Source organism: Curtobacterium sp. Csp2 (assembly GCF_013347165.1).
In genome coordinates, this window is sequence record NZ_CP054593.1 from 791,290 (window position 1) to 837,348 (window position 46,059).

The 46,059-nt window shown below is 73.5% G+C and carries 49 protein-coding genes; 24 read left to right on the plus strand and 25 right to left on the minus strand.

The annotated features are described in order from the left end of the window. On the minus strand, window positions 1-531 hold a 531-nt coding region (locus tag HUN59_RS03935), incomplete at its 3' end, for an inositol monophosphatase family protein (RefSeq protein WP_302690995.1). Between the two features lie 239 nt (window positions 532-770). On the opposite strand from HUN59_RS03935, the gene HUN59_RS03940 reads away from it, so the two are divergent. Genes HUN59_RS03940 through HUN59_RS03950 form a run of 3 tightly spaced genes read left to right on the plus strand, consistent with a single transcriptional unit; the run spans window position 771 to window position 3,927 of the window. Next, entirely contained in the window at window positions 771-1,712 is a 942-nt protein-coding gene (locus HUN59_RS03940) for a carbohydrate ABC transporter permease (protein WP_144804820.1), read from the plus strand. Further along, the gene (locus tag HUN59_RS03945; protein ID WP_144804822.1) at window positions 1,712-2,542 is read left to right on the plus strand and encodes a carbohydrate ABC transporter permease; all 831 of its coding nucleotides are present in this window, start codon (window positions 1,712-1,714) and stop codon (window positions 2,540-2,542) included. The genes HUN59_RS03940 and HUN59_RS03945 overlap by 1 nt, the downstream gene beginning before the upstream one ends. A gap of 41 nt (window positions 2,543-2,583) precedes the next feature. Next, window positions 2,584-3,927: an extracellular solute-binding protein gene (locus tag HUN59_RS03950; protein WP_174777552.1), complete on the plus strand. Its 1,344-nt coding sequence runs from the start codon at window positions 2,584-2,586 to the stop codon at window positions 3,925-3,927. A gap of 72 nt (window positions 3,928-3,999) precedes the next feature. On the opposite strand, the gene HUN59_RS03955 is transcribed toward HUN59_RS03950, so the two are convergent. Beyond that, window positions 4,000-6,093 (minus strand): ArnT family glycosyltransferase, encoded by a 2,094-nt coding sequence (locus HUN59_RS03955; RefSeq protein ID WP_174777553.1) that lies wholly within the window; start codon window positions 6,091-6,093, stop codon window positions 4,000-4,002. 107 nt (window positions 6,094-6,200) lie between these two features. Here HUN59_RS03955 and HUN59_RS03960 point away from each other — a divergent pair, with 107 nt between their 5' ends. Both HUN59_RS03960 and HUN59_RS03965 read left to right on the plus strand, forming a co-directional pair. Further along, window positions 6,201-6,500: a hypothetical protein gene (locus HUN59_RS03960; protein WP_174777554.1), complete on the plus strand. Its 300-nt coding sequence runs from the start codon at window positions 6,201-6,203 to the stop codon at window positions 6,498-6,500. 84 nt (window positions 6,501-6,584) lie between these two features. Continuing rightward, entirely contained in the window at window positions 6,585-7,862 is a 1,278-nt protein-coding gene (locus HUN59_RS03965) for an endo-1,4-beta-xylanase (protein ID WP_254629984.1), read from the plus strand. Window positions 7,863-7,958: 96 nt separating this feature from the next. Here the strand turns inward: HUN59_RS03965 and HUN59_RS03970 are convergent, their stop codons facing one another. Beyond that, complete coding sequence (locus tag HUN59_RS03970; protein ID WP_174777555.1) at window positions 7,959-8,546, minus strand: TetR/AcrR family transcriptional regulator; 588 nt, start codon at window positions 8,544-8,546, stop codon at window positions 7,959-7,961. 78 nt (window positions 8,547-8,624) lie between these two features. Between HUN59_RS03970 and HUN59_RS03975 the strand changes: the two genes are divergently transcribed. Both HUN59_RS03975 and HUN59_RS03980 read left to right on the plus strand, forming a co-directional pair. Then, on the plus strand, window positions 8,625-9,359 hold the full coding sequence (locus HUN59_RS03975) for an SDR family NAD(P)-dependent oxidoreductase (protein ID WP_174777556.1): 735 nt from the start codon (window positions 8,625-8,627) through the stop codon (window positions 9,357-9,359). Window positions 9,360-9,456: 97 nt separating this feature from the next. Further along, the gene (locus HUN59_RS03980) at window positions 9,457-10,440 is read left to right on the plus strand and encodes an amidohydrolase family protein (RefSeq protein WP_174777557.1); all 984 of its coding nucleotides are present in this window, start codon (window positions 9,457-9,459) and stop codon (window positions 10,438-10,440) included. On the opposite strand, the gene HUN59_RS03985 is transcribed toward HUN59_RS03980, so the two are convergent. Beyond that, on the minus strand, window positions 10,433-10,738 hold the full coding sequence (locus HUN59_RS03985; protein ID WP_174777558.1) for a putative quinol monooxygenase: 306 nt from the start codon (window positions 10,736-10,738) through the stop codon (window positions 10,433-10,435). The genes HUN59_RS03980 and HUN59_RS03985 overlap by 8 nt on opposite strands. A 97-nt stretch (window positions 10,739-10,835) precedes the next feature. On the opposite strand from HUN59_RS03985, the gene HUN59_RS03990 reads away from it, so the two are divergent. From HUN59_RS03990 to HUN59_RS04005, 4 genes are all read left to right on the plus strand, one after another. Continuing rightward, window positions 10,836-11,276 carry an NAD(+)--rifampin ADP-ribosyltransferase gene (locus HUN59_RS03990; RefSeq protein WP_217483614.1) on the plus strand — a complete coding sequence of 147 codons (441 nt, stop codon included), beginning with the start codon at window positions 10,836-10,838 and terminating at the stop codon, window positions 11,274-11,276. A gap of 216 nt (window positions 11,277-11,492) precedes the next feature. After that, entirely contained in the window at window positions 11,493-12,863 is a 1,371-nt protein-coding gene (locus tag HUN59_RS03995; protein WP_174777560.1) for an MFS transporter, read from the plus strand. A gap of 5 nt (window positions 12,864-12,868) precedes the next feature. Beyond that, window positions 12,869-13,702 carry a sugar phosphate isomerase/epimerase family protein gene (locus HUN59_RS04000; protein WP_174777561.1) on the plus strand — a complete coding sequence of 278 codons (834 nt, stop codon included), beginning with the start codon at window positions 12,869-12,871 and terminating at the stop codon, window positions 13,700-13,702. Continuing rightward, the gene (locus HUN59_RS04005) at window positions 13,699-14,868 is read left to right on the plus strand and encodes a Gfo/Idh/MocA family protein (RefSeq protein WP_368076202.1); all 1,170 of its coding nucleotides are present in this window, start codon (window positions 13,699-13,701) and stop codon (window positions 14,866-14,868) included. The genes HUN59_RS04000 and HUN59_RS04005 overlap by 4 nt, the downstream gene beginning before the upstream one ends. Window positions 14,869-14,919: 51 nt before the next feature. Here HUN59_RS04005 and HUN59_RS04010 read toward each other — a convergent pair whose 3' ends face one another. Further along, complete coding sequence (locus tag HUN59_RS04010) at window positions 14,920-16,143, minus strand: glycosyltransferase (protein ID WP_174777562.1); 1,224 nt, start codon at window positions 16,141-16,143, stop codon at window positions 14,920-14,922. Window positions 16,144-16,200: 57 nt separating this feature from the next. On the opposite strand from HUN59_RS04010, the gene HUN59_RS04015 reads away from it, so the two are divergent. The 3 genes from HUN59_RS04015 to HUN59_RS04025 are packed head-to-tail and all read left to right on the plus strand — an operon-like array spanning window position 16,201 to window position 18,912. Next, on the plus strand, window positions 16,201-17,178 hold the full coding sequence (locus tag HUN59_RS04015) for an NAD-dependent epimerase/dehydratase family protein (protein WP_174777563.1): 978 nt from the start codon (window positions 16,201-16,203) through the stop codon (window positions 17,176-17,178). After that, window positions 17,171-17,974: an MBL fold metallo-hydrolase gene (locus tag HUN59_RS04020; RefSeq protein ID WP_174777564.1), complete on the plus strand. Its 804-nt coding sequence runs from the start codon at window positions 17,171-17,173 to the stop codon at window positions 17,972-17,974. The genes HUN59_RS04015 and HUN59_RS04020 overlap by 8 nt, the downstream gene beginning before the upstream one ends. Beyond that, entirely contained in the window at window positions 17,971-18,912 is a 942-nt protein-coding gene (locus HUN59_RS04025) for a 3-oxoacyl-[acyl-carrier-protein] synthase III C-terminal domain-containing protein (protein ID WP_174777565.1), read from the plus strand. Before HUN59_RS04020 ends, HUN59_RS04025 begins: the two co-directional genes overlap by 4 nt. 232 nt (window positions 18,913-19,144) lie before the next feature. On the opposite strand, the gene HUN59_RS04030 is transcribed toward HUN59_RS04025, so the two are convergent. Then, on the minus strand, window positions 19,145-19,603 hold the full coding sequence (locus tag HUN59_RS04030; protein WP_058740836.1) for a DUF4383 domain-containing protein: 459 nt from the start codon (window positions 19,601-19,603) through the stop codon (window positions 19,145-19,147). Between the two features lie 254 nt (window positions 19,604-19,857). On the opposite strand from HUN59_RS04030, the gene HUN59_RS04035 reads away from it, so the two are divergent. Together HUN59_RS04035 and HUN59_RS04040 are read left to right on the plus strand one after the other, a co-directional pair. After that, the gene (locus HUN59_RS04035; RefSeq protein ID WP_174777566.1) at window positions 19,858-20,778 is read left to right on the plus strand and encodes an ABC transporter ATP-binding protein; all 921 of its coding nucleotides are present in this window, start codon (window positions 19,858-19,860) and stop codon (window positions 20,776-20,778) included. Beyond that, window positions 20,775-21,638 (plus strand): ABC transporter permease, encoded by an 864-nt coding sequence (locus HUN59_RS04040; RefSeq protein WP_174777567.1) that lies wholly within the window; start codon window positions 20,775-20,777, stop codon window positions 21,636-21,638. The genes HUN59_RS04035 and HUN59_RS04040 overlap by 4 nt, the downstream gene beginning before the upstream one ends. 93 nt (window positions 21,639-21,731) lie before the next feature. Here the strand turns inward: HUN59_RS04040 and HUN59_RS04045 are convergent, their stop codons facing one another. Next, window positions 21,732-22,073 carry a hypothetical protein gene (locus HUN59_RS04045; RefSeq protein ID WP_058740839.1) on the minus strand — a complete coding sequence of 114 codons (342 nt, stop codon included), beginning with the start codon at window positions 22,071-22,073 and terminating at the stop codon, window positions 21,732-21,734. A 205-nt stretch (window positions 22,074-22,278) separates the two neighbouring features. On the opposite strand from HUN59_RS04045, the gene HUN59_RS04050 reads away from it, so the two are divergent. Then, the gene (locus tag HUN59_RS04050) at window positions 22,279-22,884 is read left to right on the plus strand and encodes an LppP/LprE family lipoprotein (RefSeq protein ID WP_174777568.1); all 606 of its coding nucleotides are present in this window, start codon (window positions 22,279-22,281) and stop codon (window positions 22,882-22,884) included. A 184-nt stretch (window positions 22,885-23,068) separates the two neighbouring features. Then, window positions 23,069-24,118 carry a YeiH family protein gene (locus HUN59_RS04055; RefSeq protein ID WP_217483615.1) on the plus strand — a complete coding sequence of 350 codons (1,050 nt, stop codon included), beginning with the start codon at window positions 23,069-23,071 and terminating at the stop codon, window positions 24,116-24,118. 147 nt (window positions 24,119-24,265) lie between these two features. On the opposite strand, the gene HUN59_RS04060 is transcribed toward HUN59_RS04055, so the two are convergent. The 5 genes from HUN59_RS04060 to HUN59_RS04080 all read right to left on the minus strand — a co-directional run bounded on the left by HUN59_RS04060 (window position 24,266) and on the right by HUN59_RS04080 (window position 29,028). Beyond that, window positions 24,266-25,342, minus strand: coding sequence for an ABC transporter permease (locus HUN59_RS04060; protein WP_174777570.1), 1,077 nt, complete (start codon window positions 25,340-25,342; stop codon window positions 24,266-24,268). Then, a complete protein-coding gene (locus HUN59_RS04065) occupies window positions 25,339-26,220 on the minus strand; it encodes an ABC transporter ATP-binding protein (RefSeq protein ID WP_174777571.1) in 882 nt (293 codons plus the stop codon). The genes HUN59_RS04060 and HUN59_RS04065 overlap by 4 nt, the downstream gene beginning before the upstream one ends. A 129-nt stretch (window positions 26,221-26,349) precedes the next feature. Further along, window positions 26,350-27,081: a response regulator gene (locus HUN59_RS04070; protein ID WP_174777572.1), complete on the minus strand. Its 732-nt coding sequence runs from the start codon at window positions 27,079-27,081 to the stop codon at window positions 26,350-26,352. Then, window positions 27,063-28,337, minus strand: coding sequence for a sensor histidine kinase (locus HUN59_RS04075; protein WP_174777575.1), 1,275 nt, complete (start codon window positions 28,335-28,337; stop codon window positions 27,063-27,065). The genes HUN59_RS04070 and HUN59_RS04075 overlap by 19 nt, the downstream gene beginning before the upstream one ends. A gap of 31 nt (window positions 28,338-28,368) precedes the next feature. Continuing rightward, complete coding sequence (locus HUN59_RS04080) at window positions 28,369-29,028, minus strand: hypothetical protein (RefSeq protein ID WP_174777576.1); 660 nt, start codon at window positions 29,026-29,028, stop codon at window positions 28,369-28,371. A gap of 126 nt (window positions 29,029-29,154) precedes the next feature. On the opposite strand from HUN59_RS04080, the gene HUN59_RS04085 reads away from it, so the two are divergent. After that, complete coding sequence (locus HUN59_RS04085; RefSeq protein WP_174777577.1) at window positions 29,155-29,493, plus strand: YciI family protein; 339 nt, start codon at window positions 29,155-29,157, stop codon at window positions 29,491-29,493. Between the two features lie 7 nt (window positions 29,494-29,500). Here HUN59_RS04085 and HUN59_RS04090 read toward each other — a convergent pair whose 3' ends face one another. Continuing rightward, on the minus strand, window positions 29,501-30,682 hold the full coding sequence (locus HUN59_RS04090) for an MFS transporter (RefSeq protein ID WP_174777578.1): 1,182 nt from the start codon (window positions 30,680-30,682) through the stop codon (window positions 29,501-29,503). Window positions 30,683-30,711: 29 nt separating this feature from the next. Here HUN59_RS04090 and HUN59_RS04095 point away from each other — a divergent pair, with 29 nt between their 5' ends. Continuing rightward, window positions 30,712-31,260, plus strand: coding sequence for a TetR/AcrR family transcriptional regulator (locus HUN59_RS04095; RefSeq protein WP_229666961.1), 549 nt, complete (start codon window positions 30,712-30,714; stop codon window positions 31,258-31,260). Window positions 31,261-31,408: 148 nt separating this feature from the next. Here the strand turns inward: HUN59_RS04095 and HUN59_RS04100 are convergent, their stop codons facing one another. From HUN59_RS04100 to HUN59_RS04115, 4 genes are all read right to left on the minus strand, one after another. Beyond that, window positions 31,409-32,080 carry a peroxiredoxin-like family protein gene (locus tag HUN59_RS04100; RefSeq protein ID WP_174777579.1) on the minus strand — a complete coding sequence of 224 codons (672 nt, stop codon included), beginning with the start codon at window positions 32,078-32,080 and terminating at the stop codon, window positions 31,409-31,411. A gap of 121 nt (window positions 32,081-32,201) precedes the next feature. Continuing rightward, window positions 32,202-32,789, minus strand: a complete 588-nt coding sequence (locus HUN59_RS04105; protein WP_174777580.1) for a hypothetical protein — start codon at window positions 32,787-32,789, stop codon at window positions 32,202-32,204. Window positions 32,790-32,872: 83 nt separating this feature from the next. Next, window positions 32,873-34,651, minus strand: a complete 1,779-nt coding sequence (locus HUN59_RS04110) for an alpha/beta hydrolase (RefSeq protein ID WP_174777581.1) — start codon at window positions 34,649-34,651, stop codon at window positions 32,873-32,875. A gap of 238 nt (window positions 34,652-34,889) precedes the next feature. Next, window positions 34,890-35,351 carry an ATP-dependent zinc protease family protein gene (locus HUN59_RS04115; RefSeq protein ID WP_058740852.1) on the minus strand — a complete coding sequence of 154 codons (462 nt, stop codon included), beginning with the start codon at window positions 35,349-35,351 and terminating at the stop codon, window positions 34,890-34,892. Window positions 35,352-35,421: 70 nt separating this feature from the next. Between HUN59_RS04115 and rimK the strand changes: the two genes are divergently transcribed. Genes rimK through HUN59_RS04135 form a run of 4 tightly spaced genes read left to right on the plus strand, consistent with a single transcriptional unit; the run spans window position 35,422 to window position 41,470 of the window. Then, entirely contained in the window at window positions 35,422-36,600 is a 1,179-nt protein-coding gene (gene rimK / locus HUN59_RS04120; protein ID WP_058740865.1) for a 30S ribosomal protein S6--L-glutamate ligase, read from the plus strand. Between the two features lie 57 nt (window positions 36,601-36,657). After that, window positions 36,658-37,740, plus strand: a complete 1,083-nt coding sequence (locus HUN59_RS04125; protein WP_376983783.1) for a 3-oxoacyl-ACP synthase III — start codon at window positions 36,658-36,660, stop codon at window positions 37,738-37,740. Then, on the plus strand, window positions 37,737-40,508 hold the full coding sequence (locus HUN59_RS04130) for an alpha/beta fold hydrolase (RefSeq protein ID WP_254629987.1): 2,772 nt from the start codon (window positions 37,737-37,739) through the stop codon (window positions 40,506-40,508). Before HUN59_RS04125 ends, HUN59_RS04130 begins: the two co-directional genes overlap by 4 nt. Next, complete coding sequence (locus HUN59_RS04135; protein WP_174777582.1) at window positions 40,505-41,470, plus strand: NAD-dependent epimerase/dehydratase family protein; 966 nt, start codon at window positions 40,505-40,507, stop codon at window positions 41,468-41,470. Before HUN59_RS04130 ends, HUN59_RS04135 begins: the two co-directional genes overlap by 4 nt. Window positions 41,471-41,486: 16 nt before the next feature. Here HUN59_RS04135 and HUN59_RS04140 read toward each other — a convergent pair whose 3' ends face one another. From HUN59_RS04140 to HUN59_RS19330, 8 genes are all read right to left on the minus strand, one after another. Further along, window positions 41,487-42,266: a hypothetical protein gene (locus tag HUN59_RS04140; protein ID WP_174777583.1), complete on the minus strand. Its 780-nt coding sequence runs from the start codon at window positions 42,264-42,266 to the stop codon at window positions 41,487-41,489. Next, window positions 42,256-42,720, minus strand: coding sequence for an RNA polymerase sigma factor (locus HUN59_RS04145; protein ID WP_254629988.1), 465 nt, complete (start codon window positions 42,718-42,720; stop codon window positions 42,256-42,258). The genes HUN59_RS04140 and HUN59_RS04145 overlap by 11 nt, the downstream gene beginning before the upstream one ends. Before the next feature lie 166 nt (window positions 42,721-42,886). Then, window positions 42,887-43,276, minus strand: a complete 390-nt coding sequence (locus HUN59_RS04150; protein ID WP_254629989.1) for an MFS transporter permease — start codon at window positions 43,274-43,276, stop codon at window positions 42,887-42,889. 29 nt (window positions 43,277-43,305) lie between these two features. After that, entirely contained in the window at window positions 43,306-44,409 is a 1,104-nt protein-coding gene (locus tag HUN59_RS04155) for an Asp23/Gls24 family envelope stress response protein (protein WP_174777585.1), read from the minus strand. A gap of 61 nt (window positions 44,410-44,470) precedes the next feature. After that, a complete protein-coding gene (locus tag HUN59_RS04160; protein ID WP_058740858.1) occupies window positions 44,471-44,644 on the minus strand; it encodes a CsbD family protein in 174 nt (57 codons plus the stop codon). A 74-nt stretch (window positions 44,645-44,718) separates the two neighbouring features. Beyond that, window positions 44,719-45,282, minus strand: coding sequence for a hypothetical protein (locus tag HUN59_RS04165; RefSeq protein WP_174777586.1), 564 nt, complete (start codon window positions 45,280-45,282; stop codon window positions 44,719-44,721). Further along, window positions 45,279-45,857: a DUF6286 domain-containing protein gene (locus HUN59_RS04170; protein WP_174777587.1), complete on the minus strand. Its 579-nt coding sequence runs from the start codon at window positions 45,855-45,857 to the stop codon at window positions 45,279-45,281. Before HUN59_RS04170 ends, HUN59_RS04165 begins: the two co-directional genes overlap by 4 nt. 13 nt (window positions 45,858-45,870) lie before the next feature. Beyond that, a partial coding sequence (locus HUN59_RS19330; RefSeq protein WP_217483616.1) for a hypothetical protein occupies window positions 45,871-46,059 on the minus strand: 189 nt, incomplete at its 5' end.

Here is a 46,059-nt window from a genome sequence, read left to right on the forward strand (position 1 = left end):
CGGGAAGCTCGTCAGCGCCGTGGCGTCCCGCGGCGGTGCGGAGACGGACCGCATCGGTCGGCCGTCCAGGAACGCGCCGGTGTCGTCCGCACCGAACGCGTGGTCCGCGACGGGGTCGAGCACCACGCCGGCGACGACCGTCCCGTCCACCTCGGCCGCGATCGAGACGCACCAGTACGCCAGGCCCCGGGCGAAGTTGGCGGTGCCGTCGATCGGGTCGACGATCCAGCGCACGCGGGCGCCGTCGGGAGCGGGACCGGCCGTGCCCTCCTCGCCCAGGACCGTCGACCCGGGGACGGCCGTGGTCAGGAGTCCGGTCAGGGCGCGCTCGGCGGCCCGGTCGTGCTCGGTCACGACGTCGTGGGCGTCGCGTTTCGTGTGCACGACGACGTCGGAGCGGAAGGCACCCAGGAGCGACGGGGCGACGGCGCGTGCGGCGTCCTCGGCGGCGCGGCGGAGGACGGCGGGTGCCGACGGGTCGGTGCGGGGGAGCCCGGTGCGAGGGGGCACGGTCGGGGTGGGTTCGGTCATGTTCCCGGTGTACGACGCCCGCGGCGCTGGACGCGGAACCCCCGGCGTCGCGCGGCCGTCCCACGGGTGAACTCCGGCGGCGCTCCGGGGTCCACGGTGTCCCGTCCGGGCCCGGTGTCGAACACTGCGTGAACGGCGGGCGGCGGGACGTCGACCTCGCTTGCGACCGACGCTGCCGCGCCTCCACAGTGGTGTCGTCCCCAGATCGGGAACGTTCCCTAACCCGAGGAGTCCCCACCATGACGGTCTCCGTCCGGCCCGGCCTCGTCGCCGGTCGCCAGCGGTCCGCCCCGGCCACCCGCTCCTGGCACCGAGCCGACCGACGCGTCGGCGTCGTGCTGCTCCTGCCCGCGCTGCTCGTCTTCGCGGTCTTCGTCTTCTGGCCGCTCGGCCGGGTGCTCCTCCTCAGCACGCAGGGCACCGACATCTTCGGGCAGCCCGCCGGCTCGGTCGGCCTGCAGAACTACGTCAGGACCCTCACCGACCCGGCGTTCGGTCGGACGATGCTCAACACCGCGGTGTTCTGCGCCGGGGTCGTCGCCGCCCGGGTGGTGTTCGGGCTGCTCATCGTGGTGCCGCTCACCGCGAAGCTCCGCGGCACACCGGTCTACCGGGCGCTCCTGACGTCCCCGATGGTCGTCTCGGTGTCGGCCGCGTCCGTCGCCTTCGCCGCGATGCTCGCGCCCGGGACCGGTCTCGTCGACACCGTGGTGCAGCAGTTCGGCGGGACCCCGGTGCCATGGCTGACGAGCACGCACTGGGCGCTGTTCAGCGTGATCGTCGTCACCGCGTGGGGGTCGCTCGGCTTCACCGTCCTGCTGCTCCTCGGGGCGTTCGGGGCGATCGACCCCGAGGTCGTCGAGGCGGCCCAGCTCGACGGTGCCGGACCCCTCCGGGCGTTCTGGTCGGTGTCGCTGCCGCTGGTCACGCCGACGCTGTTCTTCGTCGTCGTCACCGGCACGGTCGAGGCCCTGACGACGTTCGGGCAGATCCAGATCCTGACCGGCGGGGGACCAGCGGACTCGTCGAAGACCCTCGTCTACGCGATCTACCAGCAGGCGTTCGGGTCGGCGAGCGCGAACTTCGGGCTCGCCGCTGCCCTCGGGGTCGTGCTCTTCCTGCTCGTCCTCGCGCTGTCGCTCGTACAGTTCGGCGTGCTCGAGAAGCGGGTGCACTACTGATGGGCCCGCGCACCGCACGACGCGTCCGCAGCACCCTGCTGCACGTCTGGCTGATCGTCGCCGTCGTGGTCGTCTGCTTCCCGCTGTACTACGTCTTCGAGGGGGCGCTCACCCCGTCCGAGTACCTGCACCAGGGGCTCCCGGGACTCGTCCCGATCCACCTCGACCTCGGCAACGTCGAGCGGGCACTGCAGGTCGCACCGCTCGGTCGGCAGTTCCTCAACAGCATCGTCGTCACGCTCGCCCAGACGACGTTGCAGGTCGTCATCGGCATCGTCACCGCGTACGCCCTGGTGTTCTGCCGGCTCCGCGGGACCCGGGCGATCTTCCTCGTGCTGCTCGCGAGCATGATGATCCCCGGCGAGACGACCCTGATCGCGAACTACCTCACGGTCGCGTCCTGGCACCTCATCGACACCCTGCTCGTCGTGTTCCTGCCGTTCGTCGCCTCGGCGCTGACGATCTTCCTGTTCCGGCAGGCGTTCCTGTCCTTTCCCGCCGAACTGCACGAGGCCGCCGTGCTCGACGGCGCCGGGCACTTCCGGTTCATCCGGTCGATGCTCCTGCCCGTCACCCGTCCGACGCTCGTCTCCGTGACGCTCGTCAGCGCGACCGCCGCCTGGAACGGGTTCTTCTGGCCGCTCCTCGTGACGAACTCGCCCGAGAACCGGACCGTGCAGGTCGGCATCGCGCAGCTGTCCAACGCCGAGGCCTCGGACGTCGGCGTCGTGCTCGCCGGCGCGGCGATGGTCACACTCCCCGTGCTGCTGCTGGTCCTGGTGGCCCAGCGCTTCCTCGCCGGCGGGATCACCGCCGGCGCCCTCAAGTAGCCCCACCCATCCCGACTCCGTCCCCACAGAAAGGCACCCCCATGCCCGCTCGTCGCTCCTCCGTGCTCGCGGTCGCCGCCGCGTCCGCCGCGGCACTGCTCGCCCTCACCGGCTGCTCCGCCTCCGGCTCCGCCACCCCCGTCGCGTCCTCGGGACCGGTCACCGTCGACTTCTGGCACGCCATGACCGGCCCCGCCGCGACCGAGCTGGACAAGCTCGTCAGCCAGTACAACGGCTCGAACGAGCAGGGCGTGACGGTGAAGGCCACGTTCCAAGGCCAGTACGCCGACGTCCAGACGAAGTACACCGCCGCGGTGCAGTCCGGTTCGACCCCGGACCTGCTCATGATGAACGACGTCTCGACCGGCTTCATGGTCGACTCCGGGCAGACCGTCGCACCGTCGACCTTCGCGAAGGAGACCACCACGGGCGGGAGCATCGTCCCCGCCGCGAAGGCGTACTACAGCGCCGGCGACGGCCTCGCCGCGATGCCGTTCTCGGTCTCGATGCCCGTGCTGTACCTCGACAAGGCGATCGTCCAGCGCGCCGGACTCGACGTGACGAAGCCGCCGACGACCCTCGACCAGGTCGCGCAGTGGGCCGACCAGATCCACCGCACGACCGGCCTGTACGGCATGAGCATGAACATGGCCGACTCGTGGATGCTCGAGGAGCTCAGCGCCTCGGGCGGCCAGCCGTTCTGCACCCCGTCGAACGGCCGCACGGGCAAGGCGGTCACGGGCGTCTCGCTCACGTCGGACACGCAGGTCGCCTTCATGACGACGCTGCAGGGGCTGTACCAGGACGGTGCCGCGCTCAACCCGGGCACCGACTCCGCGGCGCAGAACTCGGCGTTCTCGAGCGGCAAGGTCGGCATGGTCCTCACCTCGTCCGGTGCCTACACGACCCTCGACCCGACCGGCACGAAGTCCGTCGTGTCCACCTTTCCGACCACCTCCGGCGCGAAGGACGCCGGCGCGGTCATCGGCGGCAACGCCCTGTGGATCTCCGGCAAGGGCCACTCGTCCGCCGAGCAGCGCGCCTCCTACGACTTCGCCGCGTGGCTCGAGACCCCCGAGGTGCAGGCCGAGTGGGCGAAGGCGACCGGCTACCTCGCGGTGAACACGGCCTCGAAGGACACCGCGGTCGGCAAGCAGTCGCTCGCCGACCCGAACGTCGCGACGATGTACCGCCAGCTCAGCGACGACCCGACGAGCACCGCGAGCGCGGGCTGCGTCACCGGCGCCTTCCCGACCGTCCGCGCGACCGTGATCGGCGCGTTCAACAAGGTGGTCGAGGGCGCGGACGTGCGGTCCACGATGCGGGCTGCGGAGACGCAGGCGAAGTCGCAGATCGCGTCGTACAACGCGGCCGCCGGCAAGTGACGCTGCCGGACTGACGGATGGGAGGTACGGGGCGCGTCCGCCCCGTGCCTTCCATCGTGCATCCGGTCCCGTTCAGGAGCAGCGCTCGAGCGCGAAGGACGTGCCGCGCCCGCCGAAGGACCGACCGGGGGCCGCGTCGGCGAAGGTCGAGCCCCAGCGCTGCACGACCCGGCAGCCGAGGTCGTCGGCGGCGCGACGGACGGGATCGGTGGCGGCGGCGCTCGACGCGACGACGAGCAGGTGGGTCCGACCCGACCGGACGATCGACTCCACCTGCGCTGCGGTGAAGACCGGGACCCGGCCGGAGAACCCGCCGTCGGTCAGGACCTCGTCGCCGGTGTCGCCGATGACGTCGGCGGCGATCCGCCACGAGTCGGTGAGGAACAGCGGCGCCCCGTCCTGACCACCACCGGCACGCCGGGCCGCGCCGACGAGGGCGGCCTCGTCGGCGGGCAGCCGGGTGTGGCCGCCGACCACGTCCGGAGCGGAGATCGTGAACGCCGCGGTGCCGGCGGACCGACCGCGGGCGGACGAGCCACCGCCGCCGCCGCGGCCGAGCGCGAACGCCCGCTCCGGGGTGCCGCCGCGGGCGAAGGCGCCCTGCCCGACACCGACCGACGCGTCGCCGCCGCTGCCGTCCCGTGCGGCGTCGAGGACCTGCAGTGAGAAGCACGCCGGTCCGAGCACCACCGCGGCGACGAGCAGCCCAGCCGCCGTCCGCCGCCCGCGGGTCGACGCCACGGTCGGGTCGCTCCGACGCCAGCGGACGACGAGCAGCACGAGCGCCACCACGGTCGCCCCGACGGCGGCCGTGCCGAGGAGCGCCGGCTCGGACGATGCCCGAGCCAGCCACGCCCACCACGCGCCCTGGACCACGAGCAGGCCGACGGGCACGAGCCGCAGCCGGCGGTCGGTCGCGTCGACGAGGCTCGCGGCACCCCACCAGCCGAGCGCGCCGAGCGCTGCGAGCTGCACGCCGATCCCGGCGACGTAGGCGGTGTGCGGGAGCCGCAGGACGGACAGTACCGCGACCGCCGTGACCAGCCACACGACCAGGGCGACGAGCGTGGCGGCGGGGACCCGTGCCTCCCGTCCGGCGGTCCGGCGCCACCACCGGGCCGCACCGATCCCGATGCCGGTGAGCGCTGCGGGCCACGACCAACCGACCTGCGACGCGTAGCGCGGCGAGAAGAGCTGCAGCAGCGAGTGTCCGCCGCCGCCGCGGCCGGCGGTCGCCGTGCGCCACGCATCCGCGACGTGCGTCCCGGCGTGCCCGACGGCGGCACCCAGTGCGCCGACGGCTCCCGGCCACAGCCCGGGCAGGAAACGGTCGACACCGTTGTAGCCGAACACCATCGCGAACACGCTGTCGTCGGTCGACCCGTCGAAGTACGGGTGGTCACCGGTCGGCAGCAGGCCGAGCACGACCGACCACGCGAGGCTCGCGACGACCGCGGCGCCGAGCAGCGCGGCGACGTGACCGGTGGCCCGGCGCCACCGCGATCCCGGGCCCGCGGTGGCGACCACGGTGGCGAGCACCAGGGCGGGCAGCACCATCCAGGCCTGCAGCATCTTCGCCTGGAAGCCGACCCCGACGAACAGCCCGGCGAGCAGCAGCGGCCACCACGTCCGGGTCAGCGCGGCCCGCTGCCACCACACCAGCGCGACGGCGAGCGACATCGTGAGGAGGCCGTCCTCCATCGGGTGGCCGAACATCGACACGAAGATCGGGGTGCTCGCGGCCAGTGCCGCGGCGACCAGGCCGGCCCGGGCGCCGAGCCAGCGGAGGGCGACCACGGCGACGGCGAGCGTCGTGACCGCGCCCTCGACCACCTGCGGCAGGGCGAGCGACGCGGTGGACATCCCGAACAGGTGGATGCTGATCGCCTGCGGCACCGCGAAGCCGGCGAGCTTGTCGAGCGTCACCGTCGCGCCGGGGTCGAACGAGCCGGAGAGGAACGCGGGCAGCGACTCGGACATCGACCGCGCGGCTGCGGCGTAGAAGGACATGTCGCCGCCGCGGGCGAGGTTCCAGCTCGTCAGGACCGCGCCGAGCACGACGATCGCGGCCAGTGTCGTGCGCTGGGGGACGGTCTGGTGCCACCACCGTGCGGGGCGTGCGGCGGCGGGGTCGCCCGACGTCGGGGCGGGGTGGTTCGGGTCCATGCGCCGAACATTGCGCCGGAGTCGATGAAGGAGCCTGGGGTCACCGGTCCGCAGGACTCCGGTTCGTTCAGGAGCGGTACCAGGATGCGCATCGGTAGGGTTCCCGGATGCGTCCTCGTCACTCCGCTCGTCGTGCCGCGCTCCTGCTGGCCGGCCTCGCTGCCGGGTCGGTCGTGGTCGCCGCGGCCGCCGAGCACCTGGCCTGGCCGGTCGCGCCGGCGTTCCCGTGGGCGCACGGCGGGTCGTACTCGTACGTCGCGGTCCGGTCCGGCGAGGCCGTCGCGCGCGTCGCCCAGGTGGTGGTGTGGGGGTCGTCGGCGCTCGCCGTGGTGCTGTCGCTGGCCGCGGTGGTGGCGGGCGCTGTCGCCAGCAACGCTCGGCGGACAGACGGGGCAGTGCGTCCCTGACAGCCCGCGGGTCCACTGCTATGTTCGGCCGCACAACAAATCCCGCTCGACGCCGGTGTCGACGGGTGCCGGGGAGTGGTCGGGATGCACGGAGTGGTCGGGATGCACGGAGCGGTCGGTTCTGAGGGAGCACCGCAGCACGCGGTCGCGCACCGCACGGGCACGGCGGTCCTGACCGTCGTCGACCGCCACGGCGAGCCGCTCCGCGACGCCGAGGTCACCGTCGAGCAGACCCGGCACGCCTTCACGTTCGGCAACATCGGGTTCGACTTCATCGGCCTGGCGAACGGCGAGCGGGAGCCGATCGGGACGGCCGACCCCGACCACCTCGCGGACCTGTTCACCGACGTGTTCACCACCGCGACGCTGCCGTTGTACTGGGGCACCTTCGAGCCGGAGCCCGGCCGTCCCGCGACCGACCGCCTGCGTCGCACCGCGGCGTGGTTCCGCGACCGCGGTCTCGACGTCAAGGGCCACCCGCTCGTCTGGCACACCGTGCAGCCGGACTGGCTGCTCGGCCGGCCCCTCGACGAGGTCGAACGACTCCTCCGCGAGCGCATCCGCCGCGAGGTCGGCACCTTCGACGGGCTCGTCGACACGTGGGACGCGATCAACGAGGTCGTCATCATGCCCGTGTTCGACAACGGGCCGAACGCGATCACCCCGCTCGCCCGGGCGAAGGGCCGCATCCCGATGATCCGGTCGGCGTTCGAGGAGGCCCGCGCGGCGAACCCCCGGGCGACGCTCCTGCTCAACGACTTCGACCTGTCCAGCGCGTACGAGTGCCTGATCGAGGGTGTGCTCGAGGCCGGGGTGCAGCTCGACGCGATCGGTCTCCAGACCCACATGCACCAGGGCTACTGGGGCGAGGAGACGATGCTCGCGATGGTCGACCGCTTCGCCCGGTACGGCCTGCCGCTGCACCTGACCGAGACGTCCCTCGTCTCCGGCGAGCTCATGCCCGCGGACGTCGTCGACCTGAACGACCACCGCGTCGACTCGTGGCCGTCCACCCCGGAGGGCGAGGCACGACAGGCCGACGAGCTCGAGCGGCACTACCGCAGCCTGGTCGGGCACCCCGCGGTCGAGGCGATCACCTACTGGGGCATCACCGACGCCGGGGCCTGGCTCGGGGCACCGATCGGCCTGGTGCGGGCGGACGGGACGCCGAAGCCGTCGTACGAGGCGCTCCGTCGTCTCGTCAAGGACGAGTGGTGGACGCCGCCGACCGTGCTGCGCACGGACGACCGCGGGCAGGTGCGGACCACCGGGTTCCGCGGCGCGTACCGGGCGACCGTCCGCGGGACGGCGACGGACTTCTCGATCGGTCGGCAGTCGACGGAGGTCACGCTCACGACGTGACCGGATGACGGACGGGAGGCACGTGGCAGGCCCGCCACGTGCCTCCCGTCCGTCCCGAGGTGCGCCATGGTCGACGGTGCAGACGACTCCCGACCCTCAGTGGTCGCCGTCCGCGGCGGCGATCGCCGTGTGTGCGAGGTCCCGTGCTGCGGAGGCCCAGGGGCGGGAGGGATCGGCCTGCGCGCTCGCCATCGCTCCGTCGTACAGCAGGCAGAGCTGGAGGGCGACGCTTTCCGGGCTCGCGATGCCGGCTTCTGTGAGGAGCCGGACGAAGAGGCCGCGGACCCACTCCCGGTGATCGAGTGTGACCGCGTGGGTCGGATGGCCGACCCCGTACTCCGCCTCCACGTTGATGAACGGGCAGCCACGGTAGCCGGGCTCCGCGAACCACTCGCCGAGCAGGTCGAAGACAGCGAGGACCCGCTCCCGGGCGTCGGCGCCGCGACCAGGGAGCTCGGCGGCGACGTGCGCCTGCCATGCGTCGCTGCGTCCGCGGAGGTAGCCCAGGACGAGGTCGTCCTTCGTGCGGAAGTGCGTGTAGAGGCTGGCCTTCGAGATGCCCGCCTCTGCCGCGACCTGATCGACCCCGACGGCGTGGATGCCCTGCTCGTAGAAGAGACGGTCGGCGGTCGCCACCGCCCGTTCGTACGCGGGGCGGCGACGCTTCGACGTGGTTGCGGTCATGGTTTGACAATACTGCACCGATCTGTACAGTTGCGATCAACCTGAACAGATCTGTTCAGCCAAAGTCAGGAGCAGCACATGAGCAAGACCGCCCTCATCACCGGATCCACGAGCGGCATCGGTCGCGCCACTGCAGAGATCCTCGCCACGCGGGGGATGCACGTGATCGTGTCGGGCCGAGATGCCACGCGCGGAGAAGCCGTCGTGGCCGAGATCCGCGCCGCGGGTGGACAGTCCGACTTCGTGCGAGCGGACCTCCGCGACGCGGCCAGTGCGACCGGCCTCGCGACCGAGGCGCTCCGTCTCGGCGGCGGGGCGGTCGACGTCCTCGTCAACAGCGCCGGGATCTTCCCGTTCGGACCCACCGCCGACACCACGGAGGACGGCTTCGACACCGTCTACGCCCTCAACGTCAAGGCGCCCTACTTCTTGGTCGCCGCGCTCGCTCCCGGCATGGCCGAGCGAGGCGCCGGGTCGATCGTCAACGTGACGACCATGGTCGCCGAGTTCGGTGCCGCGGGCATGGGGCTGTACGGCTCGACGAAGGCAGCGCTCGTCCTGCTGACGAAGTCGTGGGCAGCCGAGTTCGGGCCCGCTGGTGTGCGCGTGAACGCGGTCAGCCCCGGGCCGACGCGGACCGAGGGGACCGCCGCGATGGGCGAGGCCTTGGACCAGCTGGCGGCGGCGGGTCCCGCCGGACGACCGGGGACGGCACACGAAGTCGCGGAGGCGATCGCGTTCCTCGCCTCGGACGCGGCCTCGTTCGTCCACGGAGCCGTGCTCCCTGCGGACGGAGGCCGGATCGCGGTCTGACCCGGAACGTCGCGACCGGATCGTCGCGACCGGACCGGGCGGGCATGCGGGACGGCGGTCCGCCCGGTCGCCGAAGGTGGGCGTAGCGTCGGGCTCCGTGGACGAGACACTGATCGGGATCGAGGAGCACTGGACGTCGGAGCCGGTCGACAAGGCGTTGCGGGCCTTGTCCGGGGATGCCGCCGACGTGAGCCTGGTCCTCAACGACCACGGGGACACTGCTCGACGGCTGGCCGACCTGGACGAGCTGCGGCTCGAGGCGATGGACCGCCAGGGCGTCGACGTGCAGGTGCTCTCGCTCGCGCCGCCCGGGGCGCAGGTGCCCTCGGCGGCCGACGCGGTCGCGCTCAGCCGTGACGCGAACGACCGCGCGGCCGATGCGGTCCGGGTGCACCCCGACCGGTTCCGGGCGATGGCGACGCTGCCGCTCGTCGATCCGGTCGCGGCAGCGGCCGAGCTCGAGCGCGCGGTCGCGTCGGGCCTGACCGGCGTGATGGTCTACGGCCGGGTCGGCGACGTGATGCTCGACGACCCGCGGTACGACGACCTCTGGGCCGTGGCCCAGCGACTCCGGCAGCCGGTGTTCATCCACCCGCAGGTCCCGCCCCGGGCTGTGCGGAACGCGGTCTACGGCGGGCTCGGGGAGCCGGTCGACCTGGCGCTCGCGACGTTCGGGTGGGGGTGGCACCTCGAGGCCGGCACCGCCGCGCTCCGGTTGATGGCGAGCGGTGCCCTGGACCGGCACCCGGACCTGCAGCTCGTGCTCGGGCACTGGGGCGAGCTCCTGCTGTTCTGGCACAGCCGGGCGGACGGCGTCGCCCGGCTGGCGGGCCTCGACCGGTCGGTGACCGAGTACCTCCGGCAGAACGTCTGGATCACGGCGTCCGGCATGCTCGACCCGGCGCTGCTCCACCACGCGCTCGCGGTCACCTCAGCCGATCGACTGCTGTTCTCGACCGACCACCCGTTCCAGGACCCGTCCTGGGCGGAGATCGCGGCGTTCCTCGACGCCTTCCCGGACGACGACAGCCGGCGAGCATTCGCCTCGGGGAACGCCCGCCGGCTGTTCGGCCTCAGCTGAGGTCGAGCGTCCGCTCGAAGGTGCGGGTCACCGGGGGACCGGCGAGGACCTGGGCGAGGGCGTTCGCGGCGCCCTCCGGGGTGGCGCGCCACGCGACGTAGGCGTCGTGGTCGGCGGCCGTCGTCCAGCGCTCGAGCACGACCGCGCGGTGGGCGTCGGCGTCGTCGACGAGCACCTCGAGGGACTCGTTGCCGGGGAAGCCCGCCGTCTGTGCGAGGGTCTCGCGGACCGCCGAGGCGATGGTGTCGTGGTCGACGTCGTCGCGGAACTGGACCTCGAGGAAGACCGTCTGGGTCACGGGTGCACCTTTCGTCTGCGGGCGGCCGGCGTTCGGCCACCCGTCGAGCCAACCGCACGGTGCTCCGCGGTGTTCCACGTCGGCGTACGCTGCCGCCGTGACCGCTGCGGACGAGACCGGCCCCTTCTTCCACGGCACCCGGGCGGCGCTCCGCCCGGGCGACCTGCTCGTGCCCGGACGCCCGTCGAACCACCGGCCCGAGGTGGTGATGCGGCACGTGTACTGCGCGGCACTCCCGGACGGCGCCGGACTCGCGGCCGAGCTCGCCGTGCTCCTGGTGGAGATCACCGGCGGCGACGCATCCACGGTCACTCCCCACGTCGACGAGGTCGAACCCCTGGGGTCGCTCGAGGATGACCCGAACGTCACCGACCAGAAGTTCCCCGGCAACCCGACCCGCTCCTACCGTTCGACCGAGCCGCTGCGGGTCCTCCGCGAGGTCGACGAGTGGACGCCCCTGACACCCGAGGCCCGCGCGCTCTGGCGCACTCGACTCCTGCGGATGCGCGACGACCCCGCCGCCGTCATCCGCAACTGAGGCGCCCCGGACCCTCCTCCTCGCACGACGCAACGTGGGCGGTTCCTCGCAGCGACATCCCGCTGCGAGGAACCGCCCTGGTTGCGTTTCGCGGTCTGCGGCGACGTTCGAAGACAAAATCCTTCTGTTGCAAGGTTTTCGGTGCTAGCTTCTGCTTCACCTAGCAGCACTAGGTATTCAGAGGGCCCCGCGCCCCCGATGACTCGAGGAGGAGTCATGTCGACACCGACGTCGAAGGAAGAGCCCCAGACCGGGCTCGCCGGAACCGCCAACCCGCCGGTCACCGCGGCCGCCGGGGCGACGAGCACCGACCCCGCAGCCGCGTCCCGCGCGTTCTCGGTCGAGGGCATCACGCAGTCCGTGAGCACCATGCGCGTCGGCGCCGGGTACATGTGGGCGCTCAGCCTCGCGCAGTTCGGCCTCTTCGCCGCACTGCTCACCCCGGTGTTCGTGAGCATGGCGATCAAGGCGACGGTGCTCAACCCGACCAGCCCCGAGACGATCGTCGGCTCGGTCCTGCCGTTCGGTGCCCTCGGTGCCCTGCTCGCGAACCCGCTCGCCGGTGCGCTGTCCGACCGCACCCGGACCCGCTGGGGTCGTCGCCGGCCGTGGATGGTCATCGGCGTCGTCGTCTTCGTCGTCGCGCTCGCCTGGCTCGCCTTCTCGCCGAACGTGCTGCAGCTGACCTTCGCGTGGGTCCTGGCGCAGGTCGCCGCGAACGCGGTCCTCGCCACCCTGACCGCGAGCTTCGCGGACAACGTGCCCGAGTTCCAGCGCGGCAAGGCGTCGAGCGTCATCGCCCTCGCGCAGAACATCGCGATCCTCGCGGGCCTCTACCTCGCGGTGTACCTGACCGGGAACCTGCCGGTGCTCTTCATCGCGCCGGGCGTGCTCGCGATCGTGGTCATCCTCGTCTACGCGTTCGTCGCCCGTGACGAGCTGCCGACCCGCGCGATCAAGCCGTTCAGCTGGGTCAACCTCATCTCGTCGTTCTGGACGAACCCGATCAAGCACCCGGACTTCGGGCTCGCCTGGTGGGGCCGCTTCCTCATCACCTTCGGCACGTTCATGTTCACGACGTACCGCGTGCTGTACATGCAGGAGCACCTCGGCATCAAGAGCCTGGCGGAGGCCACCGCGACCGTCGCCTTCGGCGTGCTGCTCTACACGATCGCCCTCCTCGTCAGCGCCGCCGTATCGGGCTGGGTGTCGGACCGCGTCCGTCGCCGCAAGGTCTTCGTCTGGGGCTCCACGGCGCTGACCGCGGTCGGCCTGGTGATCCTCGCCCACGTCGACTCCGTCGGCGGGTTCTACTTCGCCGAGATCGTGCTCGGCTTCGCGTTCGGCATCTACGCCGCGATCGACACGGCGCTCGTCGTCGACGTGCTGCCGGACCCGGAGCGCCCGGGCAAGGACCTCGGCGTCATCAACATCGCCAACGCCCTGCCCCAGTCGCTCGCACCCGCGGTCGGCCTGTTCCTGCTCGGCATCGGCGGTGGGCAGAACTACACGCTCATGCTCTGGGGTGCCGGTGTCGCCGTGCTCCTCGGCGCCCTCGTCATCCTCCCGATCAAGAAGGTCCGGTGACACCCGTGATCCCCACCGTCTCCCTGCAGCTCTACACGGTGAACGCCGCCCTGGAGCCCGACCTCGACGCCGGCGTCGCCCGGCTCGCCGCGATCGGCTTCGACACCGTCGAGGCGTTCGCCTTCGTCGACCGGGCCCCGCAGCTCAAGCAGGCGTTCGACGCGCACGGCATCAGCGCGAAGACCGGCCACGCCTTCCTCGTCGAGGAGTCCGTCCCGCTGCCGGACGGTTCCGTGATGACCGCCCCGTCGCACATGGACACGTTCGCCGCGGCGGCGGTGCTCGGCATCGAGATCGTCATCGACCCCTTCGTCGGTCCGGACGCCTGGACGACCCGCGAGGGCGTCGAGCGCGTCGCCGCCCGGCTGAACGCCGCCGCCGAGGAGGCAGCGGCGCAGGGCATGCGCGTCGGCTACCACAACCACGACCACGAGCTCCGTCCGCGCATCGACGGCAAGCCCGCGCTCCAGGTGCTCGCCGAGCTGCTCGACCCGCGCGTCGTGCTCGAGCTCGACTTGTACTGGGCGTCCGCCGCCGGCATCGATGTCCCCGCCTTCGTCGCCGAGCTCGGGAACCGCATCGTCGCCGTGCACGTGAAGGACGGCCCGATGCGCGAGGGCATCTCGACCGCGTCGGTCCCGACCGACCAGACCCCGGCCGGCCAGGGCGACGTCCGGCTCGCCGAGGCCCTGGCCGCCGCGACCGCGCTCGAGTACGCCGTCATCGAGTTCGACGGCTTCGACGGGGAGATCTTCGACGGTGTCGCGCAGTCCCACCGGTGGCTGACGGAGACGCTCGGCGCGGCGGCCACCCCGAACAAGGACGAGGTGCACGCATGACCCGCACCGGCCGCGTCGGCGTCGGCTTCATCGGCGCCGGCATGATCAGCGAGCAGTACCTGACGAACCTCACGACGTTCCCCGACGTCGAGGTCGTCCGGATCGGCGACATCGACACGGCCCGCGCCGCCGAGTCCGCCGCGAAGTGGGGCGTCCCCGCGTCGGGCACCGGCGAGGACGTCCTCGCCGACCCGGACGTCGAGATCGTCGTGAACCTCACGCTGCCGGCCACCCACGTCGAGGTCTCGACCGCGGCCCTGCGCGCGGGCAAGCACGTGTGGAGCGAGAAGCCGATCGGTGTCGACCGCGAGAGCGCCGCCGGGCTGGTCGCCCTCGCCGACGAGCTCGGCCTCCGCCTCGGCATCGCCCCCGACACCGTCCTCGGCACCGGCTGGCAGACCGCCAAGCGCGCGATCGAGGCGGGCGTGATCGGCACCCCGCTCACCGCCGTCACGAGCATGCAGTGGCAGGGTCCGGACGTCTTCCACCCGAACGCGTCGTTCCTGTACGCGAAGGGCGCCGGTCCGCTCTTCGACATCGGCCCGTACTACTTCACCGCGCTCGTGCACCTGCTCGGCCCGGTCGAGTCGGTCGTCGCGACCGGGTCCCGATCGCGGGAGACCCGGCAGCTGGTCGTCGGCCCGAACGCCGGGCAGGAGTTCCCGGTCGAGGTCCCGACGCACGTGTCGGTCCTGACGTCGTTCGAGCAGGGCGGGAACGCGCAGTCGCTGCTGTCGTTCGACACCCCGCTGTTCCGCCACGGTGTGTTCGAGGTGAACGGGACCGAGGGCACGATCGTGCTGCCGGACCCGAACACGTTCGGTGGCGGTCACCCGATCCGCATCGCCCGCCCGCTCGGGAAGGACGTCTCAACGTCTCGTTCCCGTTCGAGCAGGACTGGGAGACGCTCTCCGACGAGGAGCCGACGGTCGGTCGCGGCCTCGGCGTGCTCGACATGGCCCGCGCGATCCGCGGTGGCGGCTCGCACATCGCCACCGGCGAGGTCGGGTACCACGTCCTCGACACGATGGTCGCCGTCGAGGAGTCGATCGCCCGCCGCGCGTTCGTCCCGGTCGCGTCGACCGTCGCGCCGATCGCGTCGCTGCCCGAGGGCTTCGACCCGCTCGCCGCGACCCTGGAAGGCGCGCCCGCCTCGGTGTAGGTGAGCGGTGACGGACGGGAGGCACGGTGTCGGCCGGCACCGTGCCTCCAGTCCGTCAGGTGGTCCGCTGCGGACGGAGGACGGTCTCGTAGACCGCCACCAGGTCGTCGACCCGCTGCTCGACGCGGCCACGCGCCGCGACGAGCGCGGCACTCGCCCGCTCGAGCCGCTCCGGCTCGTCGTGCAGCGTGCGGACCACCGCGGCGATGCCCGCAGCGTCCGGGGTGGGGGTGGTCCACCCGCCGCCCGCGGGGACGACCTCGGCCAGGTCGGGGTCGCAGTGCACGACCGGCAGCCCGGTCGCGACCGCCTCGAGCATCACCATCGGCTGGTTGTCGAAGTCCAGGGAGCTCGAGACGAGCACGTGCGCGTCGCGCATGGCCGCGAGCACCCGGTCGTGCGGGGTCGAGCCGTGCAGCGACACCGGGGTCCCGGACGCCGCGCGGGCGACCGCGGTGCGCGCGACACCGTCGCCGAGCACGTCGACGACCGTGCCCGCGGGGAACGAACGGGCGGCCGCGACGAGGACCTCCGGGCGCTTCTCCGGCGACAGCCGACCGACCCACAGCACCCGCAGCGGCTCGCCGGGTGCGCGCGTGCGGACCCGGGCCGGGCCGATCGTGTCGAGGACCGTCGGCTCGATGCCGTTCGACAGCACCGACACGGGCGTCCGCACGCCGCGGTCCACGAGCTTGTCCGCGAAGTGCTGCGACGGCACGACCACGTGCGCGCTCGCCCGGGACTGCGCGAGCATGACCCGCCACATCCGCCGGGCCGTGCACGTCCGGGTGAACGGCCGGTCCGGGGCGACGCGGATCCCGCGGTGGTCGACCTGGGTGCGGTGCAGGAACGCGAGCAGCGCGGTGGTCACGGCCGGGACGGGCAGCACGTTCCTCGTGTAGACGTCGATGCGGCCGTGCATCGTGTGCACCACCGGCAGGTCCAGGTCCTGCGCGGCGCGGAAGCCGGCGAGGGCCGCGAACATCTCGGAGTGGGTGTGCACGACATCGGTGCGTCGGGCGGCGAGCTCGCGGCGCAGCACGGCACGGATCCGGCGGGGCGGCCAGGCGAACGGGTAGCCGTCGGGCCGGAACACCCGGGAGACGGGCAGGCCGACGACCTCGTGGGCGCCCTCGTGCCGCGGGACCGCGGGGTCGTCCGGGCAGTAGACGGTGACCTCGTGCCCGGCGGTCGTGAGCGCCTCGGCGAGGGAGCGCACCGCCGTCTGGACACCACCGAGCGTCGGCAGGTAGTAGTCGGTGACCAGGGCGATCCGCACGTGCCGAGCCTAGGGGCCGGCCGGCAGGGCCGCCGGGTGCCCCTAGGATCGGTCGGCATGGGGCCAGGGTCGTCGGAACGTGTCCTGGTCACCGGTGCGAGCGGGTTCGTCGGCGGGCACGCCGTCCGGACGCTCCGCGAGCACGGCTACCGGGTCACCGCCGCCGGACGCCGGGCCGCCGCACTCCCCGAGGGCGACGTGTTCGTCGGGGACCTCGACGACCTGGGTCGTGCTGAAGTGCCGGCGGACGTCGTCGTGCACTGCGCTGCCCTGTCGTCGCCGTGGGGGCGGTGGGCGGAGTTCGAGCACGCCAACGTCACCGGCACCGCGCAGGTCCTGCGGTACGCCCGCCGGGTCGGGGCGCGGCGGATCGTGCACGTCTCGTCGCCCGGGATCTACGCAGCACCCCGCGACCGGCTCGCCATCCGCGAGGACCAGGTCGACCCGAGCCGCCCGATGAACCACTACATCCGCTCGAAGCTGCACGCGGAGGCGCTCCTGCGCGCCGCGGTCGGCGACCCCGACGGGCCGGAGATCGTGGTGCTGCGGCCCCGCGGGGTGATCGGTGCCGGCGACACCGGGCTCGTCCCACGGCTGCTCCGGGTGCACGAGCGCGTCGGGGTGCCCCTGCTGCGCGGCGGTCGCGGACTCGTCGACCTGACCGCGGTCGAGAACGTCGCGCACGCCGTCCGGCTCGCGGTCGAGGTGCCCGGGGCGGCGGGGCTGGCGTTCAACGTCACGAACGGCGACCCCCGGCCCTTCGTCGACCTGCTCGACCAGCTGCTCGCCGGACTCGGGCTCGACCCCCGCCACCGGTCCCTGCCGGCCGGGCCGGTGGCCGCGCTCGCCGGGGTGCTCGAGGCGGTCTGCGCCGTGCTGCCCGGCCACCCCGAGCCGCCGGTCACGCGGTACACGGTGTCCACGATCACGCACTCGCAGACGCTCGACATCACCCGGGCCCGCAGGGTCCTCGGGTACGCGCCGCAGGTGTCCCTCGACGACGCCCTCGCGAGCTACGCCGGTGCCCGTGGCTGAGGCGACGCTCCACGCGTACGCGTGCGGGTTCACGACGCACGACATCGGGCAGCTGCTCCGCGGGGCCCCGCGGCAGCGTCGGGTGTTCCCGGCGACCGTGTTCCTGTTCCGCACGGGGGCGCGGCAGGTGCTGTTCGACACCGGGTACGCGCCGCTGCCGTGGCGGACCGGTCTCGCCGGACGCCTGTACCGACGGCTCCTGCCGCCCGTGGTGCCGGCGGGGGCGACCCTCGCCGACGTCGTCGACACCGCTGCCGTCACGGACGTCGTGCTCTCGCACCTGCACCCCGACCACGTCGGCGGCCTCGCGGCGGTGCCGCACGCGCGGGTGCTCGTCAGCGAGGGGACCCGCCGCCTGCTCGCGCGGCCGAGGGGCCGGGACGGGGTCCTGCGCGGCCTGCTGCCCGACGACCTGGCGGACCGCCTCGTGGTCGTCCCGGACGCCGCGTTCCACCCGGGGCCCGCCGCGCTGGCCGGACTCGGGCTCGCCGACCCGTTCGGCGACGGGCACTTCCGGCTCGTGCGGCTCCCCGGGCACACCGACGGACAGCTCGGCGCCCTCGTCGACGGCCGGGTGCTGCTCGCCGCCGACGCCGCGTGGTCCCGGGACCTGCTCGGACACGAGGACCGCATCCGTGCCCTGCCCCGCGCCGTCGCCCACGACGCCGGAGCCCAGCGCGACACCGCGCAGCGGCTCCTGGCGCTCGAGCGCGCGGGTGTCAGACTGCTCTTCAGCCACGACGAGCATCCGACCGGGGTGGACCTGCTCGCCGAGGACGACCGAGGGGGATCATGAAGCACTGCGCCATCGCCGGCTGGGGGACCGTCCTGCCGGAGCGGACCGTGACGTTCGGCAGAGGGGACCGCACGGTCACCCGGCATCGGATCGCGGACGACGTCTCGCACCTCGACATGCTCGCCGGCGCCGCCGAGCGGGCGATCGCCCACGCCGGGATCGCCGCGGACGACCTCGACCTGGTCGTCGCCGCGTGCGCCGCCGGGGTCCAGCCGATCCCGTGCACCGCGGCACTCGTGCAGGAGCGCGTCGCACCGGGGGCCCGAGCGGCCGCGTTCGACGTGAACTCGACGTGCACGAGCTTCGTCACGGCGCTCGACGTCGCCTCGCGCTACCTGGAGGACGGCGACCACGAGCGCGTGCTCGTGGTCTCGGGCGACGTCGGCTCGCGCTTCCTCGACCCGGCGCAGCGTGAGTCCGCCGAGCTGTTCTCGGACGCCGCGGCCGCCGTCGTCCTCACCCGCGGCGACGGCACGCAGGGGGTCCTGTCGGCGCTGCAGCAGACCTGGCCCGAGCACGCCCACGACACCGAGCTCCGGGGTGGGCTCTCGCGGTTCCCGGCGCAGACCTTCGCGGACGGTGATCCGGCGGACTACCTGTTCGACATGCACGGGCGGCGGGCGCTCATGGGGATGCTCCGCGTCCTGCCGGGGTTCTTCGAGCGGTTCTTCGCGCGCAGCGGCCTGACGCTCGACGACGTCGACCTCGTGGTGCCGCACCAGGCGAGCGGCGCCCTGGGCATCGCGATGCGCCGGATCGGGATCCCCGAGGGGAAGTACGTCGACGCGGTCGCGGAGTACGGCAACATGGTGTCGTCCTCGGTGCCGTACACGCTCGCCCGGTGCCTGGACGACGGACGGCTGCGGCGCGGGGACACCGTGCTGCTGTGCGGGACCGCCGCGGGCCTGACCGCGAACGCCCTGGCCCTGCGGCTCTGACCGCCGCTGCGGCAGCGCGCCGCCGACCGCGACACCCGGCCCGCCGACCGCGACACCGGGCCCGCCGACCGCGACACCGGCCCCGGACGCGACGACGCCGGCCCACGGCACCGACACCGGCCGCGGACGCGACGACGCCCCCGTCGCGTCCACGACGAGGGCGTCCCGGTGGCCCCTGATCCCCGGCCACGGCTCGCGCGGGGGCGTCCAGCACCGGACGGCCCCCGCGGGGTCAGCGGGTGGCGCGACCGGCGCGCGGCAGGAGCACACCGAGCACGATCATCGCGACGGCGAGGACCGCGTGCAGGGCGTTGTCCGCGACGTTCAGCGGCACGAAGTTCGCGCCACCGGCCATGCCGGCGGTGAACAGGCCGTAGACGAAGAGGACGGCGTAGACGATGCCGCCGATGAGCAGGTAGGAGCGAGCCCCGCCGGCGGTGCGCGCGGCGAGGAGGCCGACGACGCCGAAGAGCAGGTGCACGATGTTGTGGAGCACCGAGACCTGGAACAGGCCGAGGAGCATCGCCATCGAGCCGTGGCCGGCCACCGACATCGTGCCCATGTCCATGGTGAGGCCGGGGATGAAGCCGGCGATGCCGACGATCAGGAACACGACCCCGAACAGCAGGGCGCCCTTCTGCGTCAGCGTCGAGCCGTAGCCGGTGTTCCGCGTTGCTGCATTGCTGGTCATGATGAGTCCTTCCGGATGTGTTCGTCGGTGCCCGGTCCCTTCCGTTCGGGGAAGGCGCACCGTCGTACAGGGGTTTCGGAGTCCCTGTGTAGACGGTTTGGGTCGACTTGCCAGCGATTGTCCATCCTGCGCTGCTCAGCGCGACCGATCGCCCCCGAGCTGGGGGAGGCGGGGCGGGTCATCCCGGGGGATGATGCCCGGTCTCCCCCCTGCGGGGGACGCGTCGGCCACCGGTGCGGCAATAGCGTGACGACGTGATCGAGATCGAGCATCTTTCCAAGCGGTACGGCGCCAAGCTCGCCGTCGACGACATCTCGTTCGTCGTGCGGCCCGGCAGCGTGACGGGCTTCCTCGGCCCGAACGGCGCCGGCAAGTCCACGACGATGCGGATGATCATGGGCCTCGACCAGCCCACGGCGGGACGCGCGACGGTGAACGGTCGCCCGTACACCGCGTTCCGCGATCCGCTCCGGCAGGTCGGGGCCCTGCTCGAGGCGAAGGCCGTGCACTCCGGTCGCAGCGCCTACAACCACCTGCTGTCCCTCGCGGCGACGCACGGCATCCCGAAGTCCCGGGTGCACGAGGTCATCGAGCTCACCGGGCTCGAGTCCGTCGCGAAGAAGCGCGTCGGTGGATTCTCGCTCGGGATGGGGCAGCGCCTCGGCATCGCGGCGGCGCTCATCGGCGACCCGAAGACCCTGATCCTGGACGAGCCGGTCAACGGCCTCGACCCGGACGGCGTGGTGTGGGTCCGCCAGCTCGCCCGGCGCCTCGCCGCCGACGGTCGCACGGTCTTCCTGTCGAGCCACCTCATGAGCGAGATGGCGCAGACCGCCGACCGCGTGGTCGTGCTCGGCCGCGGCCGCGTGCTCGCCGACGCCCCGATCGCCGAGTTCGTCGCCGGGGGATCCGCCGGCGGCGCCGCACGGACGCTCGTGCGCACCCCGCAGCCCGACCAGCTCTTCCGCGCGCTCGGCTCCGCCGCGTCCGGGATCACGCAGCGTGAGGACGGCGCCTTCGAGGTCGTCGGCCCGGACGCGCAGCACATCGGCACCGTCGCGGCGCAGACCGGTTTGGTGCTCCACGAACTCACCCCGATGGGTGCGAGCCTCGAGGAGGCGTACATGGCCCTCACGAGGGACGACGTCGAGTACCGGGCGGAGGCCACCCGATGAGCGCCGCGACGACGACGGCGCCGGGCAAGGTCGGCCTCGGCTTCCCGCGCCTGGTCCGCAGCGAGTGGATCAAGTTCCGCAGCATCCGGTCGACGATCTGGTGCTTCGCGATCCTCGTCGCCCTGACGATCGGCCTCGCCGCGCTCCTCGGGGCGCTCGTCGAGAAGCCCGAGGGCGCCGGGACGGTCCCGCAGGCCGTGGCGAACGCGCAGATCGTCATGATCAACACCGTCGGGGTCGGGTTCTCCGCCCTCGTGGTCGCGGTGCTCGGTGTGCTCATCATCACCGGCGAGTACACGACCGGGCAGATCCGCTCGACGTTCACGGCCGACCCGGGGCGACTCGGCGCGGTCTTCGCGAAGGTCGCGGTGCTCGCCGTCGCGACGTTCCTGGTGAGCGCCGTCGCGACGTGGATCGGCGTGGCGATCTCGGTCCCGCTCCAGGCGGCGAAGGGCGTGCAGGCCGACCTGGCGGACCCGGCGGTGTTCCTGCCGATCCTCGGGTCCTCGGTCTACGTGACGCTCCTGGCCGTCCTCGCGTTCGGCATCGGGCTGCTCGTCCGGTCGAGCGCCGGCGGCATCGCGATCACGCTCGGGCTCATGCTCGTCGTGCCGATCATCCTGCAGCTCGTCGGCGGACTGCTCGGCGTGCAGTGGGTGCTCGACTCCATGCAGTTCCTGCCCGAGCAGGCCGGTCGACAGCTGTACGCCTACGATTCGTCCGGCGCGACGACCTCGGCGCCCGGCACGACGACCGAGGGCCTCGTCCTGAACGGCTGGGGCGGCTTCAGGATCCTCGCGGCGTGGGTCGTCGCCGTCGGTGCCGTCGCGGTGTCGGTCACCAAGTCACGCGACGTCTGAGACGCGACCGGGTACTGACTGGAGGCGCGGTGCCCGCTGGCACCGCGCCTCCAGTCCGTCCCGTGGTCGCGTCGGACGCGACCGCTCCCGCGGTCAGGACCGACGCGGGAACAGCGCCTGCAGGGCGCGCGCCAGCAGGCCCGGCCGCACCTGCGGCGCGACGACCTGCACGGCACGCGTAGGCGTGCGGAACGCCAGGTCGTGCAGCATGTTGCGCTTCGACCCGTCCCAGTTCGCGAACAGGTACGAGCCGCCGATGAACGACATGCTCCGGACCGGGGTGCGCTTCCAGGAGTCGGCGCGCACGTAGTACCCGGCGTGGCCGGCGTGGATGTGGTCGATGACGGTGTCGACGTCGATGACACCGGTCGTGGTGACGACGGCGGTGATGCCCGTCTTGTCGCGGGCGACGTACTCGATGAGGTGTTCGGTCACGGCGTGCTCTTCGGTCTGCTCGACTCGCGGGACCCGTTCGCACGACCCCTGGGTGTCGGGGCACGGCGTCTGCGGGAACGGCGAGCGAGGGCGCTGCTGGATGACTGGAACCGCCGTTGCTTCCGGCGTCGATGGTACGCCCCTGCACCGACGCACAGCCGGTCGAGCCGCACAACGCAGCGGCCGGAGGAGCAGGCTGGACCACATGCGGCACACCAGCACCACCCGTACCGCCGGAGGGCTCCTGCTCGCCGCGACCACGATCGCGCTCCTCGCCGGGTGCTCCGGCGGCGGGACGCCGACGCCGACCGCCACCCGGACGGTGACGGCGACGCCCTCGTCCTCGGCGTCCGCGACACCGGTCGACGGCACGGCAGCGACGCCCTCGGCGACCGCGACGTGCGGACCGTCGGACGGTGCCGCGGCGGCCGCGGGCCCGATCGCCGACCTGGCGCTGCCCGCGGGTCTGGAGTCGGCCCGGTGGGACGCGTCCCGCGCCGACACGTCCCAGTACGACGGGTGCGCCGCGCTCTCGGCGGTCACCGTCTCGGTGGCGGACGCGACCGCGAGCTCGCCCGTGGCGGTCCTGCTCTTCCACGACGGCACGTACCTCGGCACCGCGACGAAGCTGCAGTACCCGTTCGTCCCCGACGTCAGCCGCCCGTCGGCCGACGCCGTCCGGGTCGTCTACCACTTCCCGCAGGGGCAGGACAGCAACGCGGACCCGACGGGCCGCGCCACGGCGACCTACACGTGGGATTCCGCCGCGGGTCGGGTGGTCATGACGGGCGACGTGCCTCCGACGCCCTGACGGTCGGCCCCGCGGGCGCCGGCGGGCGCCGTCGGGCGCCGTCGGGCGCCGACGGGCACCGACCGGGTCTCGGCCTGGGCGACGAGTCTCGGGTCCCCGCGGCCGAGTCGCGTCGGCCACCGCGAGACTCGGCCCCACCGCGCCGCGCCGCGGCGCGCCCAGGGGTGGTGGGATGCTGGTCCGCATGCCCTCCCGTCCGGCGGTCGCCGCCGCCCTGCCCGGTCTCGCCCTCGCCCTGGTGATCGGCGTCGTCGCGACCCTGGTCGGCCGGCTCGTCCCGGTCGTCGGTGGTCCGGTCCCCGCGGTCGTCCTCGGCGCGCTGGTCGGTGCCGTCCTGCGACGACGACGCGATGCGGGTGACCTCGGCCCCGTGCAGCCCGGCGTGAAGTTCGCCTCGAGCCGGGTCCTGCAGGCCGCTGTCGTCCTGCTCGGCGCGCAGCTCTCGATCGGCGAGGTCGTCCGCATCGGCGGCGAGACCCTCCCCGTGATGCTCACCACCCTGGTCGTCTGCCTGGCGGCCGCGTGGGGCCTCGGTCGGTTGCTCCGGGTCTCGAGCGCGCTCCGCACGCTCATCGGCGTCGGGACCGGCATCTGCGGGGCCTCGGCGATCGCCGCCGTCACGCCCGTCATCGGTGCCGCCAGCGCCGAGGTCGCCTACGCCGTCTCGACGATCTTCCTCTGCAACATCGCGGCCGTCTTCGTCTTCCCCGTCGTCGGGCACGCCCTCGGACTCTCGCAGCACGCGTTCGGGGTCTTCGCCGGGACCGCGGTGAACGACACGTCGTCGGTCGTCGCGACGGCGACCATCTACGGTCGCCAGGCGACCGACACGGCGGTCGTCGTGAAGCTGGTCCGGACGCTCATGATCATCCCGATCGTGGTCGGGCTGGCCGGCCTGGAGGCACGCCGCACCGCCCGCACCGACCTCGCCCCCGCCTCGGGGCCGGGCCGGGCCGGGGGCGTCCGCGTGCTGCGGCTGGTGCCGTGGTTCCTGGTCGGGTTCCTCGTGGTCGTGCTCCTGCGCACCGTCGGGGTGCTCCCGGCCGCGGCCGCCCCGGGGTTCAGCACCGTCGCGACGTTCCTCATCACGGTGGCGCTCGGCGCGATCGGGGTCTCGACGGACTTCGGCGCACTCCGTCGCGCCGGGTTCCGGCCGATGCTGCTCGGGATCGCGCTGTGGGTGCTCGTCGCCGGCACGAGCCTCGCGACCCAGGCCGCCCTCGGTCAGCTCTGAGCTGGCGCAGGCGCGTCCGCGCCGCCATCGGTGGAGCAGGGAACGTCGAGTGGCGCGAGGCAACCCGACGTCGTCTGCTCCATGGACGCGCCCCGCGCAGGGCTCCGCCTCGCCCCTGAGCGGGGCGCGCCCGTCCGACCGGCGGCGTCAGCCGCGCAGCGCCTCCGTGAGCTTCACGCGACCGCCCGTGCGGAGCAGCGCGTTCTCGTAGACGCGGGCTCCCACGAGGACGACCACCACCACCGAGACGGCGACCACCATCAGCGACAGGACCGGCTCCCACCACTCGGCCGTCCCGAGGAAGATCCGCATGGGCATGCCGATCGGTGCACTGAACGGCACGTAGGACATGATCCCGACGACGGTGGGGTCGTCCGCGGCCACCACGATCAGGATGTACGGGATCATCACGAGCATCATCACCGGCATGGTGACGCTGCCGACGTCCTCCTGGCGCGAGACCAGCACGGCCGAGGCGGCGAACATCGCGGCGATGAGCACGAAGCCGACCGCGAAGAAGGCGACGAACCACAGCACGCTCGGTCCGAGCATCGAGAACATGTTGTCCTGGCCGGTGACCGCGAGGGCGACGGCGGCGGCGATCGCCACCGCGACGATCTGCGCGAGGGCCATCACGCTGTTGCCGAGCACCTTGCCGGCCAGCAGCGCCCGCGCCGGGATCGCCGCCATCAGGATCTCGACCACGCGGGTCGACTTCTCCTCGACGACGCTCTGCGCGATCGACGAGCCGAACGTCACCGCCGAGGCGAAGAACACGACACCGAACATGATGCCGATGAGCGAGACGAGTCCGGCGGGCAGCGCGGCCGGGTCGAGCAGCTCCACCCGAGGCGTCTCGCTCAGCGCGGTCACGACACCGGTCGGGGCGTCGTCGAGGGCGACCACCGAGTAGCCGAGCGCGTCGTCCGCGGGCACGATCGCCGCGTCGACGTCGCCGCTGCGCACCAGCCGCTCGGCCTGGGCGACGGAGCTGGTCGGCGTGACGTCGAGGCCCGCCGTGGACGGCAGCGAGACACCGTCGACGACGGCCACCGGGGTGGTGTCGTCGGCGGTGGCCTTGCCGACGACGCCGCCGATCACGATCGAGGCGACGACCGCCACGAGCAGGATCGCGGCGGAGACGATGAACGCCTTGCTGCGGATGCGTGCCTGGATCTCGCGGACGGTGACGAGCTGCACCGCGCCGAGGAAGGAGCCGTTCACCGGACCACCTCGCGGAAGACCTCGCTGAGACGGGGGACCCGCGGCGCGAACGACCCGACGGTGCCGTGCTGCACGGCCCGCTGGAGCACGGCCTGCGCGGTGGCGTCGTCGGCCTCGAACACGGCGTAGCCGCCGTCGAACTCGCGGACCGTGACGCCGGACTCGGCGCGGAGCCACGCCAGGTCGCCGTCGACCAGGAGCTCCCACGCCGCCGGGCCGGCCGCACGGCGCAGGTCCTCCTGCGGTCCGGCGGCGCGGATGGTGCCGTCGGCGACCACGACGACGTCGTCGCACAGGCGCTCGACGACGTCGAGCTGGTGGCTCGAGAACAGGACGGGCACACCCCGGGCGGCCGTCTCGCGGAGCACCCCGAGGACGGTGTCGACGGCCATCGGGTCGAGGCCGGAGAACGGCTCGTCGAGCACGAGGACCTCTGGGTCGTGGGCGAGCGCCGCGGCGACCTGGACCCGCTGCTGGTTGCCGAGCGAGAGCTTCTCGACGGCGTCGTCGGCGTGCTGGGTCAGGTCGAGCCGCTCGAGCAGCGCGGCCGTGCGCTCCGCCGCGGTGCGCTTGTCGACCCCGTGCAGCCGCGCCAGGTACGTGACCTGCTCGGCCACCGGCATCTTCGGGTAGAGCCCACGCTCCTCGGGCATGTACCCGAAGCGGCGCCGGTCGGCCGGACCGACGGTCGTGCCGTCGATCGACACCGTGCCGGCGTCCGCCTGGAGCACGCCGAGCAGGATCCGCATGGTCGTCGTCTTGCCGGCGCCGTTGCCGCCGACGAACCCCGTCAGTCGGCCGCTGCCGACCGTGAACCCCACGTCGTGGAGTACCCGGCGGTCGCCGAAGTGCTTCGTGACGCCTGCGATGGTGAGCATCGTCGTTCCCCTTCCGTCGACGGTCCTCGCCGACGGCTCGACGCTACGGGCCAGGAGGCGCGGGGCACCTCCGGCGGGAGACGGGACTTCCCGACGTGGCGGCTCCACCGCACGGGGGAGCAGGGGGCGTCAGCTCGAGGCGGTGATGCCGCGCTCGAACGCCCACACGACCGCCTGGATCCGGTCGCGGACGCCGGTCTTCTGGAGCACGTTCGACACGTGGGTCTTCACGGTGGCCTCGCCGACGTAGAGCGTCCGGGCGATCTCGGCGTTGCTCAGGCCCCGGGCGAGCAGGCGCAGCACCTCGGTCTCGCGCTCGGTCAGGCCGACCGCGGCGATCGCGGCGGCGCCGGTGTCGGTCGCGCGGTCGCTTCCGGTGCCGGTGGCCGGCGTTCGTACTGGGTCGGGGGCGTGCGCGGCAGCCGCGGTCGTCGCGGTTGCCCGGCTGATCACCCGGCGCGTGACGTCGGGGTCGAGGAGCGCGTCCCCGGCTGCCACCGTGCGGACGGCGTCGATCAGCCGTTCGGGGGAGGCGTTCTTGAGCAGGAACCCGCTCGCCCCGGCCTCGAGTGCCGCGAACAGCGCCCCGTCGTCGTCGAAGGTCGTCAGGACGAGGACCGCCGGCGGGTCCGGGAGCGCGGCGATCCGCCGGGCCGCCTCGAGCCCGTCGACGCCCGGCATCTGCACGTCCAGGCACACGACGTCCGGCCGCAGCGCGACGACGGCGTCGACCGCGGCCGCTCCGTCCGCGGCCTCGCCGACCACGCGGAAGCCCGGCTCGGACTCCAGGATGACGCGGAAGCCGGCGCGGACCAGGTCCTGGTCGTCCGCGAGCACGATCGTCAGGTCGTCGGCAGCCATGCCCGCACCAGGTACCCTCCCCGGGCCCGCGGCCCGATCTCGACGCGGCCGCCGACCGCCGCGACGCGCTCGCGCATCCCGACGTGCCCGAGGCCGCTCCCCGACGCCCGGCGGACCGCGCGCTCACCGTGTCCGTCGTCGGCCACCTCGACCTCGATGCCGTCGTCGAGGTACCGGAGCCGCACGTCCGCACGTGCCGTCGGACCCGCGTGCTTGAGGACGTTCGTCACGGCCTCCTGCGCGATGCGGAAGGCGACGGCGCCCACGGTCGGTGGGACGGGACGTTCGTCGCCGACCACGACCAGGTCCGCGGCGTGCCCGGCCGTCCGGACGGCGTCGACCAGCTCGGGCAGTCGACCGAGTCCGGCGGTGCTCGGCGCGGAGTCCGGTCCGTCCGACGGACCACCGGCGTCGTCGGCGCGCAGGGTGCCGAGCATCCGACGGAGTTCCTCGACCGCCGTGCGCGCGCTGTCCTCGACGACCCCGAGCGACGCCGTCGCCTGGGCCGGGTCGCGGTCGATCACGCGCCGTGCCGCACCCGCCTGCACGCCCATGAGCGAGACGTGGTGGGCGACGACGTCGTGCAGTTCGCGGGCGATCCGCACGCGCTCGAGCGTGACCGCCTGCGCCGCCGTCCGCTCCCGCTCGGCCGCGAGCTCCGCGGTGCGCTCGTCGAGCTCGTGCTTCGCGACGGCCGAGGCCCAGGCCCGGTTGCCGGCGTACCAGGCGCCGCCGAAGTAGATGACGTTGATCAGGATGTTGAGCAACGAGTACGCCACGTACGGCGCGATGATCGCGTCCCGGTCGTTCGGCAGCGCGTTCGGGACCGCCCACCCGAACGAGATCGCGAGGAACAGCCACACGAACATGCCGACGATGACGACCCACCGCACGACCTCGGCGCGCACCCGGTCCGAGCACCACGCCCCGACCGTGTAGAGCGCGATGAACAGCGTGAAGTTGACGAGGAAGACCTCCGGCACGTGGAGCAGCTGCGTCCCGGCGAACGCCAAGGCCGACCAGACCGCGACGGTCATCGGCCAGCGGCGGCGGAACGCGATCGGGACCGAGTTGGCGAGGATCATCAGCCCGGAGACCCACCACGCGGCCTGGTCGTCCTCGTAGAAGCCGGACGCGCTGTACAGCGTCGTCGTCACGACCATCCCTGCGGCCAGGACCACCGCGAGCAGGGCGTCCCTCCGGTGCTCGCGCGGACCGACCGGCAGCCGTGCCCAGTCCGCCGTCACCCGCCCCATGCGGACCACGGTAGCGGCACGGACTCGCCGCTCACCAGTCGCCGAGCGTCTGCCCCACGAGCAGTGCAGCGAGGGCCAGCACGGCGACCGCGATCACCACCCAGGCGGCGGCGGAGCCCCACTGCCGCTCGACGAGCCGCGATCGTACCTGCACCGCCGATGCCGTTGCGATACCCACGGTCGCGGCGAAGCCCGCCCAGTGCGCGGCGACCACGAGCGACGGGAGGAGGTCACCCACCACCCGCAGGACGAAGGCGAGGGCGGTCAGCCCACCGGCCACGAGGAACAGCGACTCGGCCAGGTCGGGCGATTTCCGAGCACGCGCGGGAACGTCCATGAGCGTGCGGTACCGGTCGACGTCGGGCAGCAGCTCGACGAGCTCGGACGGCAGGTCACCGTCGCCGGGGAGCACCAGGAACGCCCGCAGGTCCTGCCGCGCGACGCCCGACGACGCCAGCAGGCGCGCTGCCCGGTCCCGCTCGACGAGTGTCGCGACCCCCGGGAGGCCGATCGCCCAGCGCCCGGCCTGGTCCGGGTGTCCCATCGACCGGTACCGCTCGACGAGCGCGAGGCGCCGCGCGGTGTCCTCCGGCGCCGCCTCGACCATCCGACGGAGCAGCAGGAGCGCACCCCGGCGGTCGCCGTCGGCCCAGAGCCGGTCGGCGTCCTCGGTGGTCGAGTCGACGTGCACGCGACCATCATCCGGTCTCGGCGGCTCCGGTGACGACGTGCTGGCGTCCCGGTGGGTGCAGGCGTACCGTCCCGGACGACGGCGTGGTCGACGAGGACGGCGCCGCACCGAGCAGGGGAGTACGCCGTGCAGTTCCTTCTCAACGTCATCGACGACGGACAGTCCCAGGTCGCCGGGCGCACCGCGTCCGCCACGCAGACCGAGTCCGACGCCGTCGACCGGTTCAACGCGGGACTCGGCGACGCCGTGGTGTTCGCCGCCGGGGTGTCCGCGCCCGCTGATGCCACCGTCGTCGACGGCCGCGGCGGGCAGGAGTCGCGCTCGTCCGGTCCGGCGTCGAACACCCCCGGCTACGTCGCGGGCTTCTGGGTGCTGGAGCTGGCGGACGCCGAGACCGCGTTGCGCACCGCGACCGAGGCCTCCGCGGCGTGCAACCGACGGATCGAGCTCCGGCCGATCCTCTGACCCGCGGTCAGGCGGTCCGCGCCGGACGCCGCCGTCGCGCCAGGGGCAGGACGGCGGCCAGGAGCACGACCACCGCGGCGGCCGTGCACGTCGCGCCGGTGCCGAGCGGCCCGACGAACGAGCCCGCCACGGCGGCGCCGACCGCCTGCCCGGCGACGAGCAGCACGAAGAGCATCGAGGTGCCGGCCGCCGCGTGTGCGGCGTCGACCTCGGTGGTCCAGGCGATGAGTGCTCCGGTCGCCGCGGTGTAGCCCCACCCGAACACCGCGCAGGCGACCAGCATCACGGGCGCGGCGCCGGGCACCGAGCCGATCGCGAGCACCGCGGCGGCGGCGGCCACGGCGGTGATCGCCCATTGTCGCCCGGCGGTCAGCCCGGACGTCCACCGCGCGGTGACGGTGACCGCGGCGCCGCCGAGCCCGATCGCGACCCAGGCGACGATCGTCACCGCCGCCGGTAGACCCGCGTCGACGAGGGCCGCCCGACCGAAGGTCCAGACGACGGCGGACCCGGCGCCGAACGCCAGGGCGGCGGCGACCGGGACACGGTGCGCGACGACCCAGCGTCGACCGGGCCACCGGCCGACCGACGTCCGACCACCCGGGTCGTCCGTCGCCGGTCGTCCGCTGGGACGCCCCGCCGCGAGCAGCGTCGCCGCGCCGACCAGCAGGGTCGCCACCCCCGCCGCTGCCCACGCGGCACGCCACTCCGGCAGCAACATGAGCGCGAGCAGACCGGCGACCACGAGCCCCGGACCGGTCCCGGCGTTCACCACCGCCTGCGCCCGCGACCGGCCCTCGGCCGCGACCCGTTCGCGCACGAGCTGCACGAGCGCGGGGGAGGCCGACCCCGCGCCGGTCGACGCCACGACCGCGGCGGCGCCGAACACGATTGCGGTCGGCGCTGCCGCCATCACGACCGCGCCGAGACCGGCGGCCAGGGTGGCCGCGGCGACGAGCCGGCGCGCGGAGCGTCCTGCGGACACGAACCCGACGAGGGCACCGACGCAGTAGAGGACGGACGCACCGGAGGACACGGCGCCGCCGCCCGCCGCACCGAACCCGAGGTCGCGCTGCACGTCCGGTAGGAACAGCCCGAGGGCGAGGCGGACGAGGCCGTACGTCGCGGCGATGGTCCCCAGGCCGGTCGCCACCAGGATCCGGTCGGATGACGAAAACGATCGTTTCACTTCTGCGATCGTAGGCTGGCTCCGTGGTCATGCGTCCAGGTACCGAGCAGCGCGTGCTCGACGCCGCCGAGGAGCTCTTCTTCTCGCGGGGCATCGCCGCGACCCCGATCGACGTGGTCCTCGAGCGCGCACACGTGTCGTCCGCGACCCTGTACCGCGGGTGGTCGAGCAAGGAAGCCCTGGTCGCCGCCGCCCTCGACCGCCGTCACGACGACTGGGTCGCCACCTGGGACCGTGCGGTCGACCGGGCGCGGGACGACCGCGGACGGCTCCTCGCGGTCTTCGACGCCCTCGACGACTACCGCGCGACGCCGGCAGGGTCACGCTGGTGCGCGTTCCTCGGCACGGCCGCCGAGTACGTGGACGCCCCGGCCGACGTGCGCGCCGTCCTCGACCGCGAGACCGACACGCTGCGTCGACGGTTGGCCGAGGCGGCCCGCCCGCTCGTGGGCGGACGGGCGTCGGCGCTCGCCGAGCAGCTCCTGCTCGTGGTGTCCGGGTCCCTGGCGATGCGCCTCCGGGACCCGGCGGCCGGGACGGTGACGGCCCGCGCGGTCGCCGACGCACTCCTGCCCTGACGCGGGCCCGGCAGTGACGCCGGCCCGGCGCTCGTACGCGCGGACGCGCAGACCGGACTGGAGGCACGGTGCGGGTGACGCGCGCTGGTCACCCGCCACGCGCCTCCAGTCCGTCACCGCCGCGTCGACGGCGGGACCGGTCGTCGGATCAGCGCGTCGCGACGCTGAGCGCGTCGACGGCGGCGAGCACCTCGGCGACCTCGGTGCGCGTCGTGTAGTCGACGTGCACGTCCGCGAAGCGGACGACCCCCGAGTCGTCGAGGACGAAGACCGAGGGGAACGGGACGGCCGCCGTGTCGTCCGCGTTGCTGTCGGCCACGTCGAAGCCGAGCTGCGTGTGCGCCGCCCGCGCGGCGGCGCTCGGTTCGGTGACGATGCCGAACCGCCCCGCGAGGACGTTCTCCGGGTCCGTGAGCACCGGGAACGCGAGCACGCCGTTCGCGATGGACTGCTCCGCGGCCTCCGGCGTCTGCGGCGAGACGGCGACGAGCTGCACGCCGCGCTCCTGCAGCGCCGGCAGGAGCTCCTGCTGGTACGTCCGGAGCGTGATGTTGCAGTACGGGCACCAGGCGCCCCGGTAGAAGACAAGGACGGTCGGGGCGTCCCCACGCACCGCCTGCAGCGAGGTCGTCTCGCCGGTCGGGGTGACGAGCGGCCCGTCGGGCGCAGCGTCACCCACCGCGACGACACCGCCGGGCACACCGGCGTTCCGCAGGTCGCGCTGCTCGCCGTCGAAGACCGCGGACAGCTCCGGGCCGATCTGGGCCGTGAAGCCCTCGTTGAACTCGTCCACCTGGCGGGCGATGGTCTGGTCGGTCACGGTCGGCTCCTCGGGTCGGGCGGGGCGGAACTGCGGCGTCGGTGCCGGTGCGTGGAGCGTAGGCGCGAGCGATCGACGCCGGTACCGGCTGCGTCACGGGAGGTCACGGAGTGCAGCCGCATCAGATCTTCGGGGGGCTGACGATCGGGTCGTCCCAGTCCGGGAACGGCGGGTACTCGCCGGGCAGGGACTCCTCCGGGTGGACGCCGTCGTTGCGGCCACCGACCGCCTCGGAGAGTGCGTCGCCGTCGTTGGTCCAGAAGGGTTCGCTGTACACGGTGAGGACGTATCGGCCGTTGGGTTGGACGACGTACTCGATCTGCCAGCCGTCGTCCGTCTTGGCCCAGGTGTCGTGGGTCCCGGCGGGGTGCCCCTCACGGTGGCGCCAGCCCTGTTCGTCGAAGTAGTCGACCATCGGCTGCAGATCCCGAGGGTCCCCGGTCGCTCCCGGGGGCGCCCAGATCCGGTCGGTGCGGAGGAAGTAGCTGTTCACGGCGTCCGAGCCCGCGAGCGGGGCGACGCCGTCGCCACCGACCTCTGTGCCACGATCGCTGCCGGTCCAGTCCCACGGGCCGTCGTTGACCGCGCGTTGTGCGCCCGCCAGCAGCTCCTGCATGTGGTGGTAGTGCTGGCGGTAGGCGTCGAACTCCTCGTGCAGGGACATCGCGGCGACGTCTTCCTGGGTCAGGCCGGCGGCGTCGGTGGGCATTGGTCCTCCTCGGAGCGAGCAGCCCGTCAGGGTCCCGACGAGCAGGGCGGCGGTCAGCAGGGCGTGCATTCGTCTGGCGCGGTTCATCGCGGCGCTCCCGTGGCGATGATCGAGGCGATGGTGTGCTGCGCGGTCGCGTCCGGACTCAGGTACCCGACCTGGCCGTCGCCCTCGGGGAACATGTCGTGCCCGGTGACCGCATCCGTGCCCGGTGCCGCCTCGGCGCTGAAGACCTCGACGCCCGCGATGTCCCGAGGATCGGTCCGGCCGATACGCCCCCAGATCGCGGTGTGGTCGGCCGCGCCCTCCGTCGCGAACACGTGGCGAGCGTGCAGGAGTTCTGGCTTGGTCGCCTCCGTGAAGCCCACCGACCCGTACGTGACGAAGTTGTCGACCGGGTAGCGCACCTGCTCGAGCGCCTCGGCCGCGGTGGTCGAGCCGTACGAGTGGCCGAGGACCGACAGAGAACGTGGTGTGGTCACCCGACTGTCGTGGATCCCGTCCAGGAAGGACGCGAGCGTCGCGCCGCCGGCCGCGGCGCGCTGCTGCCCGGGTACCTCGGCGAACGCCGGTGCGCGGTAACCGAACCAGGACACCACCGCGTACGAGTCCGACCCGTTCTTCCTGGCCGCCGTCCGCAGGAGTGTCGACGCGGCCTGCGCCTTCTCGCTCACGCTCCCGAGCGTCGTCGTGGCGCCGGGAACGTTGATCGTCACGTTCGTCGCCGCGTCGAGGTTTCCGAGCACGATCGCGGCGACCGGGGCGCCGTTCGCGACGCCGAAGCCGACGAGCTGCGCCACGGCCTCGGTCGGCGCGGTCAGCTTCGCGGCGAGCCGGTCGGCCTGCCGCAATCCCGACGACAACGCCCGCACCTGCTCGGTGAAGTCCTCGAGGCTCACCGCGCCGTACGTGTACGCCAGCCCGAACACCCGGTAGAGCCGGCCGGGATCCCGGAGCGCTGCCGCGAGCACCGCACGCGAGACGACGTCTCGCGACGCCGCCGGGATTCCGTCCAGGGCTGCCACCCGGATCTGCGTCGTCAGCGGGAGCGCCCGGAGGTCGTCGGCGGTGAACCCCAGCGCCCGCCATCGCTCGGCGACCTGCGCCGGGGTCAGCGACGGATCGAGCAGCTGCGCCAGGGCCGGCGGGAGCGCCGATGTCCCGGTGGCATCGAGCACGGCGTCCGCGAGCGTCCCACCGCCGGCCGCTGCGAACGCGTCCGCGATCCGCTCGGCCCAGCCCGCGTCTTCCTCGTTCTCCGCCAGGAGCTCGCCGAACCCGAGCGGCAGGGTCGCGACGTCGATCGGGACCCACCCGCACCGGCTCGTGAACCCCGACCAGGCGTTCCGCAGGCGCACGAGGTCCTGCTCCATCGCGCCGTCGAGCGCCCGGGTGGTGGCGGCGAACCGTCGGAGGTGCTCCGGGTCGGCACTGCTCCGACCGCCCGAGTGCCCCGCGGTCCGGGGTCGACGCTGGGGACGGAACGCGGCGGACACCGGCGTCGGACGGACCGGCGCGTCGGACGGCTCGGGGTCGAGCACCGCGGCACCTGCGTCGAGCACGGGCTCCCACACGGCGCCGACGCCCACCAATGCGCGTTCGCGGTCCGCCGTCCGCGCGCGCCAGGCAGCATGATCAGCGAGCCGGCGCCGTTCCTGGTCCGCCTGGTGCCGCACGATCCGCACCTGGTCGGCCAGGTCGTCGAGGGCCGCGGCGAGCCGCACCCGGTCGCCGGACTCGATCACCCGAGCAGCCTCGAAACACCTCGCGTACCCGCCCGCGAAGTCGCGGAGCGCCAGCGCGGCCTCCGTCGCGCACGCGACGAGCCGCGCTGCCGCGGCCTCGTCGAACTCGATCCCCATCGCCCACCCCCATCACCATTCGGCAATGTGTGGAACGTAGCATTTCAAGGGAGCGTGAACCAAACATGTTCATTCCGGACGGGAGGCACGGGGCGGGCCCGACCCGTGCCTCCCGTCCGTCAGCAGCGCACGCTGGTGCGCTCCGCACAGCGCCGCGCACGCCGCACCATGGGTCGACGCGGTGCGACGTGCTTCCGGTTGTGCGGAAGCACGCCGCACCCATTCCGCGCCGCGCGCCTCAGGCGCGACCGCGGTTGCGGCGCCGGATCTCCTTCGGGGCCCGGCCGGCGGTGAACGACCGCGCGGGGTCGACGAGGAACGCCTGCCGGAGCGCCTGCCGCCCCACGAGCATCCGGAAGCCCATCTGGTCGCGGTTGCTCAGCGTGACCTCGGCGTCGACCGTGACCCCGGCGAGGGTGATCGGCGTGAGCACGACGATGCGCTCCTGGGTGTGGCCCGTCGAGCTGCGGACGATGCGGCGGTCGTGCACGGCGCACTCGTAGGTGACGGCGTCGGCGTCGGAGTCCTGCCAGGGGTGCACCGAGAAGCGCACGCGGTCCCCGGGGAGTTCTTCGAGGTCGAACGCGTGCAGCGCCGAGCTGCGGGCGCCGGTGTCGAGCTTCACCTTGATCCAGGGCAGCTCCAGGGCGGGCAGGGCAGCCCACTCACGCCATCCTGCGATCGTCGGGTTCCGGGCCATGCGCCCATCCTGTCGCATGCTTTGATTGAGCGTCGCCGTCGACGTCCTCGAACCCCCGTGGAGCACCCCGATGAAACTCGCCATCCTGTCGCGCGCCCCGCACGCGTACTCGACGCAGCGCCTGCGTGCCGCGGCGATCGACCGCGGGCACGACGTCAAGGTGCTGAACACCCTACGGTTCGCGATCGACCTGACCGCCGACGAGCCCGACCTGCTCTACCGCGGCCGGCTCCTCAGTGACTACGACGCCGTGCTGCCCCGGATCGGGAACTCGATCACCTACTACGGCACCGCGGTCGTGCGGCAGTTCGAGCAGATGGACGTGTACACGCCGAACACCGCCACGGGCATCACGAACTCGCGCGACAAGCTCCGGGCGAACCAGATCCTGTCGCGGCACCACATCGGTATGCCCGCGACGACGTTCGTGAACAGCCGCGCGGACGTCCGCGGCGCCATCGACCGGGTCGGCGGCGCGCCCGTGGTGATCAAGCTGCTCGAGGGCACGCAGGGCATCGGCGTGATCCTGGCGCCGGAGGCCAAGGTCGCCGAGTCGATCGTCGAGACGCTGCACTCCACGAAGCAGAACGTCCTCATCCAGTCGTTCATCTCGGAGAGCCGCGGCCGGGACATCCGCGCGCTCGTCGTCGGCGACCGGGTGGTGGCCGCGATGCGCCGGAGTGCGAGCGGGGACGAGTTCCGCTCGAACGTGCACCGGGGCGGGACCGTCGAGAAGGTCACGCTGTCGCCGGAGTACGAGGAGGCCGCGGTCCGCTCGGCCCAGATCATGGGACTCCGGGTCGCCGGCGTCGACATGCTCGAGGGCAACGAGGGCCCGCTGGTGATGGAGGTCAACTCGTCGCCGGGCCTCGAGGGCATCGAGCGCGCGACCGGCCTCGACGTCGCCGGGGCGATCATCGACTTCATCGGCAACCAGGTCGCCTTCCCGGAGATCGACGTCCGCCAGCGCCTCAGCGTCTCGACCGGGTACGGCGTCGCCGAACTGCTCGTGCACACGAACGCGGACCTGGTCGGCAAGACGATCAAGGAGTCCGGGCTGTGGGACCGGGACATCACCGTGCTGACGCTGCACCGCGGTGCGACCGTCATCCCGAACCCCCGCAGCGGCGTCGAACTGCAGGCGAGCGACCGTCTGCTGTGCTTCGGCAAGCTCGAGGAGATGCGCTCGATGATCCCCGACCGTCGTCGTCGTCGCAGCAAGGTACGCAAGCTCCCGAAGGACGCCTGACCCTGCGTTCCGCGGAGACGGACCCCACACCCAGCCATGATGCGGAAGTATGAGCCGGTGACGATACTCGCTGACCGCCCCGTCGACCCCACCCCGAACGACGACGTGGAGCGCCCGGGCAACGCCACCGCCAAGCACCACAACGTGTCGCTGCTGTCGGTGGCGACCACGACGGCGGAGCGCGTCACGACCTCCGCCGACATCGAGGCACGCCTCCGTGGTGCCCTGCGCCGCCTGCGGCTGCCGATGGGCCTGCTCGAGCGCGTCGCCGGGGTCACCGAGCGCCGCAACTGGGGCGAGGGCCAGACGTTCCAGGACGCCGCGATCGACGCCGGCCGCCGTGCCATGGCCGAGGCGGGCATCCGCCCCGAGGACGTCGGGCTGCTCATCAACACCTCGGTGACGCGCCCGCACCTGGAGCCGAGCGTCGCCGTCCGCCTGCACCACGGGCTCGGACTGCCGTCGTCCGCGATCAACTTCGACATCGCGAACGCCTGCCTGGGCTTCGTCAACGCGATGAGCGTCGCCGCCGGCATGATCGACTCCGGCCAGATCAAGTACGCGCTGGTCGTGGACGGCGAGGACGCCGACCAGGTGCAGCTCAACACGATCGACCGCCTCAACCAGGGTGGTCGGAACCGCAAGGACTTCATGAGCGAGTTCGCGAGCCTGACCCTCGGGTCGGGTGCCGCGGCCGCCGTGCTCGGCCCGTCCGACGTGCACCCCGAGGGGCACCGGATCGTCGGCGGCGTCACCCGCGCGGCGACCCAGTGGTACGACCTGTGCGTCGGCAGCGTGGACGGCATGTTCACCGACGCGAAGATGCTGCTCAAGGGCGGCATGGAGCTCGTCGTCGCCGCCTGGAACGAGGCGCGCGCGCACTTCGACTGGGCCGACATGGACCGGTACGTGCTGCACCAGGTGTCGGACGTGCACACGAACGCCTTCGTCGAGGCGATCGGCATCCCGCGTGCGAAGGTCCCGACGACGTACCAGCGGTACGGCAACGTGGGTCCGGCGTCCATCCCGATCACCCTCGCCGACGAGGTCGCCCGCGGCGGCATCACCCGCGGCGACCGGGTGTTCCTGGGCGGCGTTGGCTCCGGCATCAACACGGCGATGATGGAACTGCGCTGGTGAGGTCCGGCCTCCCGCGCGTCGCCGCCGCAGCGGCTCCGGCGACGCTCCCGCCGCCCCTGCCCGGACTCGACCCGGCCTGGTCACGACTGGTCACCGTGCCCTGTGGCTTCGACCGGCGCGGTGGCGCGGACCGGCCTGGAGGATCGGATCGCCCCGCGCGGACCTGGCACCTCCTCGACACGGCCGGCTCCCTCGACGCCCTCGGCGTCAGCCCGGTCGGCACCGTCCTGTGCGTCCACGGGAACCCGACGTGGTCCTACCTGTGGCGCTCCGTGGCAGCACGGACCCTCGAGGTCGCCCGCGCCGGCGGCCCGGCGTGGCGGGTCGTGGCGGTGGACCAGCTCGACATGGGCTTCTCGGAGCGCACCGGAACGCTGCACCGGCTGGCCGACCGCGTGCGGGACCTCGGCGCGCTCACCGACACGCTCGGCCTGACCGGTCCCGTCGTCACCCTCGGACACGACTGGGGCGGTGTGGTGTCCCTCGGCTGGGCGGTCGACCACCCGGGCACCGTCGTCGGCGTCATGACGTGCAACACCGCGGTGCACCAGCCCGACGACGCCCCGATCCCCGCGCCGCTCCGGCTCGCGCTCCGGCCACAGGTGCTCGGGCGCGGCACCGTCCTGACGCCCGCGTTCCTCGAGACCACCCTCGCGATCGCCCACCCGCGGCTCGACCGCGCGACCGCTGACGCCTACCGGGCGCCCTACCGGGGTGCCGCACGGCGCGGCGGGATCGGCGGGTTCGTCGCCGACATCCCGGTCGACGCGTCGCACCCGAGCGCGGCCGAACTCGACCGCATCGCCGCGGGGGTCGCCGCCCTCTCCGTCCCGGCCCTCGTGCTCTGGGGCCCCCGCGACCCGGTGTTCCTGGAGCGGTACCTCGACGACCTCACCGCGCGGCTGCCCCACGCCGACGTCCACCGCTTCGAGGGCGCCGGGCACCTGCTGCCCGACGACGCCGACGTGGCGGGGGCGGTCACCGACTGGCTCGGCGACCACCTGCCCGACGGAGGGCCGCGGGACGGCGCCGACCCGGGCCTCCCGTCCGTCCCTGCCGACCCCGCGGCGGAGGCGGGCCGCCCGCTGTGGGCCGCACTCGACGACCAGCGTGCGTCGGACGGCCCCGCGCTCGTCGAGATGGCCGCACCCGGCGGCCCGCGCACGGTCTCCTGGCGCCTGCTCGCCCGCCGCGTCGACGAGATCGCGGTGGGGCTTGTCGACCTCGGTGTCCGACACGGCGACCGCGTCTCGCTCCTCGTCACCCCGGGGGCCGACCTGACCGCGGTCCTGTACGCGTGCGTCCGGATCGGTGCCGTCGTCGTGGTCGCGGACGCCGGACTCGGCCTGCGCGGTCTGACCCGTGCGGTCCGCGGCGCGCGACCGGACTGGATCGTCGGCGCGCTGCCCGGTCTCGCCGCGTCGCGCGCACTCGGCTGGCCCGGCCGTCGGATCGCGACCCTCGCGCTCCCCGCACCCGCTCGTCGGGCGCTCCGCGTCGAGCACTCCCTGGCCGAGGTCGCCCGCCGCGGCGCCCGCCTGCTCGCGTCGGGGCGGGCCCTGCCGGCCGAACCGTCCGCCGACGACCGGGCCGCCGTGCTCTTCACGTCCGGTTCGACCGGTCCGGCGAAGGGCGTCGTGTACACGCACCGGCAGCTCGGAGCCGTCCGGGACGTGCTCGCGGCGCAGTACGACGTGGGCGTCGGGACCGGACTCGTCGCCGGGTTCGCGCCGTTCGCGCTCCTCGGACCGGCGCTCGGCGCGCGCTCGGTGGCGCCGGACATGGACGTCACCGCGCCCCGGACGCTCACGGCGCGGGCGGTCGCGGACGCCGTGGCCGCGGTCGACGCGACGGTCGTGTTCCTGTCTCCGGCGGCGCTCGCGAACGTGGTCGCCACCGCCGGTGCGCTGACCGACGCCGACCGGACGGTGCTCGCCGGGGTGCGCCTGTTCCTGTCCGCCGGGGCGCCGGTCTCCGCGGCGCTGCTCGAGGCGGCCGCGCGCCTGATGCCGAACGCCTCGGCGCACACGCCCTACGGCATGACCGAGGGCCTGCTCATGACCGACGTCGACCTGGACGGGGTGCGCGGTGCCGCCGCCGGGTCCGGGTCGGGTGGCGCGGGCGGGTCCGGCGCCGCGTCCGGGATCTGCGTCGGCGTCCCCGCGCCGGGCGTCCGCGTCCGGGTCGCGCCGCTCGACGAGCACGGGGCGCCGACCGGCGCGCCGACGGACGAGCCCGGGGTGACGGGCGAGGTCGTCGTCGCGGCGCCGCACGTGCGCGACCGCTACGACCGGCTCTGGCGCACCGACCGGGTCTCCCGCGACGGGGTCGACGACCCGCGCGGCCACCGCACCGGGGACGTCGGGCACCTCGACGCCGAAGGGCGCCTGTGGATCGAGGGGCGCCTGCAGCACGTCGTGACCACGCCCGCCGGGGTCGTCACACCGGTCGGACCCGAGCAGCGGATCGAGGGCGTCGACGGGGTCGGCCGTGCCGGGATCGCCGGCATCGGACCCGCCGGCACGCAGCAGGTCGTCGCCGTCGTCGAGACCGTGCCGCCGGTCCGCCGACCCGGACCCGCGTCCGCCGACCTGTCCGCCGCCGTCCGTGCGGCCGCCGGGGTGCCCGTCGCCGCGGTGCTCGTCGTCCCGGTGCTGCCGACGGACGTCCGGCACAACTCGAAGGTCGACCGTGCCCGGCTGTCGCGCTGGGCCACGGGGGTGCTCGGCGGCGGTCGGGTGCGCGACCCGCGACGGACCCGCTCGTGAGGGTCCTGGTCACCGGCGCGAGCGGGTTCCTCGGCGCCGCGACCGCGACCGCCGTGCGGGACGCCGGACACACCGTGCGCACGCTGCAGCGCCGGCCGTCCGGGGTCGAGGGCGTGACCGACGTGCTCGGCTCCGTGACCGACGCCGACACCGTCCGCGCGGCCGTGGCGGACGTCGACGCCGTCGTGCACCTCGCGGCGAAGGTGTCGCTCGCCGGTGACCCCGCGGACTTCGCACGCGTCAACGTCACGGGGACGCAGTTCCTGCTCGACGCGGCACGAGCCTCGGGGGCGCAGCGCTTCGTCGCCGTGTCGTCCCCGTCCGTGGCGCACACGGGGTCGTCGCTCGCCGGCGTCGGCGCGGGTCCGGCCGAGCCCGAGGCCGCGCGCGGCGACTACGCCCGGACGAAGGCCGCGGCCGAGCTCCTCGCGCTCGCGGCGGACGGCCCCGGGTTCGCGGTCGTCGCGGTCCGCCCGCACCTGGTCTGGGGGCCGGGGGACACCCAGCTCGTCGGACGGATCGTCGAGCGGGCCCGAGCCGGTCGGCTGCCGCTCCTCGACTCCGGGGCGGCGCTCATCGACACGCTCTACGTCGACAACGCGGCCTCGGCGATGGTCGCGGCGCTCGAGCACGCGGCCGACCCGGACGTGCACGGCAACGCGTACGTCGTGACGAACGGCGAACCGCGGCCGGTGGGGGAGCTGCTCGCCGGGATCTGCACGGCGTCGGGCGTCCCGGCACCGCGGTGGCACGTGCCCGCCGGGCTCGCACGGGTCGCAGGTTCCGTCGTCGAGGCCGTGTGGCGGGTCCGACCGGGGGCGGACGAGCCGCCGATGACGCGGTTCCTCGCAGAGCAGCTGTCGACCGCGCACTGGTTCGACCAGCGACGGACCCGAGCGGACCTGCAGTGGGCGCCGACGGTGTCGATCGACGAGGGGCTCCGGCGGCTCGCCGGTCGTTGAGCGGTCCGGGACGGAGTCAGCCGCAGAACTCGGAGGGTTCCGTCGCCTTGTCGCTGACCCACACGGAACCGGTGACGGTCGTGTCCGGCCGCATCGAGAACGTGATGTGGCGTCCCTGCCGCACGATCGTCCACGCGGGGGTCTCGTCCGAGCCGGTGACCTGCGTCAGGTCCGGGTACGCAGCCTGGAGCTCGGCCAGGGTGCTCCCCACGCCGAGTCCCTCGGCAGTCGTCGGGCCCGGTCGGTCTGCGCTGAAGTCGCCCACCGCGATGCCGGTGACGACGCCGTCCTGACCGACGACGATGATCGGCGTCCGTCCGTCGGCGCTCCACCACGACACGTTCGGGTTCGGGCAGTTCCCGTCATCGGTGAAGGCGGTGGAGAGGTCGTCCGTCTCGGCGGCGACGGCACCACCGAGAGCGACCGGGCCCACCTCGGAGCCGGAGATGGTCCACGTCCGAGGATCGTCGACCGCGTACGGCGGACGAGTGGAGGTCGAGGTCGGCGTCGGCGGCGGGCTGTCGACGACCGGGGCGCCGTCGGGTGTCCGGGTCGGCGTCGGATCGGGCGTCGCGGTGGCCGCGGGAGGAGCGGCCCGGTCGTCCTGGCCGGGGATCAACCCGAGTGCCACGCTGCCGCCTGCCGCGCCGAGCAGCAGTGCCGCGACGACACCGATCGCGATCCCGGTCCGCCGCCGACGCGGGCCGCGCCGCGGTGTGGCGCGGGCGAGCACGTCCTGCTTCATCGTGACGAGGAGACGCTGCAGGTCGTCCCCCTTCGGAGGCTCAGAGTCCATCTCGCGTCACCGCCTTCCGCGATGCGCGGCCCGGGCGGGCCGCACTGGTCGGGGTCGACGCGGAGAGCCCGAGCTCGCGGGCGGCCTCGGCGTAGGAGCGGCCGTCGACCACGCACCGCTCGCACAGGGCACGGTCGTCGTCCGAGACGGCGACGAGGTCCGCGCGGACGTACCGGAGCGGGTCGCCGGGGACGGCACCTGCCGTCCCGCCGGCGACCGTGGCGAGGAGCCACGGGAGCAGCGACGGCGTCACGAGGCGGACGTCGGTGGCGCCGTCCCAGAGCGACACGAACGCGTCCTGGACGAGCGCCCGGGCGGCATCCGGTGTCGGGGCGAGTGCCCAGGCGCCGCGGGTGAGCGGCGCGGCGTGCCGGTCGAACACCGTCGCGAGTGCGGCGCGGTCGCCGCGGGCCATCCGCTCCACGAGCGTCCGGTCGTCGTCCTGTCCGTCCACGGTCACCCCCTTCCACCAAGAGGATGTCGCACGACGTCGGATCCTGACGAACTGGTCCTGGTCCACGTGCGGTCGGGCGTGTCGCGAAGAACGCGGAGCGGCCGGCGGGGGAGCCGCGGCGAACCCGTGTTCGGGTCACGGGCTCGCCGCGGCGGTCTGAGGGCGGTCAGCCGGTGAAGCGCTGCCAGAGCTCGGTGACGATCGGCCACACGTCACCGGCACGGTCGGTCGAGGCGATCGCCACGGTGACGACCGGGTACGCCGTCACCGCCAGGCTCACCAGCACGGCGAGCACGACGGCGAACACGGTCGTGACGGTGTGCCGACGGGTGAGCCCGAGGACGACCAGGGCGAGGACGACCACCGCCCCGAGCAGGGTCACGAGGGTGACCCGCAGGAACGGGAAGGGGACGAGCCCCGCGGTCGTCGCGGTCACGCCCCCGAGGAACCCGACGAGCGGCAGGTACGCGCCGAGGGCGATCGCGAGCACCAGGACGATGCCGATCCCGGAGGTGATCCAGACGCCCCGCGGCCGGGGCCGGGGCGGACGGGACACACGGCCCCGCCGACCCGACCACACGGCGCTCATCGTCCGGCCTCGGCTCCGCCCGTGTCGCCGTCGTGGTCACGGCGGGTGTCGGCCTCGTCGCGGACGACGTCGGCGGCGTGCTCGATGCGGTCGGCGGCTTCGTCGAGGGCGTCGGCGACACGCTCGTCGGTGCTCGCACCGGCGGCGTCGCCGTCCCCGGCATCACGACCACGGACCGCGTCGGCGGCCGAGTCGGCGGCGTCGGACGCGGCGGCGCCGGCGTCGGCCGCTGCGTCGGTCGCGGCGGCTGCGGCGCCGGAGGCCCGGTCACGGACCTCCTCGGAGGCGGAGACGGCGGCGTCCTTCGCGGCACGCACCGCGTCCTTCGCGGCGTCGCCGGCCTCGGACGACTTCTCGGCCGCACGCTCGGCGGCGTCCGACGCGGTCGACCGGGCTGCGTCCACGGCGTCGGCGGTACGCTCCCGTGCCGTGTCCGCGGCGTCGGCGATGCGGTCACCAGCGTCGGCGGCGGCATCACGGGCGCGGTCGGCGACGTCGCCCGCGGCGTCCTTCGCCTTGCCGGCGGCCTCGCGCGTGGCGTCGGCGGCGTCCTGTGCGACGTCCTTCGCCCGCTCGGCGACCTCGGCAGCGCCCTCGCGGACGTTCTCCGCGGCACCGGTGACGGCGTCCTTCGTGCGGTCCACGGCGTCGCCGACGGCGTCCTTGGCCTTGTCGATGGCGGTGGGCTCGTCGTCGAAGGGCCCGTGCACGTCGAGCACGCGGACGTCGACCGTGGTGGTCTGCCCGGCGCCGAGCTGCGAGACCGCGGCGGTCACCTGGCGGCGGACCTCCTCGGCGACCTCGCGGACGGGCTGCGGGTACGTCACGACGAGCGACACGGTGACGTCGAGCGTCCCGTCGACCTCGTCGACCTGCACCCCAGGCGCCCCGGCGGAGCGCCCGAGCTGGGAGCGGACGCGGTCGGCTGCGCGGGCGACGAGTCCGCCCAGGTGGTGGACGCCCGGCACGCCGAGCGCCGTCTCCGCGGCGGTCCGCGCGGCGACCGCGAGGGGGCCGGCGTCCTCGGGGAGCGGAGTGGTGAGTCCGGACGGCAGGTCGACCTCGGTGATCTGCGTCCGGGCGTTCGGGTCGTGCTGCATGGCTTCCTCCTCGAACAGGACGGCCGTCGCTCCCGTGACGGGAGCGACGGCCGTCGGCTGCTTACTTCTTGAAGACGTCCTTGATGTCCTCGCCGGTCTGCTTCGTGCTCGCGGCGGCCTGGTCCTTCTTGCCCTCGGCGACCTTGGAGTCGTCGTTGGTGGCGTTGCCGAAGGCCTCCTTCGCCTTGCCGGCGATGTCCTGAGCCGCGTTCTTGATCTTGTCGTCGAGTCCCATGGTGGGTTCCTTCCTGTGTGTGCGGGTGCGCCTTCCGGACGCCCCGGTGGTGGTGGTGCGCTGAGTGGATGGTCCTAGTGGACGCGGGTGGTCTTGGCCAGTGCGGTGCGGGTGCCGCCGGTGAGGTGGACCAGGACCGGGAGTTGCTGGCCGAGGGTGGTGTCCAGGGTGGTGACGGCGTGGTCGACGGCGTCGAGGACGGTGACGGCGTCACCGCCGCGGCGGACGTGGACCCGGATCCGTGCGGCGCGCTGCTGCTTGACGGTGTACGTGTCGACCTTCGCGGCGACGACGTCTTGGACGCCGTCGAGTTCGTGGTCGATGACGTCCCGCACGAGGGCGACGTTCACGGTGACCTGGTCGTCGCCGGTCTTCGTGCGGGCAGCGACGGACGTGCCGCCGCCGCCGCGGGTGAAGACCACGATCAGCGCCAGGACGATCACGACCGCGCACACGGCGGCGATGATCCACAGCGACGCCGCCGGGACGGTGACCTTGTCGGGCAGGGTGAGGTATGGCTTGAGGGCGTCGCGGACGGGGGTGAGGACCCCGGCGCCGATGGTGACCCCGACGATGACCGCGACCAGGCCCAGCAGGAGCAGGATGATGCGGTTCAGGGTGCGGTTGGTGGTGGTCATGCCAGCGTTCCCTTCTGCTCCACGTGCACCTTCACGTGGGTGCCGTGCTTGCCGCCGAGCCGACCGAGACGGTCCTGAACGGCTTGCTGGACGACGTGGGTGTCGACGGGGATACCGGACAGGGGCACCACCCGCACCTCGGTGCGGTGCCCCCTCGCGGAGGCGCTGGTGTTGGACTCGGGGACGCCGGCGGCGAGGGCTGCTGCGTTCGCGGCGGTGGAGGCCAGGATCCTGGTGTCGATCACGACCGCGCCCCGGTCGTGGTCCACGACCGAGCGGGGCTGCCGGCCGGGCCCCACCGCCAGGACGATCAGGATGATCCCGACGATCACGAGGACTGCGGCGATCACCTCGGCGATGGTCGTGAACGCGGCGTCGGGCTTGAGGGCGGCGTCGACGATGGTCTGCGGGTCGGCCAGCAGCGGGGGCTGGCCGATGGCCTTCAGGACCGCTTCGACGCCGATCCACGCCGCGACCAGGGCGGTGACGATCAGGGTGATCGCGACCGCGGTGGACCGGGACCGGTGCACGCTCCGACGGCGCAGGCGCCGCTCGAGCGAAGAAGTGCTGCTCATCAGTGTCTCCCCTTTACCGGACCCGGTCCTCGTGCTCACGCACGATCCCGGTCAGTTCGATGTGGGCACTGCCCACCTGCCGCCCCGACAACTCCGACACCCGCGAGCGGACCCGCTCGGCGGCGGCCGAAGCCGCTCCGAGGACGTCCGCCTGGGCGCGGATGGGGCCGGTGACGTCCAGCGCCAGGGCGCCGGCGTGGTC

What these genes read in the sequence shown, in the direction of transcription:
- HUN59_RS04015 (WP_174777563.1), top strand. Translation starts at nt 16,201, where the DNA reads ATGGGGCCAGGGTCGTCGGAACGTGTCCTGGTCACCGGTGCGAGCGGG.
- rimK (WP_058740865.1), top strand. Translation starts at nt 35,422, where the DNA reads ATGAAACTCGCCATCCTGTCGCGCGCCCCGCACGCGTACTCGACGCAG.
- HUN59_RS03940 (WP_144804820.1), top strand. Translation starts at nt 771, where the DNA reads ATGACGGTCTCCGTCCGGCCCGGCCTCGTCGCCGGTCGCCAGCGGTCC.
- HUN59_RS04065 (WP_174777571.1), bottom strand. Translation starts at nt 26,220, where the DNA reads ATGCTCACCATCGCAGGCGTCACGAAGCACTTCGGCGACCGCCGGGTA.
- HUN59_RS04050 (WP_174777568.1), top strand. Translation starts at nt 22,279, where the DNA reads ATGCGGCACACCAGCACCACCCGTACCGCCGGAGGGCTCCTGCTCGCC.
- HUN59_RS04030 (WP_058740836.1), bottom strand. Translation starts at nt 19,603, where the DNA reads ATGACCAGCAATGCAGCAACGCGGAACACCGGCTACGGCTCGACGCTG.
- HUN59_RS03950 (WP_174777552.1), top strand. Translation starts at nt 2,584, where the DNA reads ATGCCCGCTCGTCGCTCCTCCGTGCTCGCGGTCGCCGCCGCGTCCGCC.
- HUN59_RS04055 (WP_217483615.1), top strand. Translation starts at nt 23,069, where the DNA reads ATGCCCTCCCGTCCGGCGGTCGCCGCCGCCCTGCCCGGTCTCGCCCTC.
- HUN59_RS04070 (WP_174777572.1), bottom strand. Translation starts at nt 27,081, where the DNA reads ATGGCTGCCGACGACCTGACGATCGTGCTCGCGGACGACCAGGACCTG.
- HUN59_RS03995 (WP_174777560.1), top strand. Translation starts at nt 11,493, where the DNA reads ATGTCGACACCGACGTCGAAGGAAGAGCCCCAGACCGGGCTCGCCGGA.
- HUN59_RS04165 (WP_174777586.1), bottom strand. Translation starts at nt 45,282, where the DNA reads ATGACCACCACCAACCGCACCCTGAACCGCATCATCCTGCTCCTGCTG.
- HUN59_RS03960 (WP_174777554.1), top strand. Translation starts at nt 6,201, where the DNA reads ATGCGTCCTCGTCACTCCGCTCGTCGTGCCGCGCTCCTGCTGGCCGGC.
- HUN59_RS04040 (WP_174777567.1), top strand. Translation starts at nt 20,775, where the DNA reads ATGAGCGCCGCGACGACGACGGCGCCGGGCAAGGTCGGCCTCGGCTTC.
- HUN59_RS04095 (WP_229666961.1), top strand. Translation starts at nt 30,712, where the DNA reads ATGCGTCCAGGTACCGAGCAGCGCGTGCTCGACGCCGCCGAGGAGCTC.
- HUN59_RS04155 (WP_174777585.1), bottom strand. Translation starts at nt 44,409, where the DNA reads ATGCAGCACGACCCGAACGCCCGGACGCAGATCACCGAGGTCGACCTG.
- HUN59_RS03970 (WP_174777555.1), bottom strand. Translation starts at nt 8,546, where the DNA reads ATGACCGCAACCACGTCGAAGCGTCGCCGCCCCGCGTACGAACGGGCG.
- HUN59_RS04005 (WP_368076202.1), top strand. Translation starts at nt 13,699, where the DNA reads ATGACCCGCACCGGCCGCGTCGGCGTCGGCTTCATCGGCGCCGGCATG.
- HUN59_RS04110 (WP_174777581.1), bottom strand. Translation starts at nt 34,651, where the DNA reads ATGGGGATCGAGTTCGACGAGGCCGCGGCAGCGCGGCTCGTCGCGTGC.
- HUN59_RS03965 (WP_254629984.1), top strand. Translation starts at nt 6,585, where the DNA reads ATGCACGGAGTGGTCGGGATGCACGGAGCGGTCGGTTCTGAGGGAGCA.
- HUN59_RS04115 (WP_058740852.1), bottom strand. Translation starts at nt 35,351, where the DNA reads ATGGCCCGGAACCCGACGATCGCAGGATGGCGTGAGTGGGCTGCCCTG.
- HUN59_RS03945 (WP_144804822.1), top strand. Translation starts at nt 1,712, where the DNA reads ATGGGCCCGCGCACCGCACGACGCGTCCGCAGCACCCTGCTGCACGTC.
- HUN59_RS04025 (WP_174777565.1), top strand. Translation starts at nt 17,971, where the DNA reads ATGAAGCACTGCGCCATCGCCGGCTGGGGGACCGTCCTGCCGGAGCGG.
- HUN59_RS04160 (WP_058740858.1), bottom strand. Translation starts at nt 44,644, where the DNA reads ATGGGACTCGACGACAAGATCAAGAACGCGGCTCAGGACATCGCCGGC.
- HUN59_RS04105 (WP_174777580.1), bottom strand. Translation starts at nt 32,789, where the DNA reads ATGCCCACCGACGCCGCCGGCCTGACCCAGGAAGACGTCGCCGCGATG.
- HUN59_RS03955 (WP_174777553.1), bottom strand. Translation starts at nt 6,093, where the DNA reads ATGGACCCGAACCACCCCGCCCCGACGTCGGGCGACCCCGCCGCCGCA.
- HUN59_RS04075 (WP_174777575.1), bottom strand. Translation starts at nt 28,337, where the DNA reads ATGGGGCGGGTGACGGCGGACTGGGCACGGCTGCCGGTCGGTCCGCGC.
- HUN59_RS04140 (WP_174777583.1), bottom strand. Translation starts at nt 42,266, where the DNA reads ATGGACTCTGAGCCTCCGAAGGGGGACGACCTGCAGCGTCTCCTCGTC.
- HUN59_RS04170 (WP_174777587.1), bottom strand. Translation starts at nt 45,857, where the DNA reads ATGAGCAGCACTTCTTCGCTCGAGCGGCGCCTGCGCCGTCGGAGCGTG.
- HUN59_RS03975 (WP_174777556.1), top strand. Translation starts at nt 8,625, where the DNA reads ATGAGCAAGACCGCCCTCATCACCGGATCCACGAGCGGCATCGGTCGC.